The 56,880-nt window shown below is 72.4% G+C and carries 52 protein-coding genes (2 of these 52 running past the window's edge); 29 read left to right on the top strand and 23 right to left on the bottom strand.

Annotation, left to right across the window (positions count from 1 at the left end):
* From ACFUJ1_RS08940 to ACFUJ1_RS08925, 4 genes are all read right to left on the bottom strand, one after another.
* Positions 1-331 carry the 5' end (the start) of a DUF6745 domain-containing protein gene (locus tag ACFUJ1_RS08940; RefSeq protein WP_378644122.1) on the bottom strand. 686 nt of this gene lie to the left of the window's left edge, so only the first 331 of its 1,017 coding nucleotides appear in the window; its start codon is at positions 329-331; its stop codon lies beyond the left edge, outside the window.
* A 14-nt stretch (positions 332-345) separates the two neighbouring features.
* A complete protein-coding gene (locus ACFUJ1_RS08935; RefSeq protein ID WP_378644121.1) occupies positions 346-666 on the bottom strand; it encodes a hypothetical protein in 321 nt (106 codons plus the stop codon).
* 271 nt (positions 667-937) lie between these two features.
* Positions 938-1,672 carry an alpha/beta hydrolase gene (locus ACFUJ1_RS08930; RefSeq protein WP_378644119.1) on the bottom strand — a complete coding sequence of 245 codons (735 nt, stop codon included), beginning with the start codon at positions 1,670-1,672 and terminating at the stop codon, positions 938-940.
* 190 nt (positions 1,673-1,862) lie between these two features.
* On the bottom strand, positions 1,863-2,099 hold the full coding sequence (locus ACFUJ1_RS08925) for a hypothetical protein (protein ID WP_378644118.1): 237 nt from the start codon (positions 2,097-2,099) through the stop codon (positions 1,863-1,865).
* A 450-nt stretch (positions 2,100-2,549) separates the two neighbouring features.
* Between ACFUJ1_RS08925 and ACFUJ1_RS08920 the strand changes: the two genes are divergently transcribed.
* The 7 genes from ACFUJ1_RS08920 (at position 2,550) to ACFUJ1_RS08890 (ending at position 8,580) form a co-directional block, all read left to right on the top strand.
* The gene (locus tag ACFUJ1_RS08920; protein ID WP_378644116.1) at positions 2,550-3,497 is read left to right on the top strand and encodes an STM4015 family protein; all 948 of its coding nucleotides are present in this window, start codon (positions 2,550-2,552) and stop codon (positions 3,495-3,497) included.
* The gene (locus ACFUJ1_RS08915; protein WP_378644114.1) at positions 3,494-4,594 is read left to right on the top strand and encodes an STM4014 family protein; all 1,101 of its coding nucleotides are present in this window, start codon (positions 3,494-3,496) and stop codon (positions 4,592-4,594) included. Before ACFUJ1_RS08920 ends, ACFUJ1_RS08915 begins: the two co-directional genes overlap by 4 nt.
* The gene (locus ACFUJ1_RS08910; protein WP_378644112.1) at positions 4,582-5,409 is read left to right on the top strand and encodes an STM4013/SEN3800 family hydrolase; all 828 of its coding nucleotides are present in this window, start codon (positions 4,582-4,584) and stop codon (positions 5,407-5,409) included. Before ACFUJ1_RS08915 ends, ACFUJ1_RS08910 begins: the two co-directional genes overlap by 13 nt.
* A complete protein-coding gene (locus ACFUJ1_RS08905) occupies positions 5,406-6,737 on the top strand; it encodes an STM4012 family radical SAM protein (protein ID WP_378644111.1) in 1,332 nt (443 codons plus the stop codon). Before ACFUJ1_RS08910 ends, ACFUJ1_RS08905 begins: the two co-directional genes overlap by 4 nt.
* Before the next feature lie 4 nt (positions 6,738-6,741).
* The gene (locus ACFUJ1_RS08900; protein ID WP_378644109.1) at positions 6,742-7,641 is read left to right on the top strand and encodes an STM4011 family radical SAM protein; all 900 of its coding nucleotides are present in this window, start codon (positions 6,742-6,744) and stop codon (positions 7,639-7,641) included.
* A 25-nt stretch (positions 7,642-7,666) separates the two neighbouring features.
* Positions 7,667-8,011, top strand: coding sequence for a spore germination protein GerW family protein (locus ACFUJ1_RS08895; RefSeq protein WP_378644107.1), 345 nt, complete (start codon positions 7,667-7,669; stop codon positions 8,009-8,011).
* Positions 8,012-8,202: 191 nt separating this feature from the next.
* Positions 8,203-8,580, top strand: a complete 378-nt coding sequence (locus tag ACFUJ1_RS08890) for a pyridoxamine 5'-phosphate oxidase family protein (RefSeq protein WP_378644320.1) — start codon at positions 8,203-8,205, stop codon at positions 8,578-8,580.
* 3 nt (positions 8,581-8,583) lie between these two features.
* Here the strand turns inward: ACFUJ1_RS08890 and ACFUJ1_RS08885 are convergent, their stop codons facing one another.
* Positions 8,584-9,483 carry a universal stress protein gene (locus ACFUJ1_RS08885; RefSeq protein ID WP_378644106.1) on the bottom strand — a complete coding sequence of 300 codons (900 nt, stop codon included), beginning with the start codon at positions 9,481-9,483 and terminating at the stop codon, positions 8,584-8,586.
* A 229-nt stretch (positions 9,484-9,712) separates the two neighbouring features.
* On the opposite strand from ACFUJ1_RS08885, the gene ACFUJ1_RS08880 reads away from it, so the two are divergent.
* The 4 genes from ACFUJ1_RS08880 (at position 9,713) to ACFUJ1_RS08865 (ending at position 13,982) form a co-directional block, all read left to right on the top strand.
* The gene (locus ACFUJ1_RS08880; RefSeq protein WP_378644104.1) at positions 9,713-10,885 is read left to right on the top strand and encodes an aminoglycoside phosphotransferase family protein; all 1,173 of its coding nucleotides are present in this window, start codon (positions 9,713-9,715) and stop codon (positions 10,883-10,885) included.
* A 212-nt stretch (positions 10,886-11,097) separates the two neighbouring features.
* Positions 11,098-12,372, top strand: a complete 1,275-nt coding sequence (locus tag ACFUJ1_RS08875) for a cytochrome P450 (protein ID WP_378644102.1) — start codon at positions 11,098-11,100, stop codon at positions 12,370-12,372.
* A 43-nt stretch (positions 12,373-12,415) separates the two neighbouring features.
* Positions 12,416-13,357: an oxidoreductase gene (locus ACFUJ1_RS08870; RefSeq protein ID WP_378644100.1), complete on the top strand. Its 942-nt coding sequence runs from the start codon at positions 12,416-12,418 to the stop codon at positions 13,355-13,357.
* Positions 13,358-13,445: 88 nt separating this feature from the next.
* Positions 13,446-13,982 carry a hypothetical protein gene (locus tag ACFUJ1_RS08865; RefSeq protein WP_378644098.1) on the top strand — a complete coding sequence of 179 codons (537 nt, stop codon included), beginning with the start codon at positions 13,446-13,448 and terminating at the stop codon, positions 13,980-13,982.
* A 182-nt stretch (positions 13,983-14,164) separates the two neighbouring features.
* On the opposite strand, the gene ACFUJ1_RS08860 is transcribed toward ACFUJ1_RS08865, so the two are convergent.
* On the bottom strand, positions 14,165-16,327 hold the full coding sequence (locus tag ACFUJ1_RS08860; RefSeq protein WP_378644096.1) for an acyl-CoA dehydrogenase: 2,163 nt from the start codon (positions 16,325-16,327) through the stop codon (positions 14,165-14,167).
* A 191-nt stretch (positions 16,328-16,518) separates the two neighbouring features.
* Here ACFUJ1_RS08860 and ACFUJ1_RS08855 point away from each other — a divergent pair, with 191 nt between their 5' ends.
* The 5 genes from ACFUJ1_RS08855 to ACFUJ1_RS08835 all read left to right on the top strand — a co-directional run bounded on the left by ACFUJ1_RS08855 (position 16,519) and on the right by ACFUJ1_RS08835 (position 21,138).
* Positions 16,519-17,007: an SLATT domain-containing protein gene (locus tag ACFUJ1_RS08855; RefSeq protein WP_378615576.1), complete on the top strand. Its 489-nt coding sequence runs from the start codon at positions 16,519-16,521 to the stop codon at positions 17,005-17,007.
* 59 nt (positions 17,008-17,066) lie between these two features.
* Positions 17,067-18,191 carry a sensor histidine kinase gene (locus ACFUJ1_RS08850; RefSeq protein ID WP_378644093.1) on the top strand — a complete coding sequence of 375 codons (1,125 nt, stop codon included), beginning with the start codon at positions 17,067-17,069 and terminating at the stop codon, positions 18,189-18,191.
* Positions 18,188-18,838, top strand: a complete 651-nt coding sequence (locus tag ACFUJ1_RS08845) for a response regulator (RefSeq protein ID WP_378644091.1) — start codon at positions 18,188-18,190, stop codon at positions 18,836-18,838. Before ACFUJ1_RS08850 ends, ACFUJ1_RS08845 begins: the two co-directional genes overlap by 4 nt.
* A gap of 75 nt (positions 18,839-18,913) precedes the next feature.
* Positions 18,914-19,921, top strand: coding sequence for an NAD(P)-dependent alcohol dehydrogenase (locus ACFUJ1_RS08840; RefSeq protein ID WP_378644089.1), 1,008 nt, complete (start codon positions 18,914-18,916; stop codon positions 19,919-19,921).
* 80 nt (positions 19,922-20,001) lie between these two features.
* Entirely contained in the window at positions 20,002-21,138 is a 1,137-nt protein-coding gene (locus tag ACFUJ1_RS08835) for a serine hydrolase domain-containing protein (protein WP_378644088.1), read from the top strand.
* Between the two features lie 7 nt (positions 21,139-21,145).
* Here the strand turns inward: ACFUJ1_RS08835 and ACFUJ1_RS08830 are convergent, their stop codons facing one another.
* On the bottom strand, positions 21,146-21,907 hold the full coding sequence (locus tag ACFUJ1_RS08830; protein ID WP_378644086.1) for an alpha/beta fold hydrolase: 762 nt from the start codon (positions 21,905-21,907) through the stop codon (positions 21,146-21,148).
* Between the two features lie 95 nt (positions 21,908-22,002).
* Here ACFUJ1_RS08830 and ACFUJ1_RS08825 point away from each other — a divergent pair, with 95 nt between their 5' ends.
* On the top strand, positions 22,003-22,458 hold the full coding sequence (locus ACFUJ1_RS08825) for a hypothetical protein (RefSeq protein WP_378644085.1): 456 nt from the start codon (positions 22,003-22,005) through the stop codon (positions 22,456-22,458).
* On the opposite strand, the gene ACFUJ1_RS08820 is transcribed toward ACFUJ1_RS08825, so the two are convergent.
* Positions 22,459-23,097 carry a TIGR03086 family metal-binding protein gene (locus ACFUJ1_RS08820; RefSeq protein ID WP_378644083.1) on the bottom strand — a complete coding sequence of 213 codons (639 nt, stop codon included), beginning with the start codon at positions 23,095-23,097 and terminating at the stop codon, positions 22,459-22,461.
* A gap of 71 nt (positions 23,098-23,168) precedes the next feature.
* On the opposite strand from ACFUJ1_RS08820, the gene ACFUJ1_RS08815 reads away from it, so the two are divergent.
* The 7 genes from ACFUJ1_RS08815 to ACFUJ1_RS08785 all read left to right on the top strand — a co-directional run bounded on the left by ACFUJ1_RS08815 (position 23,169) and on the right by ACFUJ1_RS08785 (position 31,303).
* Positions 23,169-23,600, top strand: coding sequence for a MarR family winged helix-turn-helix transcriptional regulator (locus ACFUJ1_RS08815; protein WP_378644081.1), 432 nt, complete (start codon positions 23,169-23,171; stop codon positions 23,598-23,600).
* Positions 23,601-23,692: 92 nt separating this feature from the next.
* Positions 23,693-25,363, top strand: coding sequence for an ABC transporter substrate-binding protein (locus ACFUJ1_RS08810; RefSeq protein ID WP_378644079.1), 1,671 nt, complete (start codon positions 23,693-23,695; stop codon positions 25,361-25,363).
* 5 nt (positions 25,364-25,368) lie between these two features.
* Positions 25,369-26,355: an ABC transporter permease gene (locus ACFUJ1_RS08805; protein WP_378644078.1), complete on the top strand. Its 987-nt coding sequence runs from the start codon at positions 25,369-25,371 to the stop codon at positions 26,353-26,355.
* Complete coding sequence (locus ACFUJ1_RS08800; protein ID WP_378644076.1) at positions 26,352-27,242, top strand: ABC transporter permease; 891 nt, start codon at positions 26,352-26,354, stop codon at positions 27,240-27,242. Before ACFUJ1_RS08805 ends, ACFUJ1_RS08800 begins: the two co-directional genes overlap by 4 nt.
* Complete coding sequence (locus tag ACFUJ1_RS08795) at positions 27,239-28,870, top strand: dipeptide ABC transporter ATP-binding protein (RefSeq protein WP_378644075.1); 1,632 nt, start codon at positions 27,239-27,241, stop codon at positions 28,868-28,870. The genes ACFUJ1_RS08800 and ACFUJ1_RS08795 overlap by 4 nt, the downstream gene beginning before the upstream one ends.
* Positions 28,871-28,893: 23 nt before the next feature.
* A complete protein-coding gene (locus ACFUJ1_RS08790; protein ID WP_378644073.1) occupies positions 28,894-30,210 on the top strand; it encodes an NtaA/DmoA family FMN-dependent monooxygenase in 1,317 nt (438 codons plus the stop codon).
* Between the two features lie 109 nt (positions 30,211-30,319).
* Positions 30,320-31,303, top strand: a complete 984-nt coding sequence (locus ACFUJ1_RS08785; protein ID WP_378644072.1) for an alpha/beta hydrolase — start codon at positions 30,320-30,322, stop codon at positions 31,301-31,303.
* Here ACFUJ1_RS08785 and ACFUJ1_RS08780 read toward each other — a convergent pair.
* The 3 genes from ACFUJ1_RS08780 to ACFUJ1_RS08770 form a co-directional block, all read right to left on the bottom strand.
* On the bottom strand, positions 31,282-32,463 hold the full coding sequence (locus tag ACFUJ1_RS08780) for a SpoIIE family protein phosphatase (protein ID WP_378644319.1): 1,182 nt from the start codon (positions 32,461-32,463) through the stop codon (positions 31,282-31,284). The genes ACFUJ1_RS08785 and ACFUJ1_RS08780 overlap by 22 nt on opposite strands.
* A 68-nt stretch (positions 32,464-32,531) precedes the next feature.
* Positions 32,532-33,362: an alpha/beta fold hydrolase gene (locus tag ACFUJ1_RS08775; RefSeq protein WP_378644070.1), complete on the bottom strand. Its 831-nt coding sequence runs from the start codon at positions 33,360-33,362 to the stop codon at positions 32,532-32,534.
* Positions 33,363-33,462: 100 nt separating this feature from the next.
* Positions 33,463-34,110 (bottom strand): TetR/AcrR family transcriptional regulator, encoded by a 648-nt coding sequence (locus tag ACFUJ1_RS08770; RefSeq protein ID WP_378644069.1) that lies wholly within the window; start codon positions 34,108-34,110, stop codon positions 33,463-33,465.
* 75 nt (positions 34,111-34,185) lie between these two features.
* On the opposite strand from ACFUJ1_RS08770, the gene ACFUJ1_RS08765 reads away from it, so the two are divergent.
* Positions 34,186-34,674 (top strand): nitroreductase family deazaflavin-dependent oxidoreductase, encoded by a 489-nt coding sequence (locus tag ACFUJ1_RS08765; RefSeq protein ID WP_378644067.1) that lies wholly within the window; start codon positions 34,186-34,188, stop codon positions 34,672-34,674.
* Here the strand turns inward: ACFUJ1_RS08765 and ACFUJ1_RS08760 are convergent.
* The 3 genes from ACFUJ1_RS08760 to ACFUJ1_RS08750 form a co-directional block, all read right to left on the bottom strand.
* On the bottom strand, positions 34,665-35,615 hold the full coding sequence (locus ACFUJ1_RS08760) for an adenylate/guanylate cyclase domain-containing protein (protein ID WP_378644317.1): 951 nt from the start codon (positions 35,613-35,615) through the stop codon (positions 34,665-34,667). The two genes, ACFUJ1_RS08765 and ACFUJ1_RS08760, sit on opposite strands and share 10 nt — an antisense overlap.
* Positions 35,616-35,728: 113 nt before the next feature.
* A complete protein-coding gene (locus ACFUJ1_RS08755; RefSeq protein ID WP_378644066.1) occupies positions 35,729-36,235 on the bottom strand; it encodes a hypothetical protein in 507 nt (168 codons plus the stop codon).
* A 34-nt stretch (positions 36,236-36,269) separates the two neighbouring features.
* Positions 36,270-38,876 carry a hypothetical protein gene (locus ACFUJ1_RS08750; protein WP_378644064.1) on the bottom strand — a complete coding sequence of 869 codons (2,607 nt, stop codon included), beginning with the start codon at positions 38,874-38,876 and terminating at the stop codon, positions 36,270-36,272.
* A gap of 297 nt (positions 38,877-39,173) precedes the next feature.
* On the opposite strand from ACFUJ1_RS08750, the gene ACFUJ1_RS08745 reads away from it, so the two are divergent.
* On the top strand, positions 39,174-40,496 hold the full coding sequence (locus tag ACFUJ1_RS08745; RefSeq protein WP_378644063.1) for a GNAT family N-acetyltransferase: 1,323 nt from the start codon (positions 39,174-39,176) through the stop codon (positions 40,494-40,496).
* Between the two features lie 379 nt (positions 40,497-40,875).
* Positions 40,876-41,523: an MspA family porin gene (locus ACFUJ1_RS08740; RefSeq protein WP_378644061.1), complete on the top strand. Its 648-nt coding sequence runs from the start codon at positions 40,876-40,878 to the stop codon at positions 41,521-41,523.
* Between the two features lie 4 nt (positions 41,524-41,527).
* On the opposite strand, the gene ACFUJ1_RS08735 is transcribed toward ACFUJ1_RS08740, so the two are convergent.
* From ACFUJ1_RS08735 to ACFUJ1_RS08725, 3 genes are all read right to left on the bottom strand, one after another.
* Positions 41,528-41,737: a hypothetical protein gene (locus ACFUJ1_RS08735; RefSeq protein ID WP_378644060.1), complete on the bottom strand. Its 210-nt coding sequence runs from the start codon at positions 41,735-41,737 to the stop codon at positions 41,528-41,530.
* A gap of 107 nt (positions 41,738-41,844) precedes the next feature.
* On the bottom strand, positions 41,845-43,080 hold the full coding sequence (locus ACFUJ1_RS08730) for an arginine deiminase (RefSeq protein ID WP_378644058.1): 1,236 nt from the start codon (positions 43,078-43,080) through the stop codon (positions 41,845-41,847).
* A 12-nt stretch (positions 43,081-43,092) separates the two neighbouring features.
* Positions 43,093-44,505: a basic amino acid/polyamine antiporter gene (locus tag ACFUJ1_RS08725; RefSeq protein WP_378644057.1), complete on the bottom strand. Its 1,413-nt coding sequence runs from the start codon at positions 44,503-44,505 to the stop codon at positions 43,093-43,095.
* 177 nt (positions 44,506-44,682) lie between these two features.
* On the opposite strand from ACFUJ1_RS08725, the gene ACFUJ1_RS08720 reads away from it, so the two are divergent.
* Complete coding sequence (locus ACFUJ1_RS08720; RefSeq protein WP_378644055.1) at positions 44,683-45,945, top strand: KasA/KasB family beta-ketoacyl-ACP synthase; 1,263 nt, start codon at positions 44,683-44,685, stop codon at positions 45,943-45,945.
* 123 nt (positions 45,946-46,068) lie between these two features.
* Here the strand turns inward: ACFUJ1_RS08720 and ACFUJ1_RS08715 are convergent, their stop codons facing one another.
* A complete protein-coding gene (locus ACFUJ1_RS08715; RefSeq protein WP_378644054.1) occupies positions 46,069-51,525 on the bottom strand; it encodes a carboxyl transferase domain-containing protein in 5,457 nt (1,818 codons plus the stop codon).
* A gap of 299 nt (positions 51,526-51,824) precedes the next feature.
* On the opposite strand from ACFUJ1_RS08715, the gene ACFUJ1_RS08710 reads away from it, so the two are divergent.
* Complete coding sequence (locus tag ACFUJ1_RS08710; protein WP_378644052.1) at positions 51,825-52,490, top strand: sensor domain-containing protein; 666 nt, start codon at positions 51,825-51,827, stop codon at positions 52,488-52,490.
* Positions 52,491-52,493: 3 nt separating this feature from the next.
* On the opposite strand, the gene ACFUJ1_RS08705 is transcribed toward ACFUJ1_RS08710, so the two are convergent.
* From ACFUJ1_RS08705 to ACFUJ1_RS08685, 5 genes are all read right to left on the bottom strand, one after another.
* Positions 52,494-53,339 (bottom strand): 3-hydroxybutyryl-CoA dehydrogenase, encoded by an 846-nt coding sequence (locus ACFUJ1_RS08705; protein WP_378644051.1) that lies wholly within the window; start codon positions 53,337-53,339, stop codon positions 52,494-52,496.
* Between the two features lie 104 nt (positions 53,340-53,443).
* Positions 53,444-54,085, bottom strand: a complete 642-nt coding sequence (locus ACFUJ1_RS08700) for a dihydrofolate reductase family protein (protein ID WP_378644049.1) — start codon at positions 54,083-54,085, stop codon at positions 53,444-53,446.
* A 272-nt stretch (positions 54,086-54,357) separates the two neighbouring features.
* Positions 54,358-55,077, bottom strand: coding sequence for an alpha/beta hydrolase (locus tag ACFUJ1_RS08695; RefSeq protein WP_378644048.1), 720 nt, complete (start codon positions 55,075-55,077; stop codon positions 54,358-54,360).
* 108 nt (positions 55,078-55,185) lie between these two features.
* A complete protein-coding gene (locus tag ACFUJ1_RS08690; RefSeq protein ID WP_378644046.1) occupies positions 55,186-55,731 on the bottom strand; it encodes a DUF3592 domain-containing protein in 546 nt (181 codons plus the stop codon).
* Between the two features lie 228 nt (positions 55,732-55,959).
* Positions 55,960-56,880, bottom strand: the 3' portion of a protein-coding gene (locus ACFUJ1_RS08685; RefSeq protein ID WP_378644045.1) for an MFS transporter. Its footprint extends 606 nt past the window's final position; 921 of the gene's 1,527 nt are visible here — the last part of the coding sequence; its start codon lies beyond the right edge, outside the window; its stop codon occupies positions 55,960-55,962.

Here is a 56,880-nt window from a genome sequence, read left to right as displayed (position 1 = left end):
GGACGACGCCGGTGAGCGCGCGGGTGAGGTCCCAGAGCCGGGCGCCGGTGTCGGCCCAGCGGGTGGCCCAGCCGTCCTGGCCGAGCTCGGCGGCGAGCCGGGCCCGCTCGGCGGCCCACGGCCGGGTGCGCACCCGATCACGCACGGAGGCACCGGGATTCGTCAGCGCGCGGACGGCGGTGACCGCGGAAGAAGGGGAGCCGGCCCAGATCACGGTGCCGGGGGCGGGCAGCCCGGCGCGGTGGTAGGCGAGCCGGACCGCGGCCTCGGCGGCGGGGCGGTCGGCGGGGCCGGTGGTGGCGGCGACGTCGCGCCAGGTGTCGATGCTCATCGGTGCTACCGTGCTCAGTCGGCGACGATGCGGATGGCGGACGGGGTGTATTCGCGCTGCCTGACCACCCGGTACCAGCCGCGCGGCAGCGGGATGGCGGCGTGCTCCTCGTGGCTCAGCCGCCCGCCCTCGGGCAGGTGCAGCAGCATGCGCTCGGCGCCGGTGCGCACCAGCTTCCCCGGCGCGACGAGGGCGTGCGCGTGGCCGGTGACCTCGCCCAGCGCCAGCACCATCCGGCCGCGCGCGTCACGCGGCTCGCCCGCGGCGTCGACCGCATGCCGCGGCACCGACTCCTCCGGCACCGGCACGATCAGGACGTCTCCCTGTCGGAACATGTCTTCTCCCCGCGACGTTCGCCGACGCCCGCTGCGCCGGTCTCGGAAAGGAACGTAGCGAGGGGGACCGACAGGTTACGGCCGGACTGTCCCGGCCGGAACCTGTCGGGGCGGTTGGTAGAACTGCTGTGACACTGGGATTCCGGCTGCGGAAGTCGCGGTCACGGGCGCGAGTTCGCACGCGCCTGCTCCGCGCTCGCACTACGTTGTGGTGCCGGGTCGGTGCGCCGTCGACAGTTCTATCGCCTGAAGCCGACCTGCCGGGGTAGCCCTACTTCAGGTGCCGGGCGAAGAACCGGTCGGCCTCCTCCCCGGCGTACCGTGGCACGCCGGTGTGGCCGCCCATATTGGCGTGCAACGTCTTCTCCTCGGAGCCGAAGGCGTCGAACAGATCCAGTGCCATCTGCCGGTCGTTCCCTTCGTCGTCCCACTGCAGCAGGACATGCAGCGGGATAGCGACCTGCCGAGCCTCGTCGAATATGGCGCGGGGCACGAAACTTCCGGCGAACAGGACCGCGGCCACGATGCGCGGTTCGACCACCGCCAACCGGGTGCCGATGGAGATCACACCGCCCGAGTAGCCGACCGGACCGCCGATCTCGGGCAAGGCGAGGAGGTCGTCCAGGGCGGCCTGCCATTCCGGGACCGCCTCGTCGACCAGGGGAAGGACGAGCCGGTCGACGATCTCGCCGGCGACCGGCCCACCGGCCGCCACGGCCCGCTGCAGGTCGGTGCGGGCCCGATCGGATGCGGCCGAGCGGGGCCGTTCGCCGCTCCCGGGGAGCTCGAGGGTAGCCACGGCGTAGCCTTGCGCGAGGGAGCTCCGGGCGCGGGCCAGCAGGCGCGGGTACGACGCGCGCAGCCCGAGGGGCGGGGGACCGGCCAGAATCAGGGGCGCAGGCCCGGATGCGGATCCGGGCGTCCACAGGATGCCGGGGATTCCGTCGACGGTGAATTCGCGTTCGAGGATGTCGTCGTCGAGGCGCTGTTCGGTGACGAATTGCATGGTCGTGCCTTTCGGGAGTGCTCTCGAGCGGCGCTCCCGGGCGACCTATCGCCCGACCGTGACCCCGGAGGGGAGCACCCATGTCGATACTGCGTTCACGGGTACCACCTCCTCGTTCTCCTGCACGGCCTCGGCAAGGTAGCAATGGTCGCGGAGCGACGTCAACGGGTTTTCGCGGTGGCTCGCTCTGTCAGTCGGCAGGTCCTCGGGCGGTCAGGACCGTCCTGAGTACGTGCTCGACCGCGGAGTCGAACAAGCGTCCCCGTAGCTCGTTCCTGGTAGCGAGGTTGCGGCTCGCGAGGTCGAGCATCTGATCGGGAGTGAGGCGGTGCACGACCAGGGCGGCGACGTCTTCCAGATCGAGGTTGCTGTCGGCGTTGCTCAGCCTGGTCAAGGCGAACGAGACGACGATTTCCTCGTCGGTCATACGCCACCTCCGCCGTCCGCTCGCTCGGCCACGCCCGTGGTAGCCGAGCCTCGATAGTACGGAATCGCGCTGCACACCCCGGGGGCGCCGACAGCGCCGCATACCGCGATCGAGAGCCACGTCAGCCGAGGAGGATGCGCATCAGCGAGATCGTCACACCGGAGACCAAGGCCACTGTCCTCTCCCGACGGAATTTCGGACTCGAGCACTGCGGCGACGGAGGCGAATCCGGCGACCGGCGCTTCGGCGTTCGCCGGCGTGGCGGGGCGCGGATCGGCCGAACGCCGATCTCGCGGCCTTCCCGCCCGCTCGGTATCGCGGGGCATCCAGGCTCTCGCCGCCGAGGAGGTCCTCGAGCGGCCGCGCCGAGAGGTGCCCGGCTCCGGTCTGTCGGGGCGGCTTGATAGAACTGCTGCGACCCCGAGATTCCGGCCGCTGGGAGCCCCGAGTATGACCGTCAGTGAACACCTCACCGAGTGGCACGGCCTGCCTGTGTTCGACTTCCCCGATGCGAAGAGCACGACCGAGCTGCCCGCCGCCGCCGAGGTGGCGTGGCGGATCGCCGTCGAGCCCTACGACGACGACCCGGAGAAGTGGCCGGCCGCCTTCGCCCGCTTCCTGGCCGCGGTGGACACCACCGAGGTCGTCGCGCTGATCGTCGGCCAGTGGGGCGAGGCGTACGACGTCAGCGTCGACATCGTGGTCGAGGCGCTGACCGCCGCGCGGGACCGGTTCCCGGCCCTGCGCGCGCTCTTCATCGGCGACATCACCTTCGAGCAGGCCGAGATCACCTGGATCGAGCAGGGCGACATCACCCCGCTGCTCGACACCTTCCCCGACCTGCTCGCCTTCGGTGTCCGCGGCGGGCAGAACCTGGCCTTCCCCGCGATCGCGCACCAGTCGCTGCGCACCCTGATCGTGGAGGCGGGCGGGCTCGGCGCCGACGTGGTGCGCGGGATCGGCGCCAGCGAGTTCCCCGAGCTCGAGCACCTGGACATCTGGCTCGGCACCTCCTGGTACGGCGCGGATGCCACGGTCGACGACCTGGAGCCCTTCCTGACCGGGACCCGGCTGCCCAAGTTGCAGCATCTCGCGCTGCGCAACAGCGACATCCAGGACGACGTCGCCGCCGCGCTGGCGGGCGCACCGGTGGTCGCCCGGCTGCACACGCTCGACCTCTCCATGGGCACGCTCGGCAACGAGGGGGTGGAGGCGCTGCTCGGCGGCCAGCCGCTGACCCACCTGCGCAAGCTCGACCTGCACCACCACTTCGTCGGCGAGCCGCTGGCCGACCGGCTGCTCGCCGAGCTCGCCGCCGACGGCGTCGAGGTCGACCTGTCCGGCCGGGAAGCCGCTGACCGCGGCCGCGAGGACCGCTACACCGCCGTCTCGGAATGACCGCACCGCGGATCGTGGTCGTCGGCGTCCCGGCGAACCGGCGCAGCACGCTGTTCCGCGCGGCCGCCGCCGAAGCCGGGCTGCCCGCGCCGCGGCTGCTGTCCTGGCGCTCCGTTCTGGCGGGCGCCGCCGCCTTCGAGCCGGGCGAGCTGGTGCGGCTCGACTCGCCCGGCGAGGATCCCGAGCTCGACCGGCTGCTGCGCGGCCACACCGACTCCACCCGGGTCGAGGGCACCGCCCGCTGGTACCGCCGCTTCCTCGCCGCGGCGCGCGCGGTGGCCGAGCGGGCCGCCGCGGACGGCGCCGAGCTGCTCGACGCCACGGACGAGCTCGCGGTGCTCTTCGACAAGCGCCGCTGCCACGCGGTGCTACGCGCGGCCGGGGTGCCGGTCCCCGCCTCGCCCACCTCGGGTCCGGCGGCGGCCCCGGTGCGCGGCTGGGCGGATGTGCGGGCGCTGCTGGCCGAGCCGGGGATGCACCGCGCCTTCGTCAAGCTCGCGCACGGCTCGTCGGCCTCCGGGGTGCTCGCGGTGGAGACCGCGAGCGGCGGCCGGGTGCAGGCGCTCACCTCGGTGCAGCGCGACGAGCGCGGCAGGCTCTTCAACTCGCTGCGGCTGCACCGCTACCGGAGCGAGCGCGAGGTGGCCGCGGTGATCGACGCGCTCGCCCCGGACGGGTTGCACGTCGAGCGCTGGCTGCCCAAGCCCGCGCTGCACGGCCGCAGTGCCGACCTGCGGGTGCTCGTCGTCGCCGGGCGGGCCACGCACGTGGTGGTGCGGACCGGCAGCTCCGCCATCACCAACCTGCACCTGGGCGGTGCGCGCGGCGAGCTCGCCGAGGTCGTCGCGGCGGCGGGGGAGCACTGGGCCGGTGCGCTCGCGGTCGCCGAGGCGGCGGCCGCGTGCTTCCCCGGCTTCTCCCGGGTCGGGGTGGATGTGCTGCCCGGGCTCGGCTGGCGCCGCTGGGCGGTCGGCGAGGTGAATGCCTTCGGCGACCTGCTGCCCCGGCTCACCGGGCTGCCCGGCAGCGGCGCGGAGGGGCTCGACACCTACGCGGCGCAGCTCGCCGCGCTCCGGAGGCGGCCGTGCCCGGTGTGAACCCCGACATGAACGCCGTGATCGGCCACGACGACCTGCTCCTCGTCACCCTGGACACGCTGCGCTACGACGTCGCCGCCGAGCTGCTGGCCGCCGGGAGGCTGCCGAACCTGGCCAGGCACCTGCCCAGCGGGGAGTGGGAGAAGCGGCACGCGCCGGGCAATTTCACCTTCGCCTCGCACCAGGCCATGTTCGCGGGCTTCCTGCCCACCCCGGCCGAGCCCGGCCCGCACCCGCGGCTCTTCGCCGCCCGCTTCGACGGCAGCGAGACCACCGCGCCGCGCACCTGGGTGTACGACACCCCCGACCTGGTCTCCGGGCTGGCCGCCGAGGGGTACCGCACGGTGTGCCTCGGCGGGGTCGGGTTCTTCGACAAGCGCGGGCCGATGGGGTCGGTGCTGCCCGGCTACTTCCAGGAGAGCCACTGGTCGCCGGAGTTCTCGGTGGCCGCGCCCGCCTCCTTCGAGGCGCAGGTCGCCGCGGCGGAGGGGATAGTCGCGGCACTGCCGCCGCAGCGCAGGCTCTTCCTCTTCGTCAATGTGTCGGCGCTGCACCAGCCCAACTGGTTCCACCTGCCCGGCGCCACCCGCGCCGACGGCGACAGCAGGGCAACGCACGCCGCCGCGCTGGAGTACGTGGACCGGCACATCGGCAGGCTCTTCGCGGCCGCGAGCGCCAGGCGCCGCTGCTTCGCCATCGTCTGCTCCGACCACGGCACCGCCTACGGCGACGACGGCTACACCGGGCACCGGCTCGGCCACGAGTCGGTGTGGACCGTGCCCTACGCCCAGTTCTTCCTCGGGGGACCCGCATGACCACCGCTCTCGCCCCGCGCCCGTACCAGAGCTACATCTACGGCTACCCGCACAAGACCGCGTACCGGCCGCTCGGCCCGGCGCGCCCCGCGCTGCGGGAACTCTGGGCGGACGAGCCGAAGGACGCGCTCTCCTTCTACACCCACCTGCCGTTCTGCGAATTCCGCTGCGGCTTCTGCAATCTCTTCACCCGGATCGGCGCGCCCGGCGACCTCACCACCCGCTACCTGGACGCCGTCGAGCGGCAGGCGGTCGCGGTGCGCGCGGCGCTCGGCGACGGGGAGGTGCGGTTCGCCACCGCGGCCTTCGGCGGCGGTACCCCCACCTTCCTGAGCGCCGCCGAGCTCACCCGGCTCTGCGATATCGCCGAGCGGCGGATGGGCGTCGACCTGCGCGCCGTCCCGCTCTCCGTGGAGACCTCGCCCGGCACCGCCACCCCGGACCGGCTCGCGGTGCTCGCCGAGCGCGGCACCACCCGGGCGAGTATCGGCGTGCAGAGCTTCGTGGAGTCGGAGGCGAGGGCGGCGGTGCGGCCGCAGCGCCGGGACGAGGTGGAGAAGGCGCTGGCCGCCATCCGGGAGTCCGGCATCCCGATCCTGAACATCGACCTGATCTACGGCATCGACGGCCAGACCGCGGCCACCTGGCGCGCCTCCCTCGACGCGGCGCTGGCCTGGCGCCCGGAGGAGCTGTACCTGTACCCGCTCTACGTCCGCCCGCTCACCGGGCTCGGCAAACGCACCCCCGTGGCCGAGCGGGAGTGGGACGCGCAGCGGCTCGCGCTCTACGCCGCGGGCCGCGACCACCTGCTCGCCGCCGGCTACGAGCAGGTGTCGATGCGGATGTTCCGGCGCGCCGACGCCCCGCGCACCCCGGCCGACCACACCTGCCAGCGCGACGGCATGGTCGGGCTCGGCGCCGGCGCCCGCTCCTACACCGCCGGGCTGCACTACTCCTTCGACTACGCGGTGGAGACCCGCGAGGTGCGCGGCATCGTCGACGCGTACGCGGCGACGACCGATTTCACCCGCGCCGAGGTCGGCCGCGCGCTCGGCGTGGACGACCGGCGCCGCAGGCACCTGCTGCAATCGCTGCTCCAGGCCGACGGCATGGACGTCGCCGGCTACCGCGCCCGCTTCGGCGCGGGCCCGCACGAGCACTTCCCGGCCGAGCTGGCCGGCTTCGCCGAGCGCGGCTGGCTCGACCCCGACGCGGGCCCGGAGCTGCTCCGGCTCACCCCGGAGGGGCTGGCCTGGTCGGACGCGCTCGGCCCGCCGCTCTTCTCGCCCGGCGTGCGCGCCGCCATGGCCGCCTACCGGCCGCGGTGACGCCGTGGAGCTGACCATCCTCTACCGCGGCCCGCTCGCCTCCTGCGACTACGACTGCCCCTACTGCCCCTTCGCCAAGCGCAGGGACAGCCGCGAGCAGCTGCGCGCCGACCGGGAAGCCCTCGAGCGCTTCGCCACCTGGGTGGCCGGGCAGCACGGCGACCGGCTCTCGATCCTCATCACCCCGTGGGGCGAGGGGCTGGTGCGCTCCTGGTACCGGCGCACGCTGACCGAGCTCTCCCGGTTGCCGCAGGTGCGCCGGATCGCCATCCAGACCAACCTGAGCTGCCGCACCGGCTGGACCGCCGACGCCGACCCGGAGACGCTCGCGCTCTGGTGCACCTACCACCCCGGCCAGACCCCCTACGACCGCTTCCTCGGCAAATGCCGCGAGCTGGCGGCGGGCGGCATCCGGTACAGCGTCGGCATCGTCGGCTTCCCCGAGCACCTCGAAGCGGGCCGCAGGCTGCGCGCCGAGCTGCCGGAGCACGTCTACCTCTGGGTGAACGCACCGGAGGGGCACCCGCTCACCGACGCCGAGGCCACCGCCTGGACCGAGCTCGACCCGCTCTTCGGCTACAGCCGCTTCCCGCACACCTCCGCGGGGCTGCCCTGCCGCACCGGTGAATCGGTGATCTCGGTGGACGGCGACGGCACCGTGCGGCGCTGCCACTTCGTCCCCGAGGAGCTCGGCAACCTCTACGACGGCTCGTTCCGCGCGGCGCTGCGCCCGCGCGGCTGCCCGCTCGCCGCCTGCGACTGCCACATCGGCTACGTGCACCTGGAGACACTGCCGCTCTACGACGTGTTCGCCGGCGGTGTGCTGGAGCGCATCCCGGCGGCGCCGACGGCGCTGTCGCTGGCACCGATCGGCCCCCGCACCGAAACTGGTACCGGTCGCTGACGCGGCCGCTACGAAAGGGAGCAGCATGGACGCGAACGAGATCCTCGCGGTGGCGACGGATTCGATGACGGTGCGCCGGGTCTACGGCGAGCCGATCGAGCGGGACGGGGTGCTGGTGATCCCGGCCGCGGCGGTGAGCGGCGGCGGCGGGAGCGGCGGCGGCGCCAAGGCCGACGGCGAGCACGGCGAGGGCACCGGGTTCGGGCTGAGCGCCAAGCCGGTCGGGGCCTTCGTGATCAAGGACGGCACCGTGCGCTGGCGGCCCGCGCTCGACGTGAACAGGACGGTGCTGGTCGGCGCCGGGCTCGTGCTCTCCGGGGTGCTGGCCGGGGTCGTCATTTCGATCACCGCGATCCGGAGCAGCCGGTAGACGTCCCTTCAGCACGAGTCGATCGGCCGTCGCCGCGATGACCTTCGGCACTGCGGCGGGCGGCCTCGGCGTGGTGGCATGGAGACGTTGATTCCGAGCGGGAAGGCGGGCGGCCGGTGGCAGAGCGCGAGCCGAGTGCGACGACCGGTGACCCGGTCCGGCACGCCGTCGACCTGGGCCGCGCCGAGGCCATGCGGCTGCTGGCGAGCGTGCCGTACGGCCGGATCGTCTTCACGCACAACGCGCTGCCCGCCATCCGGCCGGTGAACCACCTGGTCGACAACCAGGTCATCGTGGTGCGCACCGCGCTGAGCTCGGGATTCTCGCACTCGGTGCGGGAAGAGCGGTCGATGGTGGTCGCCTACGAGGCCGACGAGATCGACCCGGCGCTCCGGCTCGGCTGGTCGGTGGTGGTGACCGGGCTCGCGTACCCGATCACCGCGCCGTCGCTGCTCGCCGAGTACGGCAGCAGGCTGCGGCCGTGGGTGCAGCGGCAGATGGACTCGCTGATCGCCATCGAGCCCACCCTGATCACCGGGACCGCGCTGGTCGAGGCCGCCGCGGCCTGACGCTCAACCGCCGTGCGCCACCAGCACCGGGCAGTGCGCCCGCTGCACCAGCGCGTTGCTGGTGGAGCCGAAGAGCAGCCCGGCGAAGCCACCCCGCCCCCTGCTGCCGACCACGAGCAGCTGCGCCGCCCGCGACCAGCGCAGCAGGTGGTGCCGCGGCCCGGAGAGGTAGAGCTCGCGGCGCACCTCGACCTCCGGGTACTTCGCACTCCAGCCCGCCAGCTGCTCGCACAGCATGCGCTTCGCGGTCGCCGCCAGCTCGGGGTCGTCGATGCCGTCCGACACCCCGGCGAACTCGCCGTAGGGCAGGTCGATCCAGGAGTGCAGCGCGACCAGATCGGCGCCGCGCGCGCTCGCCTCGGCGAAGGCGGCGGCGATGGCGGGCGCGCCCGCGGCCCCGCCGTCCACCCCGAGCACCACCGGGCCCGCCGGGCCGCGGCGCCGGTCGAACTCGCGGTCACGCACCACGACGACCGCGCCGTCGGCGTGCGTGCCGACCGCGAGCAGCGTCGAGCCGAGGTGCGCCGCGGTGCCACCGGTCCCGGTCGCGCCGAGCACGACCAGGTGCGCCCCGGCCGAACGATCGATCAGCGCGCCCGCCGGTGCGCCCTCGGCCAGCTCGGTCCGCACCCGCACCTCGGGGGCGGTCGCCGCGGCCAGCTCGGCCGCGGCGAGCAGCACCGCGCCCGCCCGGACGCGGAGCTCGCCGACCAGCGGCGCCGCCCCGGTCAGCGCGCGCACCGGCTCCAGGTCGACGGCGTGCACCAGCCGCAGCGTGCGGCCGCGGGCGGCGGCGGTGGCGGCCGCCCAGCGCACCGCGCGGTCGCTGCCCGCCGAGCCGTCCACCCCGGCCACGATCGGCGCCGCGACCCGGGGCGGGAACTCGTCGGAGCGAACAGTCATGGTCGGGTCCTCCCTGGCGGCGCGGCGGGCCGCGGCGCGGCCCGTCCCCCGAGTCTCGGCCGCGCGACGACCGATCGGTACGGCCGAGCGCCCCGACCCGGCGGTGCCTTTGGTCCCCGGCTCGCAGTGCCGGTCGGCCCATCGCGGAGAGGCCCGATCGGCGGGGCCGTTGCGCGCGGTTGACGGAATAGTCTGCGCGGCAATATTTTCGGCCGATAGGGTGCTGGACATGAACCACAAGGTCTGGTTGCTCGGGCGGTCCATCGGAGTCGGTGCGCACATCCTGGGGGAGCGGGTGACCAGGCCGCGCGCCCGCGCGGTGGACGACGTCCCGGTCTCCGGCGCCACGCTCACCCCGGAGTGGCTGACGGCGGTGCTCTGCGCCGCGGTGCCTGGCGCCGAGGTGACCGGGTACGAGGTGGCGGGCGGCAGCGTCGGCACCGCCACCAGGACCGCGCTGCGGGTCACCTACAACGACGCCGGGCAGGAGGCGGGGCTGCCCGAGGCGCTCTTCGCCAAGACCACCACCGCCTTCGCCCAGCGCATCCTGCTCGGCGGCGGGCAGATGATCGACGGCGAGACCCGCTTCTTCCGCGATTTCCGCCCGCAGGTCGAGATGGAGGCGCCGATCGGCTACTGGGGCGCCGCCGATCCCGGCTCCTGGCGCTCGATCGCGCTCATGGAGGACATCGCCGAGACCCGCGGCGCCGAGTTCGTCGAGCCGACCGCGCGGATCGGCCGGGACCGGATGGAGGACCTGGTCCGCAACCTCGCCAAGCTGCACCGCACCTTCTGGCGGCACCCGGACATCGCGGATCTCAAGGACACCAAGCAGGCGCTGCGGGCGTACCTGGCCGCCATCGACATGCGCAAGCGCTGCGAGGTCGGGCTGCGCCGCGCCGAGGCGGTGATCCCGGAATCCCTGCGCGGCGACGCGGACCGGCTCTGGGCCGGGGTCGAGCGGGCGATCGCGCTCGCCACCGACGAGCTGCCGCCGACGCTGCTGCACGGCGACCCGCACATCGGCCAGACCTACGTCACCGGCGCGGGCCGGATGGGGTACGTGGACTGGCAGGTGGTGATGCGCGGCGGCTGGGCACACGACTTCGCCTACACCGTCAACTCCGGCTGCGACCCGGCCGACCGGCGGGAGTGGGACCGCGAGCTGCTCGCCGCCTACCTGGACGAGCTCGGCGCGGTCGGCGGCGAGGCGCCCACCTTCGACCAGGCCTGGACGGCGTACCGGCAGCAGGCGCTGTTCGCCTACGCGGCCTGGGCCTTCACCATCGGGCGCGCGGTGTACCAGCCGAAGATGCAGTCCGAGCAGACCTGCCTGACCCTGCTGGAGCGGATCACCGCCGCCATCGACGACCACGAATCGCTGGCCGCGCTGGAGGTCTGAGTACCCGGCTCCCTCCCTGTTTCCGCGGCGCTCCGCCGACTCGAATTACGTTCTGCGAAGTATGTTTTCGGCCCGGTGCGCGGCCGGGCACCGGGCTCGATAGCATCGTGCGGTCCCGGCTCGCGCCGGTCGACATTCGAGGGGGAGCGGCCGTGCCACGGCGTTGTGGTGCGCGGCCCGCCCGTACCGCAGCCGATCAGCAGGGAGAGAACGTGACGAGTACGTCGCAGGCCGGGATTCCGGTTCGATCGTGCCCGGTGGCGCACGGCGCGCCCGGCGACTCCGACGAGCCGCGCGTACCGCTGCACGCGCCGGACTTCGCGGCCGACCCGCACTACTACTACGAGGAGATGCGCCGCCGCTACGGCGCCTTGGCGCCGATCGAGCTGGCGCCGGGGGTGCCCGCCACCCTCGTCCTCGGCTACCGCACCGCCGTCCGAGTGCTGAACGACCCGGAGCACTTCCCGGCCGACCCGCGCGTCTGGCAGCAGACCGTGCCGTCGGACTGCCCGATCCTGCCGCTCCTGGAGTGGCGCCCGATGGCGAGCCGCAGCACCGGCGCCGACTTCACCCGCTACCGCGGGGCGATCACGGCGAGCATGGACCAGGTCGACCTCTACGCCCTGCACGAGGTGGTGGAGTCGCTGGCGCTGCCGCTGATCGACTCCTTCTCTGCGGCCGGCGAGGCCGAGCTGATCAGCCAGTACGTCTACCCGCTGGTCTTCGGCATCGTGAACTACCTGCTCGGCTGCCCGCCGGAGATCGGCGCGAAGGTGGCGGCAGGCACCGCGGCGCTGCTGGAGGGGGTCGACGCCGAGGAGGGCAACCGGCTCCTCGGCGAGGCGCTCATGCAGCTGGTGACGCTCAAGCGCGGCCAGCCGCGCCGCGACATCACCTCGGAGCTGCTGCAGCACCGGGCCGGGCTGGACGACGTCGAGGCCTCGCACCACGTCTCCCAGGTGTACGGCACCGGCATCGAGTTCGAACTGAACCTGATCGTGAACACGCTGCTGCTCATCCTGAACGACGACCGGTTCGGCGGCCGGGTGCTCGGCGGCCACCTCTCCACCAGGGATGCCCTCGACGAGGTGCTCTTCAACGACCCGCCGCTGGCCAACCTGCTCATCACCTACCCGCGCCAGCCGGTGCTCATCGACGACGTCTGGCTCCCCGCACACCAGCCGGTGGTGATCAGCATGGCCGCCTGCAACAACGACCCGATGGTCCGGCGCACCGACCAGATCACCGGCAACCGCTCGCACCTGGCCTGGGGGATCGGCCCGCACGCCTGCCCGGCGCAGAGCATCGCCTACCTGATCGCGCAGGACTCCATCGACCAGCTGCTCGACGCGCTGCCCGAGCTGCGGCCGAACCTGCCGGAGGGCCCGGTCTGGCGCCCCGGCCCGTTCCACCGCGCGCTCACCGCGCTCCCGGTCACCTTCCCGCCCACCCCGCCGATGAATCCGGGCGCCGCCGTTCCGTCCTGACGATTCCGGCCTCGGCCCGGCCGCCGTCCGCCACAATCGGACCGTGGTGCAGTCGAAGGCGCGCGGGTGGACGCCCGCGCAGGCGGGTGAGCAGAGCGGCCGGGTCGCGGTGGTCACCGGCGCCAACAGCGGGATCGGGCTGGAGACCGCGCGGGCGCTCGCCGTTGCCGGTGCCACCGTGGTGCTCGCCTGCCGGGACGTCGGCAGGGCGGAGCAGGCGCGGGAGGCGATCGCGGAGTCGGCGCCCGACGCGGAGGTGCGGGTCGAGCAGCTGGATCTGGCCGCGCTGGCATCCATCACCGAGTTCGCGGCGCGGCTGCCCTATCCCGCGATCGACCTGCTGATCAACAATGCCGGGGTGATGGCGTCCGCGCGAGACAGGACCGCGGACGGGTTCGAGCTCGATTTCGGCACCAACTTCCTCGGCCCGTTCGCGCTCACCGGACGGCTGCTCGACCGGCTGGCCGCCGCGCCCGCGGCCCGGATCGTCACCGTCGGCAGCCACACCGACCGCACCCCGTCCGCCCGGCTCGACTTCGAGGATCTGCAGAGCGAGAACGGTTTCCGCGCCGCGCGCACGTATGCCCGCTCCAAGCTGGCGGTCACCACCTTCATGGTGGAGCTGGACCGCAGGCTGACGGCGGCCGGGTCGTCCACCCGGGCGCTCGGCGCGCACCCGGGCGGGGTGCGGACCGGCATCCTGAACCAGCAGAACCGCCTGCTGCGCTTCGCCTTCGACGAGCGGCTCGCCCGGCTCACCAACTGGTTCAGCCAGAGCCCGGCCGACGGCGCCCGCGCCATCCTGCGCGCCGCGCTCGACCCGGCGGCGCAGGGCGGCGACTACTTCGGCCCCGGCGGCCGGAATCCGCTGGTCGGGCCGCCGGAGCGGGTGCCGATCACCCGGCCCGCGCTGGATCCCGTGCTCGGCGCGCGGCTCTGGGCCGAGGCCGAAAAGCTCACCGGGGTCCGCTACCTCGGCGGGTAGCTCGCCGCGTGTGCCAGGGCCGAACCGGTGGCGGGGCCGCCCGGGAAGGCGGAGAATGTGCCGGGGAAGCGACCGCCGGGGAGGCCGCATGTTCGACCAGCTGTTCCACCGGGCCGCCGTCGCGGCCGGGCTCGCCGTCGTCGGCGCGCTCTGGCTCGCCTTCTTCACGCTGCTCCGCGCGGCGGGCTCGGCGACGCCGTACGTGCTCGGGGTGCTCGCCGTGCTCGGGTTGCTCGGCGCCTGGCGCTACGCCGCCGCCGCGCCGCTCCGGCGCTGGCGCCGCTTCGCCAGGCAATTCACACCGCCGGTGCGGGACGCGCTCGCGGTGGTGATGGACGAGGCGGGGTCGGGCCGCGCCTGGGCCGCCGCCGGGCTCTCCCGCCCGATCCTGGTCGACCGGGCGGGGGACTGGGGCGTCGTGCCCACCGCCGACGGTGCCGCGCTCCGGATTCGCCGCCGCCCCGGGCACCACGTCCCCGACTACGCGGGCGCCGCCCCGGTGCTCGCCCGCGCACTCGGGGTCACCGCCGTCCGGGTCGTCGGCGGCCCGGCCGGCGTCCTGCACCTGTACCTGCACGTCCGCCGCGCGCCTACGCCCGGTGCCGGCAGCCGGCCCGCGAAGTAGCGGCCGCTCCGGCGGATCGGGCCGCGGGAGGAGCGGCGGCTCCGGCGGATCGGGCCGGGAGGAGCAGCCGCTCCGGCAGGTCGGGCCGGGAGGAGTAGCCGCTCCGGCGGATCGGGCCGGGAGGCAGAGGCTGTTCCGGCGGATCGGGCCGGGAGGCGGCGGCCCCTCGGCCCGAACGGGGCCTACTTGATCAGCGGGTCGCGCGGCATGCCGAGGATGCGCTCGGCGATCTGATTGCGGGTCACCTCGGAGGTACCGCCCGCGATGGCCATCCCACGGGCGCCGAGCGTGGCCAGCGCGACGGTCGCGGCCGGGCCGTCCACCAGGGCCAGCTGCTCGCCGAGCAGCGCGCCGGAGATGGCCGCCCACTCGTTCATGTGCTCGGCCAGCGCGAGTTTGGTGATGTTGCCCTCCGGGCCCGGCCCGGCACCCTCGATGCTGCGGGCGGCCCGGCGCAGGTTGAGCAGCCGCAGCGCGTGCTCGTCGGCGATGTAGCGCCCGGCCCGCGCCCTGATGCCCGCGGGCGGCTCCGGGTGCCCGTTCACCCCGGCCACGATGGCCGAGACCGGCAGCATGGCGGCGCCCGAGCCGCCGCCGATGCTCACCCGCTCGTTGCCGAGCGTGGCCCGCGCGACCGTCCAGCCCGCGCCCGGCGCGCCCACCACGTCCTCGTCCGGCACGAAGACGTCGTCGAAGAAGACCTCGTTGAACTCCGCGCCGCCGGTGATCATCCGCAGCGGCCGCACCGTCACGCCATCGGCGTGCATGTCGACGATCACCGTGGTGATGCCCGCGTGCTTGGACGCCGCCGGGTCGGTGCGCACGGTGGCGAGGCCGCGGTGGCAGTAGTGCGCGCCGCTGGTCCAGACCTTCTGCCCGGTGACCCGCCAGCCGCCGTCGACCCGGACGGCCTTCGTGGTGATGCCCGCCGCGTCGGAGCCGGCGGCAGGCTCGGAGAAGAGCTGGCACCAGATCTCGTCGCGGCGCAGCGCGGCGTCCACGAAACGCTCGATCTGCGAGGGTGTTCCGTGCTGGATCAGGGTGAGCACCACCCAGCCGGTGATGGAGTAGTCCGGCCGCTTGACCCCGGCGGCCCGGAACTCCTCGTCGACGACGAGCTGCTCGACGGCGCCCGCCGCCCGGCCGAACGGCTCCGGCCAGTGCGGCATGACGTAGCCGGTCTCGATCAGCCGCTCCAGCTGCGCCGCCTCGTCGCCAGCTGCTGCGATCCCGGCGGCCGCCGCGCGCGCCTTCGTGCGCAGCTCCTCCGCCTCCGGCGGCAGATCGAGGCTGTCCGCGCGGCGTACCCCGGCGGCGGTGCGGTCGAGCACGTCCTCGGCGGGGCCGTCGCCGCCGAAGAGCGCGCGCACGGTCAGCGCCCGGCGCAGGTGCAGGTGCGCGTCGTGCTCCCAGGTGAAGCCGATGCCGCCGTGCACCTGGATGTTCAGCTCGGCATTGCGCACGAAGGCGGGGAAGGCGACGGTGGCGGCCGCGGCGGCGATCAGCCGGAACTGCTCCTCGTCCTCGCCGGCCGCGCGGGCCGCGTCCCACACCAGCGCGACCGCGGACTCCGCCGCCACCAGCATGTTCGCGCAGTGGTGCTTGACTGCCTGGAAGGTCGCGATGGTGCGGCCGAACTGCTCCCTGACCTGCGCGTAGGCGACCGCCGCCTCGACGCAGTCGCTCGCCGCGCCCGCGGCCTCGGCGGCCAGCAGGGCACGGGCCCGCGCCACCGCCGCGTCCCTGGCGCCCGGCAGCACCGCGGCGATCTCTGTGGCGGCGAGGGTGACCCGGCCGGAGCGGCGGGTCGGGTCCAGGTTCTGCGGCGCCTCGACGGTGACGCCGTCCGCTCCGCGCTGCACGAGCAGCACGTCGTCGCCCGCGGTGAGCAGCAGCAGGTCGGCCGCGGCCGCGCCGAGCACCACCCCGGCCGCGCCCTCGGCGCGGTTGCCGGACACCGTGATCCGGCCGTGCAGCCCGACCGCGGCGGTCACCGAGCCGTCGGCCAGCCCGGGCAGCAGCCGGGCCCGCTGCTCGTCGCTGCCCGCGGCCGCGATCACCGCCGAGGCGATGACGGTCGGCAGGAACAGCCCCGGCGCGGCCGCCCGGCCCAGCTCCTCGACGACGACGACCAGCTCGGGCAGCCCGTACCCGGAGCCCCCGTACTCCTCGGGGAGGTGCAGCCCGAGCCACCCCGCCCCCGCGATCTCGGCCCAGAACGGCGGTGTCTGCTCGGTCTCGGCCTCCAGCAGCGCGCGCGCCGCATCCCGCGCCTTGTGCGCGGTGAGCAGCGAGCGGGCCACCCCGGCCAGTTCACGGTGGTCGTCGGTCACGGCAATGCCCATCGGGGCCTCCTGTCCTTGTGCCCTGGTCCACGGTAGGCGAGAGGTGGCATCGTGGATGGCGGAATCTCTCACCCTGTCGGGTGCGGGGGCACCGGGCTCCCCGCCGCCGCACCGAATCCGCTCGAGAGTGGTTGCGCCGAGGACGAATTGGCGAATGCCGGGTACGCGGTGTCCAACTGTATGCTGGCGCGGTGACGAACGATCTCGAGGCTCATCTCGACACTCTGCTGAACGAGGCGGTCGCCGAGCACCGCAGGCGGAAGGACGAACTGAGCAAGGCCAGCTGGGGTCTGAACGTCGGCGCGATCGCGCTCAGCGCGTGCACCACCGTCCTGCTCGGCCTGCACATCGACGGCGCGTACCTCGACGTCTCGCGCAATCTCGCGCTGGTGCTGAGCGCCGCGCTCACGCTGATCGCGAGCGTGAACATGTTCTGGGGCATCGACAAGTACTGGATGCGCCGCAAGGTCATCTACAACGACCTGGTCGTGCTCAAGGAGGAGTTCGACTACGTGTGCGCCATGCGCGGGCCGGGGATGCGCAAGGAGATGGAGGAGATCTTCGGCAGCTACCTGCACATCCTGCGCAAGCACACCGACTACTGGGAGGTGCGCGAGCGGCACACCAGCGTTGCCGTGCTCCCGCTCCCGACGAGCCGGTCCGAGTACAGCACCTCCTGAGCCGGGCCGCGGCACCGGCGTCGCCGCGACGGGACAGCTCGGTCTCGTACGATCGAACGGTGCGTCACCTCGTGCGGTCGGTGTGGACCGAGCCCGCCCCGCCGGATCCGCCGCGGCCGCGCGGGCGGGACCGCGCACTGGTCGCCGCGCTGCTCCTTCTCACCGCGCTGGAGGTGGCGCTGCGACCCGATGTGCCGCACCGGATGATCTGGCTCGCGGTGGCTGCGCTGATCCTGCCCACGCTGCTCTGGCGCCGCACCCGGCCGCTGCCCGCCGTGGTCTTCGCCTTCGCGCTGTCGGCCGCCGTCACCGTGCTGCTCGGCGGCGAACAGTCCGGCCTGACCACGCTCAGCGCGCTGTTGCTGCTGCCGTACGCGCTCTTCCGCTGGGGGTCGGGGCGCGACATCGTGCTCGGCGCGGCCATCGTGCTCACCGGGGCCGCGATCGGCACCGTCGGCAGCGGGCTCCCCGCCGCCGACGCGGCGGGCGGGTTCACCGTACTGTTCGCCGCCGCCGCGCTCGGGCTGGCGAACCGCTACCGCGCCGGGGCGAAGGCCCGCGAGCTGGACCAGGTCAAGCTGCTGGAGCGGGAGCGGCTCGCCCGCGACCTGCACGACACCGTCGCGCACCACGTCTCCGCGATCGCCGTGCGCGCCCAGGCCGGGCTGGCCACCGCGCCCGCCCGCCCGGAGGCCGCCACCGACGCCCTGCGGGTGATCGAGGCCGAGGCGGCCCGCACGCTCACCGAGATGCGCGCCATCGTGCGCGCGCTCCGGGCCGGCCGCGCCGAGCCGGAGCCGAATCCCGGCATCGGCGAGCTGTCCCGGCTGGCCCGCCCGGCGGGCGACGGCCCCGCGATCGAGGTCCGGATCACGGGCCCGGTCGCCGAGCTCCCGCCCGCGCTCGGCGCCGCCGTCTACCGGCTGGCCCAGGAGTCGGTGACCAACGCGCTGCGGCACGCCCGCGCCGCCACGCGGGTACAGGTGCGGGTGCGCGCCGACGACAGCGCCGTCCGGCTCTCGGTGCAGGACGACGGCGAGCACCGCCCGGCCGCGCCACCCGGGCTCGGCCGGCTCGGCATGAGCGAGCGCGCCGCGCTGTTCGGCGGCAGTTGCGAGAGCGGCCCGGCGCCCGGCCGCGGCTGGGCGGTCACCGCGGTGCTGCCGAGGGAGGTCGCCCCGTGACGCTGCGCGTGCTGGTCGCCGACGACCAGGAGATCGTGCGCACCGGGCTGGTGATGATCCTCGACGCCCAGCCCGGCATCGAGGTCGTCGGCGCCGCGGCCGACGGCGAGCTGGCCGTCGCGCTCGCCCGCGAGCTGCGCCCGGACGTCTGCCTGTTCGACATCCGGATGCCGCGCACCGACGGCATCGAGGCCACCCGCAGGCTGGCCGGGCCGGAGGTCGCCGACCCGCTCGCCGTCGTCGTGATCACCACCTTCGACCTGGACGAGTACGTCTACGCCGCGCTGCGCGCGGGCGCCCGCGGCTTCCTGCTCAAGGAGGCGGGCCCGGAGCTGCTGGTGCAGGCGATTCAGGCCGCCGCGAACGGCGACGCCCTGATCGCGCCGAACATCACCGCCCGGCTGCTCGCCGCCTTCGCGGGCACCGCCCCGGAATCCGCACCGGCGCAACCGTTCAGCCCGCTCACCGCGCGCGAGGAGGACATCCTCGCCGCGGTGGCGCGCGGCCGCACCAATGCCGAGATCTGCGCCGAGCTGCACATCGGGCTGAGCACGGTGAAGACCCACATCGCCAGCCTGATGGCCAAGCTCGGCGCCAGGAACCGGGTGGAGATCGTCATCTGGGCGTACGAGACCGGGCGACGCTGACCCGGCCGAAAGGTTGAGGCATCCCCGGCCGCCGGGCCGATGTGCGGAGCACCCCCGGCGCGGAACACTTCCGGTATGACAGAGACCATGCGCGCCGTCGTGCAGCGCGGCTACGGCAGCCCGGACGACGTCCTCGAGCTCACCGAGATCGAACGGCCCGTGCCGGGGGCGGGCGAGGTGCTGGTGCGGCTGCACGCGACGAGCGTCAACACCCCGGACTGGATACTGGTCACCGGGACCCCCGCGGTGCTGCGGCTCGGCTCCGGGCTGCGCCGCCCGTCCGCTCCCGTCCGCGGCAGCGATATCGGCGGAACCGTCGCGGCGGTCGGCCCCGGCGTCACCGGCTTGGCGCCGGGGGACGCGGTGTTCGGGTCGGGGTGGCGGAACCGGGCCGGCGGCGGGGCGGGCACCTTCGCCGAGTACACCGTCGCGCCCGCCGATCAGGTGCTGCGGAAACCGGCGGAGCTGCCGTTCGCCGAGGCCGCCGCGGCGGTGATGTCCGGGATCACCGCGCTCACCGCGGTCCGCGACGTGATCGCCGCCGGGCCCGGCACCCGGCTGCTGATCAACGGCGCCTCCGGCGGGGTCGGCACCTTCGCGGTGCAGGTCGCGGCCCGGCTCGGCGCGCGGGTCACGGCGGTCTGCAGCGGCCGCAACGCCGAGTTCGTCCGCTCGCTCGGCGCCGAGCGGGTCATCGATCACACCGTCGACGACTACACCCGCGGCGCCGAGCGCTACGACGCGATCCTGGACAACGTGCTGAACCATGCGCCTGCCGCGAGCGCTCGGATGCTCACGCCCACCGGCGTTTACGTGCCGAACAGCGTTGGCGGCGGCAGCAGGCTGCTGGCCGGGCTGCCGCGCATGGCGCGGGCGATGACGCTGCTTCGCCTGACCGGCACCCGCGTCCGCACCGTCACCTGCGTGCCGAACCGGGAGAACCTGGCGGCCGTGGCCGAGCAGCTCGGCAGCGGCGAGGTGACCGCCATCGTCGAGCGGAGCTACCCGCTCGACGAGGCGGCGTCGGCGGTCGCGCACATGCTCGGGCACCGGGCCAGGGGCAATATCGTGATCACGATGTAGCCGGGCGATCAGCTACCGATCGGCTATGGGCGGGCGTAGAGTCGACCCACCTCGGTCGGGACGGCTCGGAGGAGCACGCCATGAGATCGCTCTGCCTCGTATGCGCCCTGCTCCTCGTGCTCACCGGGTGTGCTGCCGACGATTCCGGCGGCTCGGCAGGCACGCCGCCCGCCGCCGATAGCGAAGCCGCGCGGATCACCGATCTGATCCGCGGGAAGGTCGCCGCGGCCGGCGTCACCGGCGCGGTCTTCGGGGTGTGGCGCGGCGACGAGCAGATCGTGCTCGGCGCGCTCGGCGACTCCCCGGTTGGCGTTCCCGCCGCCGCCGACCAGCGGGTCCGGGTCGGGCAGCCGATGGAGCCCATGCTCTCCACCGTGCTCTTCCAGCTCGAGGGCGAGGGCGCGCTGTCGCTGGACGAGCCGATCGCGCGCTGGCTCCCCGACTTCCCGCGCGCCGCCGCCATCACCCCGCGCATGCTGGCCGACAGCACCAGCGGCGTCGCCGACTACGTCACCGACCCGGAGTTCCTGCGCCGCTTCGCGGCGAACCCGATCCGCCCCTACACCGCGCGGGAACTGCTCGACCTCGCAACCTCGCGCCCGCCGCTCTTCGAGCCGGGGAAGGGCTGGTCCTATGCGCACAGCGACCTCGTCCTGCTCGGCGAGGTACTCCAGCACGCGTCCGGCAAACCCCTCGGCGAGCTGATCGCCCAGCGCATCACCGGCCCGCTCGGGATGACGGCCAGCGCGGTCGCGCTGACCTCCGAGATCGCCGCCCCCTACCTGCACGGCTACACCACCGAGCGCGCGGTCTTCGAGGACTCCACCTTCTGGAACCCGACCGCCTTCCTGCACTCCGGGAACATGAACGCCCCGGTCGCCGACATCGGCCGCTGGGTGCGCGCGCTCGGCACCGGCGAGCTGCTCGAACCCGCGCAGTTCGACGCCATGATGGGGCCGTCCACGGCCGGGCTCGGGCCGTTCACCACCGAGCGGTACTTCGCCTTCGGCGTGGTGCACCTGGGCGAATGGCTCTACATGAACCCCTCCTACGGCGGCTACGACGGCGTCGCGCTGTACGACACCACCAGCCGGACCACCGTCGTCGTCTACACCACCGACGGCCCGGCATCGGACGGCAACGCCAACTCCGCCATCCCGATCGGCGCCGCCGTCGCGGGTGCGTTCGTGCCCGACCGCCCGCCGCGGCTGCCCTGAGCCCGGCTCAGCCGGCGTGCGTGCTGTCCAGCACGGTCGCCGCCACCAGATTCGGGTCGTCGATCATCGGCACGTGCCCGACGCCGGGCAGCACCCGGAAGGTGGCCAGCGGCAACCGCTCCCGCGCGATCGGGCCGAACCGCTCGACCGGCAGGATCGCGTCGTGCTCGGACCAGGCCACCGTCACCGGGCAGTCCGGGGTGAAGGCGGTCAGCGCCTCGTCGCTGCCGAGCAGGTCGGCGGCGACGGCGCACTCGGCGGTGTCGACGGCGGTGCGCGCCGCATCCGCGGCGGAGAGCCGGTCGCCGCGCACGGCGACATCGCGCAGCACCAGCCTGCGCACCGCGGGGACCCGCAGGAAGGGCGGCGCCACCGGCCGGGTTGCCCGCGCCAGCCACACCACCCTGCGCAGCTTGCGCACCGCGCCTGCGTGCGCGGCGTCGTCGCGCCAGAGCCCGGCGGGGGAGAGCGCGCACACGCTCGCCGCCCGGCCGCGGGCCGCGAGCTCGAGCGCGACCCAGCCGCCCATGGAGTTGCCCGCCAGGTGCGGCCGGTCCAGCCCCAGCTCGTCCAGCAGCCGCTCGGCATCGTCGACCACGTCGGCGAAGCGCGCCGGGCGGCGCACCGCCGCCGCGCCGCCGCGATGCCCGAGCGCGGTCGGCGCGTGCACCCGGTGGTGCGGTTCGAGCAGCGGGACCACCTCGCGCCACACCGCCCCCGACATGACGACACCGTGCAGCAGGACCAGATCGGGGCGTGCGGAGACCACCCGCGAATTGTCCACCCGCGCAGTGCCGCGGCGCCAACCGCCATTTCGATGGCACGTCACTTGATTGCGCACAATTAGTGCGGCACGATCACGGGGTGAGCACTCCCGAGGTCGCCGACCGCACCCCGTCCTCGCCCGTCGTCCGGGCACTGCGCCTGCTGGCCCGGCTCTGGCTCGGCATCAGCCTGGTCTTCGCGGGCATCAGCCATCTGAGCTTCGCGCGGCAGGACTTCCGGGCCCAGGTCCCCGCCTGGGTGCCGCTGAACGAGGACTTCGTCGTGCTCGCCTCCGGCGTGGTGGAGATCGTGCTCGGCGCCGCGCTGCTCTTCGCCCCGCTGCGCTGGCTGCCGATCGTCGGGGTGGTCGCCGCGCTGTTCTTCGTCGCGGTCTTTCCCGGCAATATCGGTCAATGGCGCGAGGGGGTCGACGCCTTCGGGCTCGACACCGACGCGAAACGGTTGGTCCGGCTGTTCTTCCAGCCGGTGCTCATCGCCGTCGCGCTCTGGTCGACCGGCGGCTGGACCTGGCTGCGGGAGCGCGTGCGCCGCTGATCAGTGCCCGCGCCACCCCGGGTCCCGGCCGAGCAGCGCCACCACCCGATCCAGCCCGTCCCCGCCGGACCACGGCACCTCCGGGCCGAAGGCCGAACCGGGCGCGGTGCGGGCCGCTCCGCCCGGCACGACCGCCGCGACCTCATACGCGGCCGCCAGCACCCGGTCGTCGAAGCGCACCGGCAGTCCCAGCGTGCGGGCGATGTCCCAGGCGTGCACCACGTAGTCGACGAAGTGGAAGCACACCGCCTGCGCGCCGGAGAACTCCCCGCCGAACTCGACCAGTGGAACCCGGCGCCCCAGGGCGCCCGGCTCGGCGAAGGCGGCCAGCACCGTCTCGGCGGCGGCCAGGTACTCACCGGCCGGATCGTCACCGAGCGGGCCGACCTTCCATGCGGCCGGGTCGCCGCCGCCGCGCACGGCGGCCGCGAAGCCGCGGTGCTGGGCGATGGAGTGCGTGAGCAGGCCGTGCAGGGTCCAGTCGGCGCACGGCGTCGGTAGCCGCAGGTCGGCCGGGCGCACCCCGGCGACCAGTTCGACGCTGGTGCGCACGGCCGCGGCGTGGTGCGTGATCAGGTCGGTGCGGGCGGCCAGGGCGTCCAGTGCGGCGAGCGGGTGTACCGCGGAATCGGTGGTCATGATCGTCCTTTCGTAAGCTTATGCATATCGTGTGCTCATGCTTACGATCTGTCAACCGCTATTTTCGAACGGTGCCCGACCGCCGCCCCGACCTCGCCGCCATGATCGTCCCGCTCGGCCGCGCCCTGATGGCCGCCGAGCAGCCGGTGCTCGACCGGCACGGCATCTCCATGTGGGGCTACTCGGTGCTGCTCGGCCTCGGCGCCGAACCGACGCACACCCAGTCCGCCCTCGCCAAGCGGATCGGCGCCGACAAGACCCGGATCATCCCGGTGCTGGACGAGCTGCAGCGGCAGGGGCTGATCCGCCGCGAACCCGACCCCGCCGACCGCCGGGTCAACCTGGTCGCGCTCACCGACGCGGGCCGCGCCACCCGCGATCGAGTGCAGCGCGATATCCAGCGGGCCGAGGAAACGGTGCTCGAACCGCTCGCCGCCGCCGACCGGACGGCGCTGCTCCGGGCGTTGCGCGTGCTCTACGAGGCGAACCGGAGTCCGGACTGAGTATTTCAATTCCGCTAGATGCAAAATGTTTGCTTCGGAAGGCTCCGTTGTCACCATGAGTCGTTCTTTCGACCGAGTGACAGGAACGACCGATGCCCCGACGTGCCGCCCCATCGGGTGCTCGACCCTTCCGCACCTGGCGCCGAGCCGGCGCCGCCGCGCTCGCGGCGCTGACGCTGGCCCTGGCCGGCTGCTCATCGGGCGGTGACGCCGCGGGCGGCGACGGCACCCCGGTGAACGGTGGCACCGCGCGCTTCGGGCTCTCGATCGACCCGCCGTGCTTCGACCCGCACTACACCGGCACGATCATGAACTACACGGTCGCCAGGAACGTCCTCGACTCGCTGCTCTACTGGAAGCCGGACGGCACCTTCGCGCCCTGGCTGGCCACCGGCTACCGCATCTCCGACGACAAGCTCACCTACACCTTCGACCTGCGCTCGGGCGTCGGCTTCAGCAACGGTGAGGTGTTCGACGCCGCCGCCGTGAAGGCCAACTACGACTTCATCCTCGACCCGGCCAACGCCACCAACGCCGCCAAGGTGCTCGGCAGCATCCAGCAGGTGAACGTCGTGGACACCGACACCGTGGAGCTGAAGCTGCGCAAGGTGGATTCGGGGCTGCTGCGCTCGGTCTCCAGCGTGCGCGCCGGGTTCATCGCGCCGTCCAAGCTGCCGCTCAAGGACAAGCTCTGCAAGGACACCGCGAACCTGATCGGCACCGGTCCCTTCACGATTCAGCAGTACAACCCGGGCCAGGACGTCACGCTGGCGAAGAACCAGGGCTACAACTGGGCGCCGGAATCGGCCGGTCACCAGGGCCCCGCCTACCTCGACCAGGTGGTCTTCACCTTCCTGCCGGAGACCTCCGCGCGTACCGGCGCGCTGCAGTCCGACCAGGTGGACGTGATCGACAGCGTGCAGTCCTACGACGTCCCGCTCTTCCAGGACTCCGCGGACTTCGAGTACCTCGTCGGCTACGACACCAGCACCTCGTTCGGCTTCAACCTCAACGCCGGCCAGTTCCCGACCGACGACGTGCGGGTGCGCACCGCCCTGCGCGACGGCTTCGACGTGAACGCGGTGGTGCAGAGCCTCTACCAGGGCCACGTCCGGCGGAACTGGAGCTGGGCGGGCGCGGACAGCCCGTACTACGACCCGAGCCTGGAGAACAAGTGGGGCAACAAGATCGACGCCTCCAACAAGCTCCTCGACGACGCGGGCTGGACCGCGAGGGACGGCAACGGCTACCGCACCAAGGACGGTAGGCGGCTCACGGTCAACGTCGAGTACATCGCCGAGGCGGTGCGCGACCAGCGCGACATCCTGATCCAGTCCATCCAGGCCGAGCTGAAGAAGAACATCGGGCTGGAGCTGGTGCTCAACACCCCCGACTCCGGCACCTTCTACTCGCGGCTCTACAGCGGCAACTACGGCATCTACCCGAACATCTGGACCGGCGCCGACCTCGCCAACAACGTCACCAACTACATCAACGACTGGCTCTACAAGTACGCCCAGCCCAAGCCCGCCGAGGTAACCGCCATCAACGACCTGGCGCTGCGCGCGGTCGGCAGCCTGGACGAACAGCAGCGCATCGACCTGGTGCACCAGGTGCAGCGCCGGATCGTCCTCGACGACGCGCTCTTCGTTCCGCTCTCCTCCGGCGCCTTCCAGATCGCGACCTCGGCGCGGGTGCACAACATCGGCTTCGAGCCGGACTCGCTGACGGTCGGCAGCTTCCACGACGTCTGGATCGGCTGAGTCCCGTGGTGGATTCGCTCGCGGTCCGGCCAGCCGCCGACGAGGGGCGGGCGCGGCGCGGGAACAGCGCGCTGCGCAGCACGATCATCGGCCGGTTGGTCGGCGCGGTGGTCGTGCTCTGGGCCGCGTTCACCGCGACCTTCGTCGCGCTGCAGTTCATCCCGGGCCGGATCGAGGACATCATGGCCGGGGACGTCGACTACCCCGGGCTGCGCGAGACCATCCGCGCGGACTGGGGGCTCGACAAACCGCTGTACGAGCAGTACTTCCAGTACCTGGGGCGGCTGCTGCAGGGCGACCTGGGCCGCTCGTACGTCAAACGGCAGGACGTCACCGACCTGATCCTCGCCCAGATCGGCTCGACCATCGAGCTGGCGCTGGCCGCCGGGCTGCTCGCCGTGGTCGGCGCGATCGCGGTGTCGGTGTTCACCTCGGGGCGGAACCGGTTCGTGCGCTCGCTCTGCTCCGCGCTGGAGATCGTGGCGAACTCGGTGCCGGTGTTCTGGTTCGGGCTGCTGCTCCTGCTCGCCTTCTCGTTCAACCTGAAGTTCTTCCCGGTCTCCGGCGCGAAGGGCCTCTCCGCGCTGGTGCTGCCCGCGATCACCCTCGCGCTGCCCACCTTCGGGCTGCTCGCGCCGGTGCTGCGGGACGCCATGGAGCGGGCGCTGGAGCAGCCGTTCGCGGTGACCGCGCTCGCCCGCGGCATCAGCCCGACCCGGCTGCGGCTGCGGCACGCGCTGCGGCACGGGCTGGTCCCGGCCGTCACGCTGGCCGGGTGGCTGGTGGCGCACCTGCTCGGCGGCGCGGTGATCACCGAGACGGTCTTCGGCAGGCCGGGGCTCGGCACCATCGCGCTGCAGGCGGTGCTGAGCAAGGACGTGCCGGTGGTGCTGGCCATCGTGCTCATCGTCGCCGCCATCTACGTGCTGGTCTCCACCATCGTCGACATCTCCTACGCCCTCATCGACCCGAGATTGAAGGCGGCCCGATGACCGTCCGGACCACGAAGGAGCCTGCGGCGGAAGCCGTCCCGGCCGCCGCGCCCGGCGCCGGGCCCGCGCGCCGCCGGTGGCGCAGGCCGCCGCTCCCGGTGCTGCTCGCCCTGCTCTACCTGGCGCTGGTGCTGGTGGCGATCGTCGCCCCCGGCCTGCTCGGCGCCGCCGACCCCACCGCGACCGCGCCCGCGTCGGCGCTGCGCGCGCCCGGCGACGGTTTCCTGTTCGGCAGCGACCAGCTGGGCCGCGACATCTGGTCCAGGATCCTGTACGGCGCGCGCTGGTCGCTCGGGATCGCGGTGGCCGCGCTGGTGATCGGGGTCGTGCTCGGCGCGGTGCTCGGGCTGATCGCCGGGCTGGCGCCGCGGATCGTCACCGAGGTCACCGGCCGCTTCTTCGACCTGCTCTCGGCGTTTCCCGGCGTGCTGCTCGCGCTGCTGATCGCGGTGCTGTGGGGGCGCGGGCCGACCGGCATCGCGCTCGCCATCGGGCTGGCCGGGGTGCCCAAGTTCGGCCGTATCATCCGGGCCCGCACCCTGCAGGTGAGCCGCTCGGACTATGTCGTGAACGCGGTGACCTTCGGGCACGGCCGGGTGCGCAATATCGTCCGGCACGTCTTTCCCAACGTGATCGGCTCGATCGGGCTGGTCGCGGCGATGGACCTGGGCGCATCGATCCTGGCGGTCTCCGGGCTCAGCTTCCTCAAGATGGGGCCGCAGCCACCCACGCCCGAGTGGGGCATCATGCTCGCCGAATCCAGGGACATTCTGCGGGTCGCCTGGTGGGCCAGCGTCTTTCCCGGCCTGGCGCTGGTGCTGACCGTCGCCTCCTTCGTGGTGCTCGGCCGCTACGCCCAGGCCCGCTACGAACGGAGGCTGCGGTGAGCGAGCCGTTGCTCGAGGTGGAGAACCTGCGGATCGGCTTCGGCGGGAAGCCGATCGTGCACACCGGGACGAGCTTCACCCTGGCCGCCGGGGAGTGCGTGGCGCTGGTGGGGGAGTCGGGGTCGGGCAAGAGCCTGACCGCGCGCAGCCTGGTCGGGCTGGTCGGGCCGGGCTCGCGGGTGACCGCGGACCGCTTCCGGATCGGCGGCGCGGACGTGCTCGGCTTCGACGCGAAGGCGTGGCAGCGGGTCAGGGGCCGCGAGGTCGGGCTGGTGCTGCAGGACGCGCTGGTCAGCCTGGATCCGTTGCGCACGATCGCGCACGAGGTCGGCGAGTCGCTCGCCGCGCACCGGCTCGGGACCAGGGGGAGCAGGCGCGGCACCGTGCGCGGGCTGCTGGAGTCGGTGGGGATCGCGCGCGCCGAGGAGCGACTGGACCAGTACGCGCACCAGCTCTCCGGCGGGCAGCGGCAGCGCGCGCTCATCGCCTCGGCCATCGCCGCCGACGCGAAGGTGATCGTTGCCGACGAGCCGACCACCGCGCTCGACGTCACCGTGCAGCGGCAGGTGCTCGGGGTGCTGCGCAAGCGGCTCGCCGACGGCGCCGGGCTCTTCCTGGTCAGCCACGACCTGGCGGTCGTCGCCGGGCTGGCCGACCGGGTGCTGGTCCTGCGCGAGGGTGAGGTGGTCGAGCACGGCCCCACCGCCGAGGTGCTGCGCGAACCGCGGCACCCCTACACCCGGACGCTGCTCGCGGCGGTGCCGAGCCGGGAGTCGCGCGGCTTCACCCTCGGCTCCTACCGCGATGCGGCGGCCACCGGCATCGAGCGGATCCCGGCCCCGGCGCACACCGTCGACCCGGACCTGGTCGCGCTCGAGGTATCGCACCTGACCGTCGCCTACGGCAAGCCGGGGCCGGGCAGGCTCACCGCGGTGGACGACGCCAGCTTCGCCGTGCGGCGCGGCGAGACCCTCGGCATCGTCGGCGAATCCGGCTCCGGCAAATCCACGACGGTGAAGGCGATTCTCGGGCTGGTGACCCCGGAGTCCGGGGAGATCCGGCTGGACGGCAAGCCGTGGAGCACGCTGCGCGAGGCCGAGCGCAGGCCGCGCCGGGAGCAGGTGCAGCTGGTGCCGCAGGACACGCTCAGCTCCTTCGACCCGCGCTACACCGTCGAGCAGATCATCGCCGAGGCGCTGCTGCGCGGGCTCCCGGAGAAGGCCGCGCGCCTGCGCCGGGTGCGCGAGGTGCTCGACTGGGTGCACCTCTCCCGCGACCTGCTCGACCGGCACCCCGCCGAACTCTCCGGCGGGCAGCGCCAGCGGGTCGCCATCGCCAGGGCGCTGGCCCCGACCCCGCGCGTGGTGCTCTGCGACGAGCCGGTCTCCGCGCTCGACGTCTCGGTGCAGGCGCAGATCCTCGACCTGCTGCAGGAGCTGCGCGCCGAGCACAGCACCACGATCCTCTTCGTCACCCACGATCTCGGTGTCGTGCACCAGATCTCGGACCGGCTGCTGGTGATGAAGGACGGCCGGATCGTCGAGCAGGGCGAGGTGACCGCGGTCTTCGACGAGCCACAGCACGACTACACCCGCGAACTGCTCGCCGCCGTCCCCGCCATCGCCTGACCCCACCCACGAAAGCGGAACCGATGACACACCGATCCGGGCTCATCCTCAGCGCCTTCGTCATGGGCGCCGGGCACCACGCGGCCTCCTGGCGGCACCCCGCCGCCCCCGACACCCCCGCCGAGCTGACCCCCGCGCACTACCTCGAGCTGGCGCGGATCGCCGAGCGCGGCAAGTTCCAGTCCTTCTTCCTCGCCGACACCCTGAGCTTCTCGCCGAACCTCGAGCTGAACGGCATCAGCAACCTCGAGCCGCTGATCACCCTGGCCGCGATCGCCGGGCAGACCGAGCACATCGGGCTGGTCGCGACCGTCTCCACCGCCTTCTACCCGCCCTACCACCTGGCCCGGCTGATCAACACCCTGGACCACGTGAGCGCGGGCCGGTTCGGCTGGAACGTCGTCACCTCCACCGCCGACCGGGAGGCGCGGAACTTCGGGCTGGAGACGCTGCTCGAGCACGACGACCGCTACCGGGACGCCGCCGACTTCGTCGACGGCACGCTGCACCTGCTGAACAGCTGGGCGCCGGATGCCGTCCTGCGCGACCGCGCCACCGGCCGCTACCTCGACCCCGCCCTGGTCGCCGACGCCCCCGCCCGCTTCGGCCGCTTCGACTTCGGCGGCGCGCTCGACCTGCCGCGCTCCCCGCAGGGCACTCCGGTGCTGGTGCAGGCCGGGCGCTCGCCCGCCGGGATCACCTTCGCCGGGAAGTACGCCGAGGTGGTCTTCACCGTGCAGCGCAGCTTCACCGAGGCGCACTCGTTCCGCGCGCAACTGCGCGCCGCCGCCGAGCAGGCCGGGCGGGCCCCCGGCGACATCCGGGTGCTGCCCGGGCTCTGGCCCTTCCTCGGCTCCACCGAGGCCGAGGCGCGGCAGCTGCACGCCGAACTCGAGGAGCTGGTGCTACCCGAGCAGGTCGCCAAGCAGATCGAGATCTTCACCGGCCTCGACCTGAGCGGCCACGGCTGGGACGAGGTCATCCCGGAGCTGCCCGAATCCGGCTTCCAGGGCCAGCAGGGTCGCTACCACAAGCTGCGCGAGCTCATCGCCGGCGGCGAGAACACCCTGCGCAAACTGCAGAAGGAGTTCGGCACCAGCCGCGGCCACCAGGTGCTGGTCGGCACGCCGGAGCAGGTCGCGGACTCCATCGTGGAGTGGTTCGACGGCGGCGCCGTCGACGGCTTCAGCATCCAGCCGCCGATCCTGCCGCACGGCCTCGAGCTCTTCGTCGACCACGTCGTGCCCGAGCTGCAGCGCCGCGGCGTCTTCCACCGCGACTACACCGCCGCCACCTTCCGCGACGAGCTGCGCGCGACCAGCGCGGTGCCCGCGGGCTGAATCCGGACCCAGCCGCCGCACCGGGCCAGCCGAATCCCCCTCGCGAATTCGCAGCGAACGAGAGGGGACCTTCATCGTGATGTCACCGCGATCGGCACGAACGGCGCTCATGCGCCTCGCCCTGGCGGGCGCGCTCGGCGCCGCCGGGCTGATGGGCACCGCGGGCGGCGCCACCGCCGCCCCCGGCGCGCGCGTCGTCGGGGCCGAGCAGGTGAACGACCGGCAGCAGAACGTGCAGGTCTTCTCGCCCGCCATGAACCGGCCGATCACCGTGCAGGTCATCCGCGCCGCCGCGAGCACCCCGCGGCCGACGCTGTACCTGCTCAACGGCTCCGGCGGCGGCCCGAACGGCAGCGGCTGGGACGCGCAGACCGACGCCGTCGGCTTCCTCCGCGACCGCGACGTCAACGTGGTCACGCCCTACGGCGGCGCCAACTCCTACTACACCGACTGGATCCGCGCGGACGCCGCCCTCGGCTACAACAGGTGGCAGACCTTCCTCAACGAGGAGCTCCCTCCGGTCATCGAGGCGTACCTGAACGCCGACGGCAACCGCGCGCTCGCCGGGGTCTCCATGAGCGGCACCTCGGTGCTGAACCTCGCCATCGCCAAGCCCGGCTTCTGGAACAGCGTCGCCTCCTACAGCGGCTGCGCCCAGACCTCCGACCCGGTCGGCCACGAATTCGTCCGGATCACGGTGGAGAACTGGGGCGGCGGGCAGAGCGTCGAGAACATGTGGGGCCCCGCCTCCGACCCGCTCTGGCGCGCCAACGACCCGCTGCTCAACGCCGAGGGGCTGCGCGGCACCGCCGTCTACCTCAGCACCGGCAGCGGCCTCCCCGGCCCGCACGACAACGCCGCCGACCCGCGCGTCCAGGACGGCCGCATCCCGCTCCCGGTCCAGCTCGCCTTCGGCGGCCCCATCGAAGCCGCCATCCGCTACTGCACGATCAACCTCACCAACCGGCTGCAGGAACTGAACATCCCGGTCACCCTCGACGACCGCCCCACCGGCACCCACTCCTGGGGTTACTGGGAGGACGACCTCCGCACCAGCTGGCCCTTCCTGGCTCAATCCATCGGCACGAACTGACCCACCTCGGCGGGGAGCAGGTGCAGGGCGAGGAGGGCGGTGTCGTCGATGACGCCGCCGCCGAGCTCGGCGAGCAGGGCGCGGAGCGCGGCGACGAGTTCGGTGGCGGTGACCGGGGCCAGGTCGCGGACGAAGGCGAGCAGGGCCTGCTCGCCGTAGACGTCGGCGGGGCCGGTGCGCGCCTCGATCAGCCCGTCGGAGTAGAGCAGCAGCGTGTCGCCGGGGCGCAGCATGGTGCTGACGGTGGTGATGTCGGCCTCCGGCAGCACCCCGATGAGCTGACCGCCCGCGGTGGGCAGGAATTCGGCGCTGCCGTCGGCGCGCAGCAGCAGCGCGGCCGGGTGCCCGCCGCCGGCCAGGGCGATGTGCGCGGCGTCCCGGCCGAGCGTGAGCTGGCCGTAGAGCACGGTGCAGAAGCGCGGGTCGTCCGGGTGGTGCGAGTCGAGCATGACCCGGTTCAGCCTGCTGAGCACCGAATCCGGCTCCGGGTCGTGCACCGCCGCTCCGCGCAGCGTGTACCGCACCCGGGAGGTGAGCGCCGCCGCGCCCGCGCCCTTGCCGCAGACGTCGCCGAGGAAGAAACCCCAGCGCCCCGGCCCCTGCGGGAACAGGTCGTAGAAGTCGCCGCCGACCTCGTCGAGCGAGGCGATGTGGTAGTGCGCGGCCACGTCGAGGCCGGGCACCGCCTCCAGCGCGGGTGGCAGCAGGGTGCGCTGCAGGATGGTGTTGACCCGCTGCAGCCGCTCGCGCTCCCGCTCGGCCTCGCGCCGGGCGCGCAGCAGCTCGGCCTCGTAGGCGCGGCGGTCCCGCGCGTCGAAGACGGTGGTCCGGATGAGCTGCGGCTGCCCGTCCGCCCCCGACTTCACCACCGAGCTGACCAGCACCGGGAGCCGCTCGCCTGCGGCGGTGCGCAGCTCCAGCGCGATCCCCTTGACCTCGCCCTGCATCCGGAGCAGCGGCGCGAAGTGGGTCTCGTGGTAGAGCCGCCCGCCGACGGTCAGCAGGTCGTTGAAGTACCGCCGCCCGACCAGCTCCCCGCGCGGGTAGCCGAGCCAATCGAGCAGGGTGGTGTTGACCTTGGCGATCTGGCCGTCCAGCAGCGTCGAGAGGTAGCCGCACGGCGCGTTCTCATAGAGGTCGTCGGTGCTGTCCTCCAGCAGTGCGGAGAACTCCGCCGCGTCCGCGGCACCCCGCGTGTCGCGGGCGCCGAACTCCCCGGCGGCACCGATCACGACGGCCCGCCCCCCGGAGCGTCCAGCCGGGTGACGAAGGCGCGGATCGCCGCGGCGGTCTCCTCCGGCGCGGCGAGCTGCGGGCAGTGCCCGGTCGCGTTCAGCGTGACCAGCGTGCTGCCCGCGATCTCGGCGTGCACGAACTCGCCCACCTCGGGTGGGGCGATGGCGTCGTTCGAGCACTGCGCCACCAGCGTCGGCACCCGGACCGCGGCCAGATCGCCGCGGTTGTCGGAGAGGAAGGTGACCCGGGCGAAGACACCGGCGATCGCGGGGTCGGTGCGGCAGAACTGGTTCTCCAGCTCGGCGGCGAGCTCCGGCCGGTCCGGGTTGCCCATGATCATCGGGGCGGCCGCGCCGGACCAGCCCAGGTAGTTGGCGTCGAGCGACTCCAGCAGCTCGTCGATGTCGGCGGCGCTGAAACCGCCGCGGTAGCCGGTGGCCGGGTCGTCGAGGAAGCACGGGCTCGGCGCGAGCAGCACCAGCCCGGCGAACAGCTCCGGCGCCTCGGCGGCGGCGAGCACCCCCATGGTCGCGGCCACCGAGTGCCCGACGAAGATCACCGGGCCGAGGCCGATCCCGTGGCACACCTCGACGACGTCCTCGGCGTAGGAGCGCATCTCGCCGTAGCGCTCGGCGCTCCACGCGGAGAGGTCGGAGCCGCCCGCGCCGACGTGGTCGAACTGCACCACGGTGAAGTCGGGTTCGAGCAGCGGGGCCACCAGCCGCCACATGTTCTGGTCGCAGCCGAAGCCGTGCGCCAGCACCACCACCGGGGCGCCGGTGCGCCCGGAAACCGCTACCCGGTTCCTCGCAACCACGTTCATCCGTCCATCCTGACAGACCGGGCAGCGGCAACCACCGACACCGGAGCAACTCCGGGGAAATCATTCGCCAACAAGCGTTTTCGATCATGCGTGTGTTCGTTCAGGGCGTCGCGCGGCTTCGCAAACCGTCCAGGATGAGCTCGAGGCCGTAGTCGAATTCGGCGCCGTGGTCGTACCCCGCGCGCAGCACGTGGTGCTCGGCGAGCTCGGCGAAATACGGATAGTCCCCTGTCGGCAGGGTGTCCATGATCCGATTCGCCACGTCGGCGGTCTCCTCCGGGCCGTCGAACGGCAGCGCCGCCTCCTGCAGCGCGAAGCCGTAGACGTAGCTGTCCAGGACCGAATACGCGTGCGCGGTCAGCTCCAGCGAGAAACCGGCGCGGCGCAGGCAGCCGATGACCGCGTCGTGGTGCCGCAGCGTCGCCCGCCCCGGCGCCGCCCTCGACTCCATCAGCCCGACCGCCCAGCGGTGCCTGGCCAGCGCCGATCGCGCCGATCGGGCCCGCGCGCGCATGGCGTCCCGCCACTCCGCGTCGGCGCCGGGCAGTTCGATCTCGGCGAAGACCAGGTCGACCATCCCGTCCAGCAGGTCGCCCTTGCCGCGCACATGGTTGTAGAGCGACATGGCCTCCACCCCGACCAGGGTGCCGAGCCGGCGCATGGTCAGCGAATCGATGCCGTGCTCGTCGGCGAAGGCGACGGCGGCGCGCAGGACGTGCTCGCGGGTGAGCGGCGTGCGGGGGGGCATCGACACCTCGGGATTGACGGTACTTACAGCGTAAGCCTACGATACTTACGATGTAAGTCCGAGGCTGGAGGAACCATGAAGGTCGTGCTCGTCGTCGTGCTCGCGCTGGTGGCGGTGGTGCTGCTGTTGCTCGCGGTGCTGTGGGCCGGGCTGCGCTGGCAGATTCCGCCGGTGGTGCGGGCGGTGCGGCAGCTCAACAAGCGGGTCACCAACCGCAGGGTCATCGGCACCGCGGGCAGCGAGACCTCGCACACCGCGGTGATCGTGCACGTCGGCCGCAAGTCCGGGCGCGAGTACACGACCCCGGTGGATGTGGTGCCCGCCGGTGCCGCCTTCGTGATCGCGCTGCCCTACGGCACCACCGCCGACTGGATGCGCAACGTGTTCGCGGCGGGCTCGGCGACCGTCGGCGTCCGCGGCGAGCGGATCGCGGTGGACCGGCCGGAGCTGGTCGAGACCGCCGAGGTGCGCGCGCTGCTACCGCGCGGCGCGCGGGTGATGCTCGGGGTGTTCGGGGTGCGGCAGTGCCTGCGGGTGCACCGGGTGGCGCCGGTTCACGGCTGAGTCGATTGCAGCACGTGCGGGCGCAGCCGATCGAAATCGCGCACCCGCACGCTGCGCAGGTTCTGCGTGCTGAACTCGGGCTCGCCGACCAGCTCCGCGGCCGCGGCGTCGTCGATCAGGGTGGTGCCGGGGCGGGCGACGCCGGTGAGCCGGGCGGCGGCGTTCACCGTGGAGCCGTAGAGATCGCCGAAGCGCTGCAGCACCGGCCCGTAGGCGATGGCGACCCGCAGGTCCGGGGTGCCGCCGACCATCATGGTCGAGTCCTGCAGCGCCACCGCGATCCGCGCCGCCTCCAGCACCGTCTCCGCCGCGAACATCACCTCGTCGCCGACGTTCTTGATCACCCAGCCGCCGTTGTCGGTGACCGCCGCCGCGGTGGTGGACTCGAAAGCCTCCAGCAGCGTCGACAATTCGTCCGGGTGCAGGTGCCGGGTGAGCCGGGTGTAGCCGACCATGTCGGCGAAACCGACTGCCAGCGTCCGGATGTGGTCCGCGCCGGTACTGCCGTCCAGTGAGCGGGTGACCGCGGCGGCGAGGTGCCTGCGCCAGGTGTAGCGCTGTAGCTCCTCGAAGGCGTCGAGGGTGAATTCGGTTGCCTCGCGCAGGGATTCGGCCGACTCGCCATCGGCGCGCGCGGCCCTGGCCATGATCTCGGTGGCGACCAGGTCGGCCTGCCACTCGGTGAGCCGGGCCATGCTCTGCCCGAGCGTGCGCGCCGAGGCCGCCACCACCCGCGGATCGGCCGACTGGAACACCGTGAGATCGCGGAACAGCCGGACCGCCGCCACGTCCAGCCCGGTGTACTCGACATCGTCGGCCGAGCCCGCCGGGAAGCCGAGCGCGCTCCAGAGCTTGCGCGACGTCTCCGGCGTCACCCCCGCCTGCTCGGCCACCTCCGCCCTGGTGAAGCGGCGCTCGGCACCGAGCAGATACGACTCCATGATCGAGCGCACCAGCTCGGAGACCTCGGTCGATACCACCCCGACCACCTTACGGTGAGGTCGGATGGTTTGGGAGCGTGCCGGTTCCACCCCGGGCGCGGCCCATGGCAGGATCACGCCTGGATGAACCACCACCAATGTTCGGCCGGGATGCCCCGCGGTACCTCTGGCCCGGGGGGGACGAGCAATGGCCCGTAGGTTCGGAAACTCTCCTCCGCGTCATCGAGCAGTTCTCGCAGGTGGGGTGCGAGTGACTCGAACGCATCGAATTCGTCGAGCAGGAACTGGACCGTCGACCGGTACTCGCAGGCGGTGACCCAGCTGTACCACTCGTCCGACGCGCAGTGCAGTATTTTCTCCGCCGCTGTGTCGACGAAGTTGTCCCATGCCGTTCCACCTCCGGCTACCAGGGTCGACACGGTCGCGCGGAAATCCGCCCAATCCTCGGCAGAGAGGTCGCGGTGTTCGAGCGTCACGCGGTAAACGCTGTGCATAGCTTCTTCGAAGAGCCGATCGCGGTTCAGAATCCAGTACTCTCCCGACGAGCTGTTCACGGCGGCGGACCTTTCGAGGTCTGTGACCGCGCGATTCATCTGCTGCTCGTTCGAAATGTCTTTCACTTGCGATGCTCTCCTTCGGGGGTGGGGGATGATCTCAGCGTATGTGGGCCGAGTAGGTCAGGAAACGTCGTTCCTCGGCGGCCGCTCGGTGCTGACGGATGGGCGGGGACACCGTGAGGTTGAACGTGATCGACTCGTCTCTGCCGAAGTCGCCGCGACCCGGCAGGGCCGCTTGGTCGTGAAGACGAGTGATGGGAGGCCGGAGGAACGCTGCGATCTGGCCCAAGTGATGTCCGAGATCGCTGGTCAGCTGCATCGATGGCGCCGCGATGCTGTCTCCGTCCGCCTCATTGCCAGGGCTGAATTCGTGGAGCAGCGGAAGGATGGGTAGGTGCCACGGCGCCCAGTTGTAGTCCTGGCCGGGGGCGCGATTCGCGGGCGGGACCTCCGAATCGACGGCGCCCGGTGCTACCGGCGGCCGACCCGCCGCGGGTGCCTCGTCGAATGTCCACTCCGGCGGCATGGCCGTGTCCGGGCCAAGCCTGACACTCTTGGGGGCACCGTACGTGAGGATCGAAGCCTGCCCCGACGTATCGACGCCGACGATGACCTCGGTGATCGTCGACCTTCCGTCTCCGTCGTCGACGACGCGGTGGTAAGTGAACTTGCGATATCCGGTGCTCTCGTCCAGGTGCACCTTCACCAGCGTTCCATCCCGGACCGTCCGCGCCGCACTGTCATGATAGGCGCTTACCTCGGCCTGCCCGAGTGCGGCGAGTTCCGGATCCTCTTTCCAATGCTTGTACGGGTGGTAGGCCGCGGACATTTCGTCGCCGAAGCCCAGCCGTTCCGCGTTTCGCAGGGCCTGCGTGATCTCCGCGTCCGAGGCATTCGGGCCGAGGTCGACCGAGCCGCGGCCACTGTTGCGGACGAGATCCAGGTCTCTGGCGAGCATCTTGTCGACGATGTTTTCGTTGACGAACATCTGTTCCGCGGAGACACCCGGCGGCAGTTCGGCGGTTTTACGGTAAATGTCGTATTGAACCTTGTAGTATTCGAAAGAGTTCGTGAAGCGCGCGGGATTGTTGCGTCCGCCCTGCGCGAGTGCCCACTCGATACCTGTTTCCGGCAAGCCGGCTCGCCGCCCGGCCTTGCCGAACTGGGTACCCCCGCCGATCACCTCGGTCGCCCGTCCGCGGCCGGGATCGCCAGGGGGACGAGCTCCGAAGACCGCGTCTGCCACGGTCTCGTCGGTGGCGCCGACCTTCATCTCGCCGAGGACCCGCTCGCCCTCGGCCCGAAACTGCACCTTGGCAGGGCTGAGCTGCGGTGGTCCGGAGAGATCCGGCGGAGCAACGTCGGTGGTCGCCGGGCGGCTCGCTCCGGGGCTGTTCTCGCTCGGGGTGTGGGGACGGGCGGGGCCAGGGCCGTTCTCGCCCGGGGTGCGGGCGGGGCCGGGGCCGGGCGTTGCGCCAGTGCGCCCCGCCATTCCGAGCTGTGTGGCTACACCCTGTTCGGTTTCGCCCATGATCTTGCGGCCGAGCCAGCCGAATCCTTTGCCCAGTGGGCGTAGTACTGCCCCTGGGGTAAAAGTCAGGAGAGTCATTCCGGCTCCGAAAGCGGCCTGGCCGTAATTGCCCGTCTCGATGCCTTCGCTGAGATCGCCGAGACCGGTCAGCCCACCTATCCAGGCGCGGAATTCCGGTTCGGTCACCGAGTTGATCGGAGGGGGCGGACCGTCCGGCACCGCCACGAGCGGGTTGTCGGGGTCGACCGGATTGAGGAACTGGTTGTTTCGGAGCGGCTCGACCTCGTCGGGGTACATGACGGGGATGTCGGCCTGCTGCAGGCGGCGCTGTGCCGCCGCTGCCCGATCGGCCAGTATGGTGTCGGCGTCGTCGCGGGAAACTCCGTCGAGCAGCAGTTTGCGCAATTCCTCGCGATAGCGCGGATGATTCAGCGTGTAGTTGCCGAGCTGTGCAGTGAGCTGATCCGACTCTTGCTCCTGCCTGGTGTAGGCCCCGAGGCGCCACAACCGGTTTTCGGCGTCGGCGCGGCGTTGCTCACCGAGCGTGTCCAGCGGTCCGGTGGTGGTCGCCCACTGTAGATCGCGTACCAGCTCGGTGGAGCTGTAGCCGGGGCCCGGCATGAGCAGGGCGCCGCTGGGGTGTCTCGGCGCCGCGGATTGATCCCAGTGCGCGTTGAGCCGGGCGGCGGCCGCTGCCCGGTCGGCGGGGGTGTGCGGGCCCATCAGGCTGCCCGTGGTGAGCGCCAGGTCGCGGTCGCGCTGCTGCGGTGTGTAGAACGGGTTCGTGGAGTAGAAACCGGCAGTTTCTCGCGGTGAGATCCCCAGCGACGGTGCGGATGTGACGGGTGCGTGGCCTGGCACGGTCATCGTGGACTCGACGCCGACGAGGCCGTTGCCCAGCGGCACCGGGTCGTTCTGAATGGTGGTCCCGCTGGGGAGGGTCATCATCTCGTCGCTGCCCGGCGGGCCGTTCTCGGACATCGCGAGGACATCGAGTATTCCCATTCCGGACGTCGCCGGGGCGGGTGGTGGTGTGGTGCTCGGCAGCATTCCCAGCATTTCGTATTTCCGCCGCTGCTCATCGGTGAGAGCCGGTGTCGATGCCGGTGTACCGCCGCCCGCGGCATCGGCCTTTCCGGTTCGCTGTTTGGCTTTGTCCTTCTCGGCAGGCATGGGAGGTCACCTCGGCATTCCTGGGGCCGCGTCACCGCACGAGCGCGGGCGGCCGGAAATGGCCGATGCCGCCCTGGATCCGAGGATCGAGGACGGCATCGGGTCGTCTCATCGCCGCACCGGTCGGCCGGAGCGCACAGCGGAAGGCTGCGAGGAAAGCGGAGGCGCCACGTCGGAGAGCCGAGGGCGAATGAGGCGAAGCGCGCACAGGTGTGGCGCTGAATTCAGCATCACAGAAGCCGCCGCCCGCGTCAATCCCCTTGTCGGCGGTCGGCTGTGCCTATCATGACAGCTGCCATGACCCTCGATTTCGCGCTGGACAGCCTGGACGGCCTTTCCGTCGGCGACGCTCTCGGCGCGCAGTTCTTCGTACCGGGAACCTCCTTCGCCGAGCTGTGCGCCGGACGCCCACCGGCCCCGCCGTGGGAGTGGACCGACGACAGCGAGATGGCGTGCTCGGTCGTCACCGAGCTGCGCGAGCGCGGGGAGATCGACCGGGACGCGCTGGCCGCGGTCTTCGCGGAGCGGTGCGAGCCGTACCGCGGGTACGGGGCGGGGTCGGTGGTGGTGCTGCACCGGATCAGGGACGGCGTGCCGTGGGCGGTGGCGGCGGGGGAGGCGTTCGACGGGCGCGGGTCGTGGGGGAACGGCGCCGCCATGCGGGTGGCACCGCTCGGCGCCTTCTTCGCGGGTGACCCGGATCGGGCGGCGGCGCAGGCGGCGCTCTCGGCCGAGGTGACGCACCGCCATCCCGAGGCGATCGCCGGTGCCATGGCGGTCGCGGTCGCCGCGAGCCACGCCGCCGCGACACGCGAAAAGGATTGTCCGGCCGATGATCTGTTGCGGGCTGTCGAGCCCTACCTGATCGATGGCGCGACCGCGGACGGCGTCCGGCGCGCCCGCGCCCTGCTCGGCCGGTCGGTGGCCGAGGCCGCCTACGAACTCGGCAACGGTGCCGGGGTGAGTGCACAGGACACCGTCCCGTTCACGCTCTGGACCGCCGCCACCTTCCTGCACGACTACTCGGCCGCCATCACCGCCTGCGTCGAGGCGGGCGGCGACGCCGACACCACCGCCGCCATCGTCGGCGGCATCGTGGCCGCGCACACGGGCCCGCGCGGCATCCCCGAGCAGTGGCTCGCCGCGCGGGAGCCGCTGCCGGAGTGGGCCGAGCAGTGGCCGCCGACCCTGCGCATCCGCCCGTGGACGCCCGCCGACGGGCAGGCCGTCGCCCGCTGGCGCTACCCCGGCCGGTCGGCCGTCTACGACATCACCGAGCCACCCACCGGCTACACCGCCGTCGCGGCCCCGGACGGCACCCTGCTCGGTTTCTACTGCACCGGCATCGAGGCCCGCGTCCCCGGCCTCGCCGCGGTGCCGGGCGTCACCGACCTCGGCGTCGGCCTGCACCCGCGCTGGGTGGGGCGGGGCCACGGCCGCGCCTTCGCCGAGGCGGTGCTGAACTCCGTCCGCCGCGAACATCCGGACACCGCCATCCGCGCGGTGGTGCAGGAGTGGAACGCGCGCAGCAGGCGATTCCTGGAGAACGCCGGCTGCGCCGCGATCTCCCGGCACGAGGCGCGCGGAATCCGCTACGTGGTGCTGAGCGACCGCGACTAGACCACCGTCACACCGTGACCCGGCTCACATCTACGCATCGGGCGCGAAAATGCAGACCCCGCCCCCGCGGTCTGAAACACGAGTGAACGATTTACCGCTTCCGCCAGTCCGTCCCACCCGACCTGGGCGAACGAAAGCGGTCGGCAATTACCCGGCGAGCGCGACTTCCCAACGTGTGGAAGGGTCATCGCCCGGTGCACCGCGCTGTTCGGCGCACCGCATCGCTCCCGGGTCGGGCCGGGGTGGCATGCGCATACAGCCGGAATTCGGCACGCTGCCTGTGGTGATCGCATTCCGCGAATTCCCGGCAAGCCGGTCCGGCGCTGCCGTCCGCCTCGGTCACCGCACCGCGCACCACGAAGAACGGACACGAAGAACCATGACACGAGTTCCCTCGCACTCCACCCGCGGCCACCGGGCCGGGCTGCTCACCGCGGGGCTCGCCGCGGCGATGGCCCTGACCTTCGGCGCGGGCACCGCCTTCGCGGGGGTGGACAGCACCGACCGGGTGATCGACGGCAAGCAGCGCACGATCAGCGCCATCCAGGCCGACACCACCATCCGCGCGGTGCCGCCGCTGGACCGCAACCCGCTCACCCGGCAGTGGTTCCACGACGTCACCGCGCAGTTCACCGTCGAGGGCGACAAGGCCGACGAGTTCGCGGGCACCATCAAGATCGGCTACCTGGTCGGCTTCCCGGCCACCGTCGACGGCCGGATCAAGTTCGGCTACACCTCGCCGCGGGTCGGCATCGAGACCGACAACGGCATCCCGGGCCCCAAGCTCGACGTCGACCTGATCCCGACCGTCACCGGCGAGATCGAGACCGGCTTCGGGCCGGGCGTGCGGCAGATCGAGGCGGTCAGCGGCCGGATCACCGGCAGCGAGGGCAGTGTCCGGCTCACCAACTCCATCGGCACCGTCACCGGCGTGATCGGCACCGCGACCGTGCAGCCGTACGTGACCGTGGTCAGCGACACCGGCGACTCGGTCACCACCCTCGGCAAGCCCTACGAGGTGAACTGACCCGTCACTCCTCGGTGAGCACGACGATGCCGGACGGAGCTTCCAGCAGCGCTACCGTGCGCGCGGCGGCCGCGTCCACGTGGATGCGCGGGTGCGCGGGCGGCTCGGCCTCGTAGTACGTGCCCGGCCCGTAGAGCTGCCCGTACCGCAGCACCACCCCGCCGATCCCGAGCACCGCGCGCTCGTGCCCGGCGATCACCGCCGCGCGCCCCACCGGGGTCCAGGCGATGCTCTGCGCCAGGAATCGGGCGGAACCGGCGGCAGCAACCGGACTCCGAGCACGCCGGTGGCGCCGGCGAGGAAGATGCGCATCGGCCCAGCCTAGAACTCCACGGCGTCCCGGATGAGCGGGCAGGTCATGCAGTGCCCGCCACCGCGCCCGCGCCCCAGCTCGGCGCCGACGATGGTGATCACCTCGATGCCCTGCCGCCGCAGCGCGGTGTTGGTGTGCGTATTGCGGTCGTAGGCGAAGACCACCCCTGGCTCGACCGCGACCAGGTTGTTGCCGCTGTCCCACTGCTGGCGCTCGTTGGCGTAGTAGCCGCCGCCGGTCTCCACCACCCGCAGCGCGGGCAGGTTCAGCGCGGCGGCGACCACCTCGAGGAAGGTGCCGGACTCCTCGACCACCTCGATGCCGGGCGCCCGGTCCGACGGGTACAGCGAGATGGTGCGGAGCGCGTACACGATGTCGGGGAAGACGGTCACCAGGTCGCGGTCGGCGAAGGTGAGGACGGTGTCCAGGTGCATGGCGGCGCGCAGCTTCGGCATGCCCGCGACGATCACCCGCTGCGCGGCGCCCGCGTCGAAGAGCGCCTTCGCGACCTGGGTGACGGCCTGCCGTGAGGTGCGCTCGCTCATGCCGATCAGCACCACCCCGTTGCCCACCGGCATGACGTCGCCGCCCTCGAAGGTGGCGAGCCCCCAGTCCCGCTCGGGGTCGCCCCACCAGATCCTGGCGCTCGTGAAGCGCGGGTGGAAGGTGTAGAGCAGCTTCATCAGCAGCGTCTCGTCGTGCCTGGCCGGCCAGTAGAGCGGGTTGAGCGTGACGCCGCCGTAGATCCAGCAGGTGGTGTCGCGGGTGTAGAGCGTGTTCGGCAGCGGCGGCACCAGGTACTCGCGCACGCCCGTCTGCTCGCGGGCCAGCGCCAGGTAGCCGGAGCGGAACTCGGCGGGCAGGTCGGCGGTGGCGAGCCCGCCGATCAGCTGGACGGCGAGCGCGCGGTCGTCGAGCGTCTCCAGGTAGCGGCGGGTGTCGTCGACCAGGCCGAGCCCGACCTCGTTCGGCACGACGGCGCGGTCCAGGATCCAGGCCCGCGCGCCGTCCTGGGCGAGCGTCTCGGTGAGCAGGTTGTGCAGCTCCAGCACCTCGACGCCGCGCTGCCGCAGCTTCGCGGCGAAGTCGAAGTGGTCGCGCTGGGCGTTCTGTACCCAGAGCACGTCGTCGAAGAGCAGGTCGTCGCAGTTCGACGGGGTCAGCCGCTCGTGCGCCAGGCCGGGGGCGCAGACCAGCACCGAGCGCAGGGTGCCGACCTCCGAGTGCACACCGAATTCCGTCACGGCGTCTCCTTGTCAGATGGTGATGGTTCCGTTCGCCAGGGCAACGATCCCGGCGACCGCTCCGGCCACCGAGACGGCGAGCAGCACCCACTCGGTGCCTGCGAAGGGCCGCCTGCCCTGCTCGCGGCGGGTCAGCACGAACAGGATCGAGCCGGGCGCGTAGACCAGGCAGGCGAGCAGCAGGTTGTCCGCGCCTGCCGCGAACACGAGGAACGCGGTGTACAGGGTGGCCAGGACGGCGACGGCGAGGCCGCGGCCCGGCCGCCCGTCGCCGAGCGCGAGCTTCAGCGCGAACCCGGCGGCGAGCAGGTACGGCACCAGGGAGAGCACGCTGGTGAGTTGCAGGGTGAAGGCGAAGGCGTCCTCGGAGAAGAGCGTGACCACCAGCACCGCCTGGATCATCAGCGTGGTCAGCAGCAGCGCCGCCGACGGCACGCCCTGCCCGTTGCTGCGCGCCAGCCACTTCGGCATGTCGTGGTCCTGCGCGGCGACGAAGAGCACCTCGGCGGCGAGCAGCGTCCAGGCCAGGTAGGCGCCGAGCACCGAGATGATCAGCCCGATGCTGATGAACCAGGCACCCCACGGCCCGACCACCGACTCCAGGACCGGGGCCATGGACGGCTGCCGGGTGACGGCCAGGTCGGCGCGCGGCAGGATACCGTAGGCGACCATGGTCACCGAGGCGAAAATGGCGAGCACGCTGAGGAATCCGAGCACGGTGGCGCGGCCGACGTCCTCCCGGCGGCGCGCGTAGCGCGAGTAGACGCTGGCGCCCTCGATGCCGAGGAAGACGAAGACGGTGACCAGCATGGTCGAGCGCACCTGCTCGAACAGCGACTCGCTGTATGCCTCGCCGCCCCAGAAGTTGTCGGCGAAGACGCCCGCGTCGAAGTAGAAGAGCGCGATCACCACGAAGCAGAGGATCGGCACCAGCTTGGCGATCGTGACGATCCGGTTGATCGCGGCGGCCTCCCTGACCCCGCGTAGCACCATGGTGTGGAACAGCCAGATGAAGACCGACGACAGCAGCACCGCGGGCACCGTGTTGCCCTCGCCGAAGATCGGCAGCACCTGCCCGAGCGTCGACTTGATCAGCACCCAGTAGGTGACATTGCCGACGCAGGTACTGGCCCAGAAGCCGAAGGCGGCGAAGAAGCCGGGGTACTCGCCGAAGCCCGCCTTGGCGTAGGCGTAGATGCCCGCGTCCAGGTCGGGGCGGCGGATGGCGAGCCGCTGGAAGACGAAGGCCAGCATGAGCATTCCACTGCCCGCGACGGTCCACGCGACGAGCGCGCCGAAGCCGCCGGTGGCCTGGCCGAAGTTTCGGGGCAGCGAGAACACCCCGGCACCGACCATGGAGCCGACCACCATGGCGGCCAGGGTCGGCAGCGACATGGTGCGGGTCGCGGTCTTGTCGGTGTCCATGGAGCTCCGTGCGGTCCGGGGGACGTGCTGGAGGTCGTTCCGAACTATACGGGAGCTTTGCTGGAAATTCGCTGAATGGGTGAACCGGCTGACTCCGCGCGCCAGGCGGAATCCAGGGGGCTGCGCGCCGCGCGCGGGCGTCCGTAGGGTGGCTGGGGTCGGGCGGGAGAAGGGGAGTTGACTGTGACGGTACGCAATCCGTTCGCCGCGGACGGCAGCTGGCCGGATGTGGTGGTCACCGCGGTGGCGGCGACGACCTCGCTGGCGGGCACCGCCGACGAGACCTGGAGCAGGCTGCTCGCGGGCGAGTCCGGGATCACGAAGCTGGACCAGCCGTGGGTCGCCGAGCACGAGCTGCCGGTGCGGATCGGCGGTTCGCTGAAGGTGCCGCCGAGCGCCGAGCTCACCCGGGTCGAACTGCGCAGGCTCGCCTACGTGGAGCAGCTGGCGACGGTGCTCGGCAGGCAGGTGTGGGCGGCCGCGGGCAGCCCGGAGGTGGATCTGGACCGGCTGGCGGTGGCCATCGGCACCGGGCAGGGCGGCGGCGACGCGGTGGTCGCCGCGCGGGATGCGCTGGTGCGGCACGGGTATCGCAAGATCTCGCCGCTGGCGGTGCAGATGATGATGCCGAACGGGCCGTCCGCGGTGGTCGGGCTGGAGCTGCGGGCGCGGGCCGGGGTGGTGACGCCGGTGTCGGCCTGCTCCTCCGGGTCGGAGGCGATCGCGAACGCCTGGCAGATGATCGCCATGGGCGACGCCGACATCGTGGTGACCGGCGGCGTCGAGGGCTACATCGACCCGGTGCCGATCGCGGCGTTCTCCATGATGCGGGCCATGAGCACCCGCAACGACGACCCGGCCGCTGCCTCGCGGCCGTTCGACGCCGACCGGGACGGCTTCGTCTTCGGTGAGGCCGGTGCGCTGCTGGTGCTGGAGACCGAGGCGCACGCCCGGGCGCGCGGCGCGACGATCCTGGCCCGGGTGCTCGGCGCGGGCGTCACCTCGGACGGCTTCCACCTGGTCGCGCCGGACCCGGAGGGCGCGGGTGCGGCGCGCGCCATCACCAAGGCGCTGCGCCGGGCCGGGCTGGCAGGCGCCGATATCGGGCACGTGAACGCGCACGCCACCGCCACCCCGATCGGGGACACCGCGGAGGCGTCGGCGATCGCGAGCGCGGTGGGCACGCACCCGGCGGTCTACGCGCCGAAATCGGCGCTCGGCCACTCCATCGGCGCCTCCGGCGCGCTGGAGTCGGTGCTGACCGTCTTCAGCCTGCGCGACGAGATCATCCCGCCCACCCTGAACCTGGAGAACCAGGACCCGGCGATCGACCTGGACATCGTCGCGGGCGCACCGCGGACCGGCCGCTTCGACTACGCGGTGAACAACTCCTTCGGCTTCGGCGGCCACAATACGGCCCTGGTCTTCGGGCGCGCCTGAGCGCCATCGGAACTCGGGGCTGCGACCCGTTCCGGTGCCGACGCTGTCGGCGAGCCGCCCTTGACCGGAAACGCCCGAGGGCCGCCCGCTGAACTCGGCGGGCGGCCCTCGGCGTCGAACGGGTCAGGCGTCGAGCTTGGCCTCGATCGCCTCGATGATCTTCGGCCGCAGTTCGGCGGCGGAGATGATCGCGTCGACCGAGCCGACCTGGACGGCGCGCTGGATGCTGTGCACCCCGTCGAACTCGGCGGCCACCTGGCCCAGCTTCTCGGCCCGCACCGACCCGCGGAGCTCGTCCAGCTCGGCGGCGAGCGCGGCCCGCTCGGTGCCCGCCAGCGTGCCGAGCTGCTCCTCCCGATCCCGGATCCGGGAGTCGGCGGCGGTGCGCTTGTTCACCTCGTGCGAGAACACCACCGCCGCGGCGGGGGCGCCGCCGAGCACGGAGGCGAAGGAGCCCTCCAGCGCCAGCACCGTCATGTTCGGGTTCAGCGTCTTGGAGAACACCACGAAGGCGCCGCCGTGGTACCGGGAGATCACGGTGAAGACGATCGGGCCGTCGAAGTTGACGATGGCCCGGCCGATCTCGGCGCCGTACTCCAGCTGCAGCTTGCGCATGGACTCCGGGGAGCCGTCGAAGCCGGAGAGGTTGGCCAGCACCACCAGCGGCCGGTTGCCGCTGGCCGCGTTGATCGCCCGCGCGGTCTTCTTGGCCGACCGCGGGAAGAGCGTGCCCGCGGTGTAGGTGTCCGGCCCGTCGGTGGACGGGAAGCCGCGCCGCGGCACCCCGCGCGACTCGATGCCGACCAGGCAGACCGGGATGCCGCCCAGCCGCGCGTCCTGCACCACCGAGGTATCGGCGTCGGCCATGCCCGCCCAGCGCTCCAGCACCTCGTGGTCCTGGTCGGCGACGGCCCGCATGACGGTGCGGATGTCGAACGGCTTCTTGCGATCCGGGTTCTTGGCCGCCGAGAAGATCTCGCCGACCGTGCTGAAATCGCTGTCCGTCGCGGTGTGCGGGAAATCGGAGATGTCGCGGCCGACCGGGTCGGTGGTCGGCACCCGGCGCGGCGACTGCTCGCCGGGCGCGATGTAGGTGTGGTCGTAGTGCGCCATCAGTACGTCGCGGGCGGCGGTCAGGTTCGGCGCCCAGTACTGCGCCTGGCCGTTCGGGCCCATGACCCGGTCGTAGCCGCCGATGCCGAAGTTGTCCTCGGCCGAGACGCCGCCGGAGAAGTCCAGCGCCTGCTTGCCGGTGAGCACCATGGCCGAATCCGGCGTCATCACCAGCACGCCCTTGGTGTGCATGAGCATGGTGGCCTCGGCGTTCCAGTACGGCTGCGCGCCGACATTGATACCGGTGACCACGATATTGATCTCGCCGCCGTCCTGGGTGAACTCGACGATCCGCTTGAGCGCGGCCGCCACCCAGTCCATGTTCTCGGTGCCGGAGTCCATCGAGATCCGGGCCCCGGAGGAGAGCGCGTACCACTCCAGCGGCACCCGCAGCTGCTCGGCCAGGTCCAGCGCCGCGATCACCCGGCGGCACTCCGGCTCCGACAGCGCGCCCAGCGACTTGATCGGGTCGCCGAGCAGCACCACGCGGGTGACGCCGTCCGGATGATGCGCGGTCTTCGTGCTGACCACGCCCGCGACGATCGCGGCCTTGTTGCGGCCCTTCGGCCGGTCGACCGGGACCAGCGCGTGCGCGGCGTCCAGGTCGTACTCGGCGAAATCGCCGAGCAGCCCGACCAGTTCGTACGGGTAGACGGTATTGCGGCTCGCGGCGCGCAGCACCTTCTGCCGGTACTCGTCCAGCGGCTCGACCGCCTCGTCGGTGCGGTCACCGATGGTCACGGTGGTGCCGGTCTGGTCGAAGCCGATCCGCACCGCGACCTTGACCAGCTCACCGGTCTTCGGATCGGTGTGCCGCGCGATGATCAGGATCTCCTCCAGCCCGGCACCGGCCGGCTGGATGCGCTCGACGATGGTGTCCAGCTCGGCCCTGGTCAGGTCGACCGGCGGCCAGATGTACATGACGATCCGGTTGGTGTTGAACTTCGCCGCCGAGCGGCGCAGCGCGCGCGCCCTGCGGATCGAGTCCAGGCAGGCGGCCACGGTGTTCTCGGCGGTGGGCAGCGCGAGCAGCCTGCCCTCGTGGTCGCGCAGCGCGGTCAGGTCGCGGACCTGGGTGAAGGCGACCAGCCGCTCGTCGGCCGGGTTCTCCTTCGCCACGCTGCGGAACAGGTACACCTCCTCGTCCGAGGAGGGCTGGCGGGTCAGGTCGAACTTGCGCAGCCTGGTCATCTGCATGCGGTGCGCGATGTAGGGGTGCAGGCCGCGGATGAGCCGTTCCTCGGTCATGCCGGTGGCCGACGGGCGGAACGTGAAGTGGTGGTGCATGACCGCCCCGCCGCTGCCTGCGACGGTGATGGTGATCCGGTGCACCTGGTTCGGCAGCGCCCTCGTCGCGAGCACGTCCTGCAGGACGGCGGCGGTGGCGTCGAAGTCCTCCGGCTGCCCCTCCCAGCTCAGGTAGATGTCGGCCTCGATGGAGGCGGCGCCGCCTGCCAGCTCGGTGAGCCCGGTGAGCGTGGCGTCCAGCGCGTCGAACCGCACCGCGGCCGAGACCAGGCTCAGCCCCTTGCGCTCGGCGACGACGAAGGTGTTGCCGCCCGCCTGCTGGGTGCGGACGTCGGTGAGCCCCTTGTTGCCGTAGTAGCGCCTGGTCAGCACCTCGAGCATGACGGTGTTGTCCAGATCGCCGCGGACCAGGCGCTGGCCGAGCAGCCGGACCAGCGGCTCGGTGCTGCGCACCATCTCCGCGATCCGGTCGGCGCGGTCGGCGGCGGCCGGATCGGCGTCCAGGTGCCGCAGGTGCTTGCGCACCTTCGTGTAGACCTCGGCGCGGTTGCGGCGCAGCAGCGGCTGGCCGTACCAGGAGTAGACCAGGCCGCGGGCCAGGTCGGCGATCGCGGGGAAGCGCACCTGGGTGGCGCCGACGAGGCGCTCCAGGGTCAGCCCGACCGGCTCGCGCAGCGCGCGCTCCGGGGTCGGCTCGGCCAGCCACTCGCGCAGCAGCGCGGTGATCACCTCGACGGTGTCGGCCGGGCGCTGCTGGGCCAGGAAGATGCGGAAGACCGCGGCCTCCAGGTCGGGCGTGCGGTCGAGCTCGGAGACGCCGTAGTGGCCGAGTGCCTTGGCCACCTTGACCCGGTAGGGCTCGGGCAGCCCGGCGCGCTCGACGTCCAGGCTCTGGATGTAGGTGTGGAAGTACTCGCGGGCGCTGTGCACGTGGCTGTGCCCGCCGCCGTCCTCCTCCAGGGACCGGTTGTGCCCGAGCTCGGCGATATCGGCGAAGACCTCGATCAGCTCGACCTCCTCCGACAGCGGGCGCCGGTTGTCGGCGACCGCGGCGCGGCGGGCGGTGAGGTACTCGGCGAGCACCCGGCGGTCGTCGTGCGGGTCGACGTCGAAGCCGAGCAGCAGGCTGCGCAGATCCTGCAGCCCGCGCCCGACCCGCTCGTGCGGCTGCGCCGGGACCGGCTGCTCCGGCAGGTCCAGCTCGACGGTCTGCTCCTCGACGACCTCGGCCTCGTCGTCCTCGTCCGCGAGCGGCTCCAGCCGCAGCAGCGGGGCGCCGGTCTCGACCTGGGTGCCGACGGTGACCGCGGACTCCTTGAGCCTGGCCCGGAACGGCGCGCGCAGCACCGTCTCCATCTTCATGGACTCCAGCACCAGCACCGGCGCTCCGGCCTCGACCTCGTCGCCGACCTGCAGCGGGGTCGCGACGACCAGCGCGGGCGCGGGGGAGCGGACGATGCCGCCCTCGGCCCGGCTGATCCGGTGCGTGACGCCGTCGACGTCGACCAGGTGCACGGGGCCGTGCGTGCCGGTGGTGAGCCGGTAGCGGGTGCCGTTGACCACGATCTGGCCGGTGTGGTGGTCGAAGCGCTCCAGATCCACGTCGGCGGTGCGCAGGTCGTCGCCCGCCTCGACGCCGACCCGGAAGCGGTGCGCGCCGATCCGCGCGACCCGCACCCGGTAGGCGACGCCGCGCAGCTCGAGGTCGTGCGGGCGGCCGCTCTGGTGCTGCACCTGCGGGCGCCCGCCCGCGGCGGTGGAGAGCAGCCGGTCGCGCTCGACCCGCTCCTCCTCCTCGTAGGCGTCGATGGCGGCGGCCGCGACGGCGACCGTGGAGTGCCGGTGCGAGACCAGGCGCCCCTCGGTGCGCACCCGGTCGATCCAGCCGGTGTCGGCGCTGGCGTCGATCACCTCGGGCTGGGCCAGCAGGTCGAGCACGAAGCTCTTGTTGGTGGCGCCGCCCTCGATGACCACGCGGGTCTGCTGCATGGCCCGGCGCAGCCGGCCGAGCGCCTGCTCGCGGTTGCTGCCGTAGGCGATGATCTTGGCGATCATGGAGTCGAAGTCGGCGGGGATGGTGTCGCCCTCGCTGACGCCGGTGTCCACCCGGATGCCGGGCCCCGCGGGCAGGTCGAGCCGGGCGATCCGGCCGGGGGCGGGCGCGAAGTCGCGATCCGGGTCCTCGGCGTTCAGCCTGGCCTCGATGGCGTGGCCGCGCTCGGCGGGCGGGGTGCCCTCCAGCTTCCCGCCCGACGCCACGTGCAGCTGCGCGCGGACCAGGTCGAAGCCGGTGGTGAGCTCGGTGATCGGGTGCTCCACCTGGAGCCGGGTGTTCACCTCGAGGAAGGCGAAGAGCCGGTCACCGGGGTGGTACAGGAACTCGACGGTCGCCGCGCCGCGGTACCCGACCCGCACGGCGAGCCGCTCGGCCGAGGACTTCAGCTCGGCGGTCTGCTCGGCCGAGAGCACCGGCGATGCCGACTCCTCGATGATCTTCTGGTTGCGCCGCTGCACCGAGCAGTCGCGCACGCCGAGCGCCCACGCGGTGCCCTGGCCGTCGGCGATGACCTGCACCTCGACGTGCCGCGCGCCGGTGACCAGGCGCTCCAGGAAGACGACGCCGCTGCCGAAGGCGCGCGCCGCCTCCTGCCTGGTGCGCTCGTAGGCGTCGACCAGCTCGTCGCCGTTGGTGATCACCCGGATACCGCGGCCGCCGCCACCGGCGGTCGCCTTCAGCATCAGCGGGTAGCCGATCTGCTCGGCGGCGGCGAGCGCGGCGTCGACGGAATCGACCGCGCCACGGCTCCACGGCGCCACCGGGACGCCGACCTCCTCGGCGATCAGCTTCGCGCCGATCTTGTCGCCCAGCTTGCGCATGGCATCGGCGTTCGGGCCGATGAAGGTGATGCCGATCTGCTCACAGAGCTCGGCGAAGGCGGGATCCTCTGCCACGAAGCCCCAGCCGACCCAGGCGGCATCCGCCCCGGTGGCGCGGAGCGCCTGCTCGAGGACCTTCAGGTCGAGGTAGGGGCGGGCAGCGGCCGGACCGAGGTCGTAGGCGATATCGGCTTCGCGCACGAACGTCGCGTTCCGGTCGACATCGGTATACAGAGCGACGGTCTCGATGGGTACCGCCGTCTCCGCGGCCAGGTCCCGGACGGCGTGGATGAGGCGCATGGCGGCCTCGCCCCGGTTCACGATGGCGATGCGGCTGAACACTCGACGAATCCTTCCTCTCCTGAGATCGGTACGGTGGGCGAGGGGGACGCGCCTCCCGAGTGCGCCCAGTGTGCACCCTACGGTGCCGTAACCTCACCCCGATCTGCGGTTACCCGTGCGTATGTTGTCTTTTCTATCGCCGGGGCGTGACGTTTCGCAGCGTAGGCGCACGGGTGGCCGGGCGAAACCCGCCGAGCGCGGGTCTCGCTTCCCGGGCGCGTCCTCGTTCTCCCGGGGTAGCCCGATCCCGTACCGCGGGGTGATGCCCGCGCGGGGAGTACGTTCCTAGCGTCGTTCGCATGATGATCCGGCGCACGGGCCCCGACTTCGCGTACATCGTCCTCGGACTGCCGCTGGCCGTCCTCGCCTTCGGTCTCACCGTGCCGCTGTTCGCGGCCGGTCTCGGCACGGCGGTCGTCTTCGTCGGCATCCCGCTGCTCGCGCTGACGCTGCTGCTGGCGCGCGGCTTCGCCGACATCGAACGCGTCCGCCTCGCGCACCTGACCGGAAGGGCGACGCCGCGGCGCGCCTACGCCCCCGCGCCGGAGCGGGCGGGCTGGTTCCGCCGCCGCACCGCCCCGATCACCCAGCCGCAGAGTTGGCTGGATCTGCTGTTCGCCGTGCTGAACCTGCCGATCGCGATCGTCACCTTCGTCCTGTCGATCACCTGGTGGGCCGTGGCGCTGGGCGGGCTGACGTACTGGTTCTGGGGCCGGTTCATCCCGCGGGGTGACAGCGGTGACGTCGTCATCGAGACGATGATGGGTGCCGACACCGCCGCCAACCGGACGATCTTCTACACCCTCGCCGGTGTCGCGGCACTGCTCACCGTCCCGTTCGTCCAGCGCGCCTGCGCCGCCCTGCAGTCCGCCTTCGCGCAGGTCCTGCTCACCCGGCTCGTCGTCACGCAGGGGCATACGCAGTACGTGACCACCGCTTCGGTGGAGCTCACCGTCTCGCCGTAGTGGTCAGTACCGGTAGAACCCGCGACCGGACTTCTTCCCGAGGTGCCCTGCATCGACCATCCGGCGCAGCAGCGCGGGCGGCGCCTGGTGCGGCTCGGCGAACTCGCCGTACAGCGACTCCGCGGCCGAGAGCGCGACGTCGAGGCCGATGGTGTCGAGCAGGGTCAGCGGGCCCATGGGGTAGCCGCAGCCGCCCTTCATGGCGGTGTCGATGTCCTCGGCCGATGCGTAGCCGGAGTCGAGCATCCGCACTGCCTGGCACAGGTAGGGGATGAGCAGGGCGTTGACGATGAACCCGGCCCGGTCCCCGGCGCGCACGGCCGTCTTGCCGAGGGTGCCGGTGACGTAATCGGCGACGGCAAGGGCGGCGGCGTCGTCGGTGACGAGGGTCGAGATGATCTCGACCAGCGGCATCACCGGGACGGGGTTGAAGAAGTGCACGCCGACGACCCGCTCGGGCCTGCGGGTGGCGGTGGCCATCTTGATCACCGGGATGGAGGAGGTGTTGGTGGCCAGGATCGTGTCCTGGCCGGTCACCTCGTCCAGCCGGGTGAAGATCTGCCGCTTGAGCTCCTCGATCTCGGGTGCGGCCTCGATGACGAGGTCGCGCTCGGCCAGGTCGCTGTAGTCGGTGCTCACCCGCAGCCGCTCGAGCACCGCCGCGGCGTCGGCCTCGGCGAGCTTGCCCCTGCGTACCGCCCGGTCGAGGGAATCCCGCACGCGCTGCTGCGCGGCGTCCGCGTACTCGCTCTTGACCTCGAGGATGACGACATCGCTGCCCGACCGCAGGCAGACTTCCGCGATTCCGGCACCCATGGTGCCGCCGCCGACAACGCCGATCTTCTGCACTGTGAACCTCCCGGGCGATGTGTCGCCACACGTTGTCGTGGCGCATGAATCGTGCCCGATGGAGCTGCGGTGCCGCACCATCGGGGGGCACCTGTTGTGCACTGTTACGACGGGGAGGGCGGTTCGTGCTGTGACGGCACCGTGGTCGGTGCACCGAGCGGGGGATGGTCGAGGACGCGTGGCCGGTACTCGACCAGCTGGATGCCGCCGTCGAAGGTGCGGTGTTCGATCATCTCGAGCGCGATATCGGGATAGCCGTCGTAGATCCGCTCCGCGCCGGTGGCGCCGGTGATGACGGGGAACATCACGACCCGGAATCGGTCGACGAGTCCGGCGCGCAGCAGGGACCGGCACAGGCTCAGGCTGCCGATCGTGGTGAGCAGGCCCGAGCCACGCGCTTTCATGCCGCGGACCGCCTCGACCGCGTCGTCGCGAACGAGTGTGGAGTTGGCCCACGTCAACGGCTGTTCGAGCGAGGAGGAGAAGACCACCTTCGGCGCTGCGGTGAGCCCGTCGACGGAGGCCTGTTCGTCCGGCCGGAACTCGTCCTGGCCGTCGGGGACCTCGCCGGCGGCGAAGCCCGACATGAGGCGGTAGGTATTCGCCCCCATCAGGTGGGTGGCCTCCGGCTGTTCGCCGAGCCAGGCGAGGTACTCCGGACCCTCGAGGCCCCAGAACCCGGGCCATCCTTCTCCCGATGCGTAGCCGTCGAGGGAGGTGATGAAGTCGACGAGAAGCTCCGCCATGGTGCTGTCCTTTCCCGTGGTGTCACGAGCTTCGACGGCCCGGGAGCCGCGAATTCATCGGTCGGCCCCCGGGTCCGGCTCTCGGCAGGGACGGAGCCGAGTCGGCACTACGCCATGGCGAGCCGTTGCACCGGTCCGACTCCTCGGCTCCGGTCGTACCGGTTCACCGGCATCGTCGGGATGGCGGTACGCGTCGTGCCTCTCGAGCGCGCAGCCGTCCCCGCTCGGGCGCCGTCGGTCACCCGGAAGAAGCCCCTCGATCCCCTCGGCGTTCAGCGCCGCACGCTCTCCCCGACCCAGAGCGCCGCGCGCTCGACCGCGGCGCGCGACTCGTCGGTGTGGTCGAGGATGTCGAAGCTGTGCTGCCCGTTCGGCACGTCGATCACCTCGACGCGGATGTCGTGCCGGTCGGCGGCCTCGGTGAAGGCGGTCACCCCGGCCGCGACCTCCGGCGCCTCGCGCCCGGCCCGGGTGAGCAGCACCGGCAGCGCACCGGCGTCCGCGACCGCGTCGACCGGGGAGAAGCGGGGGTCGACGCCCCAGCCGTCGGGCGCGGCGAGCAGCGGGTAGGTGAGCGCCAGGCAGCGCAGCCACGGCGGCGGCTCGCGCAGCCAGTCGGCGGCGAGCAGCCCGCCGCCGGAGAAGAACCAGAGCGCGACCCGCTCCGGATCGGCCTCGGGCAGCGCCCTGGCCCGCTGCACGGCGTCGGCGACGTCCGCGGCGGCGTCGGCGTAGGCGGCCGGGCTGTGCAGGCGGTGGGCGACGGTGACCGCGAGCAGTCCCTGTCCGGCCAGCAGCGCGCCGTACCCGGCGAACATCGGCCAGTCGCGCGGGGCGACCGGTAGATCGGGGGGCACCGGCCCGCCGTGCACCAGCACGACCACCGGGTGCGGGTCCGGCCCGGGCGAGTAGATGTCGATCGTGCCCTCCCGGCGCCGCGGATGCTCGGGCAGGGTCAGCACGAAGGGCTGGAGATACGAGGGAACCGCCACGGTCCCAAACTATCCGACCACCCGCGCAACCGGTTTCGCGCCGCAGGCGGCGCCTTCCGCGTCGTGTGCCGCATCATGGCTCGGGGTGGGATCACCGTGGCGGGGCCGTCAGCCGAATCGGTCCACGAGGAATCGGCGGAGTCTGCCCAGCGGGCCGGCGAGGGTTTCGCCGAGGCGGTCGAGCGTGTGATTCGTGGCCTGTTCACTCCACGACAGCACGCCGTCGAGGCCGAGCAGGTACGCGACGGGCAGGACGATGGACGCAACCCCTACGAGCACCAGAATCGGAAACACGATGAGACTACCGAGGCCCTTGGCGATGCCGAGGGCGGCCGCGTGCTCGGGATCGTCCGGCCTGTAGACCACGGTGATCCGCGCACCGATTCGGGGGCGGCTCGGGACCGTGTCGGACAGCGCGAGGTGGCGGAGTTCTCCGGTCGCCGCGGTGAATTCGACAGCGGGCCGGTAAACGCGATGGTCATCGGAGTCGCGTTCCTCGCCGACCGAGGTGATGGTGCCCCGTGCCCGATGCCCCCGCAGCCACAGTGTCGCGCGCTCGATGGTCTGCCGGAGAATTCCGAGGCCGATGAAGAGCTGTCCCACTCCGACCAGGACCACCGCCGCAGCGCCCACGTAGTCCCAGAAGCCGTGCACGGGAACAGGATATGGATCCGAAGTGAAGTCGACGGGTCCCGTGAGCGGCGATCACCTGAACAGGAGGCGGTGCGCTGTCGATCGCGCAGTGTCGGCGTTGCGGTGTAATGACATCCCGGGGCAGTCGAATTCGCTACGCAGATCGGTCATACTCGACGAGAAGGCGATTCCGATGCAGCTCGCGGGGGCCTGATGATCGCTACAGCCCGTTTTCGTCGACCGGACGTGTCACCCGTCCGTGCCATCCGCTGCCGGCTCCGCAGCGTCGTGCGCCGACTCCGCTCGCTCGACGGGTCGTTGGACCTGGGTCGGGGGAGCTGGTAGTTCCGTCGGGGCCGCCGCCTTGCTCGGCAGCACGAGCACCGCGAGCACGACTCCGGCCAGCAGCAGCACGGCCGCCACCGCGAAGCCGGTGGTGTAGCCGGCGTGCGCGGCCAGCGCCGGAGTCGCTGCCCCGGATCCGGCCGCGCTGTGCGTCGCGACGGTGACCAGCACGGCGAGCCCGATGGTGCCGCCGAGCTGGCGCGAACTGTTCAGCACCGCCGAGGCGAGCCCCGCTCGGTGCTCCGGGATCCCGGCGGTGGCCGCTTTGCTCACCAGCACGAGTGAGCCGCCGATGCCGGAGCCGGCCAGCAGCGAGGGCAGGAAGACCCCGCTCCAGAAGGCGGTGTGGTCCGGGATGAGCGCGAAGACCGCGAGCCCGCCCGCGCCGATCGTGCCGAGCACCGCGATGGCGAGCCGGACCCCGAAGCGCGCCTCCAGCCGCAACCCCGCCACGATCCCGGCGACCACGAAGGCGCAGAACGGCAGGAACATGAGTCCGGTGACGATGGGCGAGACGCCCCACACCTGCTGGATGGTCAGCGACGCGAAGTAGAACGCGGCGAGCTGCCCTGCCGAGAGCAGCAGCCCGAAGAGGTTGGCGCCGAGCACGCCGCGGTGCCGGAACAGCTCGAGCGGCACCAGTGGGTGCCGCACCCTGGCCTCGGTGACCACGAACGCCACCAGCAGCACCACCGCCGCGCCGAACCCGGCCAGCGCCCGCCCCGAGCCCCAGCCGTGGCTGCCCGCCTCGGTGACGCCCTGCACCAGCGCGGCCACTCCGGCGGTGACCAGCACCGCGCCCAGCCGGTCCAGCCGGGCGCCCGG

Origin of the sequence: Nocardia sp. NPDC057227 (assembly GCF_042669725.1) — a bacterium.
GTDB lineage: Bacteria > Actinomycetota > Actinomycetes > Mycobacteriales > Mycobacteriaceae > Nocardia > Nocardia asteroides_A.
The sequence above is the reverse complement of the archived record's forward strand: the minus strand, read 5'-3'. Positions and strand labels throughout refer to the sequence as shown.

Bases quoted from the DNA above. Each gene is read 5' to 3' on its own strand.
- ACFUJ1_RS08935 (WP_378644121.1), bottom strand. From the start codon at position 666: ATGTTCCGACAGGGAGACGTCCTGATCGTGCCGGTGCCGGAGGAGTCG.
- ACFUJ1_RS08930 (WP_378644119.1), bottom strand. From the start codon at position 1,672: ATGCAATTCGTCACCGAACAGCGCCTCGACGACGACATCCTCGAACGC.
- ACFUJ1_RS08925 (WP_378644118.1), bottom strand. From the start codon at position 2,099: ATGACCGACGAGGAAATCGTCGTCTCGTTCGCCTTGACCAGGCTGAGC.
- ACFUJ1_RS08920 (WP_378644116.1), top strand. From the start codon at position 2,550: ATGACCGTCAGTGAACACCTCACCGAGTGGCACGGCCTGCCTGTGTTC.
- ACFUJ1_RS08915 (WP_378644114.1), top strand. From the start codon at position 3,494: ATGACCGCACCGCGGATCGTGGTCGTCGGCGTCCCGGCGAACCGGCGC.
- ACFUJ1_RS08905 (WP_378644111.1), top strand. From the start codon at position 5,406: ATGACCACCGCTCTCGCCCCGCGCCCGTACCAGAGCTACATCTACGGC.
- ACFUJ1_RS08895 (WP_378644107.1), top strand. From the start codon at position 7,667: ATGGACGCGAACGAGATCCTCGCGGTGGCGACGGATTCGATGACGGTG.
- ACFUJ1_RS08890 (WP_378644320.1), top strand. From the start codon at position 8,203: ATGCGGCTGCTGGCGAGCGTGCCGTACGGCCGGATCGTCTTCACGCAC.
- ACFUJ1_RS08885 (WP_378644106.1), bottom strand. From the start codon at position 9,483: ATGACTGTTCGCTCCGACGAGTTCCCGCCCCGGGTCGCGGCGCCGATC.
- ACFUJ1_RS08880 (WP_378644104.1), top strand. From the start codon at position 9,713: ATGAACCACAAGGTCTGGTTGCTCGGGCGGTCCATCGGAGTCGGTGCG.
- ACFUJ1_RS08865 (WP_378644098.1), top strand. From the start codon at position 13,446: ATGTTCGACCAGCTGTTCCACCGGGCCGCCGTCGCGGCCGGGCTCGCC.
- ACFUJ1_RS08860 (WP_378644096.1), bottom strand. From the start codon at position 16,327: ATGGGCATTGCCGTGACCGACGACCACCGTGAACTGGCCGGGGTGGCC.
- ACFUJ1_RS08840 (WP_378644089.1), top strand. From the start codon at position 18,914: ATGACAGAGACCATGCGCGCCGTCGTGCAGCGCGGCTACGGCAGCCCG.
- ACFUJ1_RS08835 (WP_378644088.1), top strand. From the start codon at position 20,002: ATGAGATCGCTCTGCCTCGTATGCGCCCTGCTCCTCGTGCTCACCGGG.
- ACFUJ1_RS08820 (WP_378644083.1), bottom strand. From the start codon at position 23,097: ATGACCACCGATTCCGCGGTACACCCGCTCGCCGCACTGGACGCCCTG.
- ACFUJ1_RS08810 (WP_378644079.1), top strand. From the start codon at position 23,693: ATGCCCCGACGTGCCGCCCCATCGGGTGCTCGACCCTTCCGCACCTGG.
- ACFUJ1_RS08800 (WP_378644076.1), top strand. From the start codon at position 26,352: ATGACCGTCCGGACCACGAAGGAGCCTGCGGCGGAAGCCGTCCCGGCC.
- ACFUJ1_RS08790 (WP_378644073.1), top strand. From the start codon at position 28,894: ATGACACACCGATCCGGGCTCATCCTCAGCGCCTTCGTCATGGGCGCC.
- ACFUJ1_RS08785 (WP_378644072.1), top strand. From the start codon at position 30,320: ATGCGCCTCGCCCTGGCGGGCGCGCTCGGCGCCGCCGGGCTGATGGGC.
- ACFUJ1_RS08775 (WP_378644070.1), bottom strand. From the start codon at position 33,362: ATGAACGTGGTTGCGAGGAACCGGGTAGCGGTTTCCGGGCGCACCGGC.
- ACFUJ1_RS08770 (WP_378644069.1), bottom strand. From the start codon at position 34,110: ATGCCCCCCCGCACGCCGCTCACCCGCGAGCACGTCCTGCGCGCCGCC.
- ACFUJ1_RS08765 (WP_378644067.1), top strand. From the start codon at position 34,186: ATGAAGGTCGTGCTCGTCGTCGTGCTCGCGCTGGTGGCGGTGGTGCTG.
- ACFUJ1_RS08760 (WP_378644317.1), bottom strand. From the start codon at position 35,615: ATGGAGTCGTATCTGCTCGGTGCCGAGCGCCGCTTCACCAGGGCGGAG.
- ACFUJ1_RS08750 (WP_378644064.1), bottom strand. From the start codon at position 38,876: ATGCCTGCCGAGAAGGACAAAGCCAAACAGCGAACCGGAAAGGCCGAT.
- ACFUJ1_RS08745 (WP_378644063.1), top strand. From the start codon at position 39,174: ATGACCCTCGATTTCGCGCTGGACAGCCTGGACGGCCTTTCCGTCGGC.
- ACFUJ1_RS08740 (WP_378644061.1), top strand. From the start codon at position 40,876: ATGACACGAGTTCCCTCGCACTCCACCCGCGGCCACCGGGCCGGGCTG.
- ACFUJ1_RS08725 (WP_378644057.1), bottom strand. From the start codon at position 44,505: ATGGACACCGACAAGACCGCGACCCGCACCATGTCGCTGCCGACCCTG.
- ACFUJ1_RS08710 (WP_378644052.1), top strand. From the start codon at position 51,825: ATGATGATCCGGCGCACGGGCCCCGACTTCGCGTACATCGTCCTCGGA.
- ACFUJ1_RS08700 (WP_378644049.1), bottom strand. From the start codon at position 54,085: ATGGCGGAGCTTCTCGTCGACTTCATCACCTCCCTCGACGGCTACGCA.